Below are 57,671 nucleotides of genomic sequence, written 5' to 3'. Positions count from 1 at the left end.
TGTTGAGATTTATAAAGCGACCGATTCTCATCATTTAGCAGATGGTTACTTACTAACAGGTTATATTTATTACTATCAGAAAGATGATGAAAATGCTAAAAAGTTTCTAGGTTTTGCCAAAGAAAAAGGAGCTAAATTAGACCCAAAGCTAGAATTGCAATTTTTTGGAGATTCCAAAGAGTTAGAAAAAGAAAAGGATTTTGTTCTTGAAACCAAGGCAGATTACTTACGCTATGAAAATGATTTTATTAGTGGAGTGGTTTATTTAATGGAAACTCCTCCTAACGAAAATAAAGAGCAACGAAAAGCACTTGAGAAATTCTTGATTGAATGGGTTATTGGCAGTCCTACTGTATCCGTAGAAATTTCTGAAGCCATCTCTCCTTACATTAAGGAAGCACCAGAATACTTGATTATCTTTTTAGGTGGTGCTTCGGTTTACCAAATTAAAACAAGAGATTTAGACGACAAATACAAAAGCTATATAGCAGGTACAGAATTGGTCATTGCTTTTTACGAGAAGAATAAGAAAATTTTAGGCAAGAATAGGGCAATTGAAAAATTAATCAAATTACAACAAAAAGACAAACTTGCTGACTTCATCAAAGAAAAAAGCCCACAGTAATTTATTTATCAAGCAATTAGTAAGTAGAACTATTTAATACCGTTCTACTTACTAATTACCTATTGATGGTTTGCAATCCATTGAAGGATTATTAACCTACCTCTTGCCCACAAAATAAAATTTGATGCTCCCAATTTACAACCTTCAGCTCTGCATCAAAAATGAATTTTTCCTGTTCTGCATGTCTTCCATCCGTGCTTTCTCTAGACAACGCTAGTACAAACCCTTCCTTCTCCTTTCTCCAAATCAAGCGTTCATTGCGTAGAGTATCCTCCTGAATAGCAGGCGCATTCATTACAAAATCTAACAACCAAGTACAATTCAAACTTCCTGTACTATCCAAAGAGGTTTTTGAAATATTTTGCTCAGGAAAGTCAGCTTGAAAGATTTCTTTTTCAACCTCAACCAAGGTGCCATTAGAAGACAACTGCCCCAAATACTGGAACTTATATTCTGTCAATTTTTTGCCAACTAAGTCACTAACACTAGCTGGTGTAACAGGCGTTTGCACTTCCTTCCATTCCAAAAAAATGGACTCTTGAGGCAACTCAGCAGCAAAATCTATAATTTTTAAGTTATGATGTTTTTGTAGGGCGTCAAATAAATCTAATTTCCCTGTGCACCATACCTTTTGTTCTGCTAATCGTTGTGAGGATAATAGTAATTCCGTCATTGGTAGAAATTGAGTGTAAAATAATAGTACTTCGTGACTTTTTTGTCAAAAACTTAAAAGGCACCTTTGCATCAGCCTGATTATTAATTATTTAACAAACCAAACAATAAAAAAACATACTCTATTGATAATCAACTGCAAGGCACTCATGCGATACCACTCAGCAGCAATGCAGCTAACTAAAAGCGCAGCGCTCACGAAGTACCACGTAGTAGCAGCGAACCGAGCTGTGCGAGCTCACGACCGTAGGGAGTAACAAAGCTAAACCAATATGATTTTTCCACGAAGTAATGAAATAAAGAATAATACGTTTTGTAAGTTACAAAAAACAAAAAGATAAATCAAGTATTTTTTAAATTAAGACTTTTCTTTAATCTACTGCTTCTTCAATAAGCACACTATATTGTAAATACTTCATTTCTAATATTTCAATCCATTTCATAACAGTTTTTCTATCCTACTCTCCTATCAACAAATTACAGCCTCTCAAATCACTGGCATCAAAACGCCCCAACACACGAAAGGTTCCATCCTCATAACACCTTCCTAAATCATCAGTCGCAATAAAACTACAACTGTCAATATTTGCCAAATCTATTATATTGATTCCCCCTGTTTTTTGGGTTGAAAGAATATGAAAAGGATCTGTAGTTTCTCGAATCAAAACCCGCATGGTTGGACTTGGTTGAAATATCCCCCCTCCTTTTGAATAGGCTTGTGATAACAACTCTGTCATACCATACTCCGAATGAATGGCATCTAACTCAAAAGCTCTTTTTAGAACCTCATGAATCGTATCTTTTGTCATTTCAGCTCGTTTCCCTTTCATACCCCCTGTCTCCATAACAACAACGTTTTTTAGAGCTTGAGGATAATCCTTCGCTAAATCCAATAAGGCATAAGTCACTCCTAATAATAGGACACGTTGTTTTTTTATTTGGCAAGCACCCAACACCTCCATCAATTCATCCGTATTATATAGAAAGAAACCACTAGAAGGATGTTGAGAACGTTGAATAAATTGTTCTGCCATAAAAACCAGTGAAGAACCTTGCCGTTCTAAATACGAAGGCAATAAAGCTAAAACGACATAATCCTCTAATGCTCCATAAACTTGCTCAAAGGCTTTGAAAGCACATTGATTGTACCAATCCAAAGAGCGAACATAATGCTTGGAAGGATTCTGCAAAGTTGTTCCACTACTTGTAAATGTAGCTTCAGGTAGCCATTCTTTTGTTTTAATCGTATGATATTTAAAAAACTGAATAGGAAGGAATGGAATTTGCTGCATTTTTGTAACTGCTTCGACCGAAAGCCCTAGCAAATTTATGAATTCTTGGTAAAGTGGATTATTTTGGACTTGATAACGAAAAACGGTCAATGCAGTGGACTCAAAAGTAGCATCTGTTACGTTATCTATATGTAATTTTAAAGTATTATAAACTGTATCCATTATTTTTTTTAATTCTATCAACCCTCATCAAACAAAAATTATACTGTTCTAGTTTTATTTTAAGAACTGCATATTGATGAGACGAGAGCTTAATACTAAAAGTATGCGTCTAAAAATAACATCTTTTCTGTTCCTTGTAACTATTCTTTACTTTTTTTCTTGTGGCGAAAAACCATCGAATACACCTTTTGTTGAATTTGTTAGTGTTTCTAAAAACTATATGGTTCAAGGAGGCGTTGATTCATTGTATTTGAAATTTAAGTTTACAGATGGTGATGGAAATATTGGAAGCGATACCAGTGACAATATCTTTGTTTCTGATTCAAGAACAGGTGCCGTTATTGCTTCTTATAAATTGCCTAACTATACAGGTAACAATACGAATAATACGAGCCGAACAGGAGAAATTACACTTATTATCTATTCTCAATGTTGTATTTATGACAATGGAACGTCTTGTCAACCTAGCACAGCAGAACCAACTAAAAACATGCGTTACGAAGTGCAAGTAGTTGACCAAACAGGCAATTATAGCAATATTATGCAAACCGATGAAATTGTTCTAGAGTGCAATTAGAAATAGTTGGATTCAAATCAGTTCTTAAGAAAAGAAAAATTAATTCATATGAAGAAAATAATTGGAATCAGCCTATTAATTTTTAGTTGTTATTGCTGGATGTCCTGCGACAAGCCCCCCATCTATAATGATACCCCAAGTATTAGCTGGGCATCTTTTTCTGTCGATACCGTCCAACAATTGACAGGAACCGTTGTCTTTAAATTTGATTTTACCGACGGAGATGGAGATTTGGGACAAGATGGAGACACTGCCAATCATATTATTATTGTAGATACCCGTCGAACACCTAATGATACTTCATTTTACAAAATTCCAACCATCGAACAACAAGGCATAGTTAGTGGCATATCTGGACAACTAGAGGTTACTGTATCTCAAATTTGTGGCATCGATCAAAATAACCCGTTGATTCTCTGTCAACCGCAACCCAATTATTACGATCCTATCGTATATAAGATTCGAATCAAAGATAATGCAGGGCGTTGGAGCAATGAAATCACGACAGATACACTCTATGTTAAGTGCTTTTAGACAACGTGCCTTTGCAAAATCAAAGGATTATGCAAAATATTTTAGATGATTTCAAAGAAGATTTGGGGCGAAAACAACGTACGTTTTATTGGGTTGTTTATACTATCCTAATTATTGGCGTTCTTGTTGGTGCTTCGTATTTACAATCAAGAGATATCCTTCAATCTACCCCTGCTTTGGAGACACCATCTGGACAATGCATTACTTGTTTCCTATTTATTGCAACCATTTATTGTTTTCGAGTTACAGTAAAAAGTAGTTGGTTTATTTCTATGATTATGGGAAGCCTACTTTTAGTTATTTGTTTTACTTTTGCGTTACAACTCGTTGTCTCTATTGTTGGGCGGACGTCTTCAATTGTTCTTACTTGGTTTTTTATTTCCGTTTGTTATACTTTTTTATCAACAATGACAATGAAAATAGTAGCTCAGAAGTGGAACCGATAAAAAGTAATGACCACGAAGTAGCAACATAGCTAACTTATTATTATACCAATACTCAAGTTTAAATTCATGGACTCTCTTTCTCAGGCGCTGCTAGGCGCCTCGACTTTTGCTGTTGTCAAAGACAAGTATATTGGAAAAAAATCTCTTGTTATAGGTGCTTTGGCAGGTACATTGCCTGATTTAGATGTTTTCTTAGCTCCTTTTTTTAATGAGGTTGCTTTTATCACCGTCCATAGGAGTATCTCTCACTCCTTAGGCTTTGCTATTTTAGCAAGTTTTGGGCTGGCCTTTTTGGCTCACAAATGGACCAAACAGCGCTATCGGTATAAAGATTGGGCATTAGCCTTTTTTCTAGCCATTTTTACCCACTCTTTATTAGATTGGTGTACCACCTATGGCACCAAAATTTTAGCTCCATTTAATGGGCATTTGTTTTCTCTTAACAACATTCACATCATTGAACCTATTTATACCTCTATTTTATTAATAGGCGTCCTCCTACTTTTGCTAAAAAAATCCATACCGCCCATCAGAAGAGAAAAAATTCTTCGGTTTACCCTTTCCTTGTCTACCTTTTATTTGTGTTGGACTTTTGTATCCAAAGGAATTGCTAATCAAAAGTTTTTGACTCAGCTAGAAAAGCAAAATATCCACTATGAAAAAATGATGATTAGCCCAACCCCTCTAAATTCTTTTTTGTGGAATGGTATTATAAAAACCAATAAAGGATATTATTTTGGTTCTTATTCTCTATTCGATTCTAGAGAAAACATCGAACTTCAATTTGTCGAAAGTCACAATGAGTTGTTGCCTCAAATTAAGCGCTTTAAAAAAGGGCGACAATATCTTGAATTCACACAAGACTTTCCTCTTATAACAATCGAAAATGAGGTTACTAAAATTTATGCCATCAAGTTTGGTCCTATTAATTATTTTGGAGCACCAGAATTTGTATATCCGCTGTCTCTTAACTTAGATGAAAACGATGATGCTAACTTTAAAATTGACCATTCGTCTAAACAAAGAGGTCCTATCAAAAATTACAAGAAACTCTTCAAAAGAATTAAAGGAATTTGAGTCTAACGGTTTCGTTACTGACAATAATGCACTTTAACATAAAATCGAGCATCTAAACCTCCTAAGGCGTGCGCCACCGTTGGCGTCAATACAATAATAGACTTTTGGGTAAAGGAATTTTCGGGTTTTGCAGCAACTACTTTTGCATACAATTCTCGGTTTGTCATAGGATTTTCTATTCGAACAATACCATTTTTGGGCACGTAAGAACACATCACGTATAATTTATTCTTGGCAGATAATTCCATTGCTTTATCCCAACAAGCCGTTCCTTGGAGCGTTTTTTCATTCTTGCCATTGAATACCGCTTCGTAACGGTATTTATTTTTTTGGCTCTCTTCGCCCAAAATGCCAGGTAATCCCGTAAAGTTTTTTAACGAATCTGGAATGCCGTTTTTATCAATCCAGCCAATGTGCAACACTTGATTACTGCTTATATTTTCAGAAAGCAACTGATTTCTAGACATTAAGATTTCGGTCGGCAATCGAAAATAGACTTTAGAAATGCGATACATGGTTTCTGACGGGCGCACCTTATAAAATATAGGAATATAAGCTGTAGCATCAAAGTTGGTTTCCTGAAAACGTTTGATGGCTTTGCTTAGAATAGGAATCCTTAATTTTTCACCTACTTTCAAATCATTGGTATTGCTTATATTAGGATTGCTATAATAAATATCTGACAAATCTACTCCATAAAACTTTTTGATAGAATAAAGCGTTTGCCCCGCACGAATGGTGTGTAACAAATATTTTTGTCCATTAGAAATTTCTACAAAAAGAGAATCTGTAGCCCCTATTGTCCAATTGGGTTGATATTTTTTAATCCCCAATTGATCCATTTCGAACTCTGCAAAACCATCGGTTTGTGCTTGCAGCAAAAATGAACAAAAAACAAAAAAGAAGACATTAAAGTAAAACTTAAACGGCATTGGTTGGTTGGTTTTTAGGAAAAAAAAGTTCGTTGGTTAATATACAATTTTGCAACATCAAAAATACGCTATTTTTAGGAAAAAAAAATCATTTATTTTCATTACCAATTATGGTTATTCTATTTTGATGCCAGACTATTGGTTTCTTCTAAAAATTTCAGTTTCTATTCGCTCTTTCTCTTTATCTACAACAATTCAGATTGTTTTCAAGGGCTTTTTTTGGGGTATAATTTTCCCCAACAATAAGTCATTAAGATTATTAATAAATTTCTATTCAAAATAAGAGCAATTGCACCTTAAGATAATTTAGAAACGTACAACTTCAAAGCATAAAAAGAAAAAACCGTTGACAAACATTCGTATAATTCACAAAAAATGACGAAATTTGCACCACTTTTATTCAATTGTAACAAAAACAATGAGTAGTAGGTTCACAGAAACAACCCCACTCTTTTGAGTTGATAAAAACCATTAAGTAGCGTTCTTTCTACACTTACTATTTACCATTAAAAGACAACTTTCAATAGTTTTAACCATGGACGTAAAAACGTTAGAAACACAGTTCGAATCTCACCTAAGTACTTGGCGTGAAGATGAAAAAGCAGCTTTAGAATTATTAAAAATCGTAGGAGATTTACGATTTGATCGCTCTATCGAAGTCATTCTTTTCCGTCGTGACATTTATGATTCTCGACCAACAGAGGTTATGAACGATCATCTTTTTGCAAAAAATTACTCTAAACAACCTATTACGGTTCAAATGAGTGTAAAAATTGCAAAAGCCATTGCAAAGCTTGACTTAGCTCCTTCTCGTATTGACTTGGGCAAGTTAGCAACTCAATGGCTAAGTTCAGAAGAAAGCTGGGACAACATTGATCATTTTGTAGCTGAAGAATTGTCAGACTTTATTGGCAAAGATGCTAAAGAAGCAAAAGTTATTACACCAAGAGATGTTGTGTTGTATGGTTTTGGTCGTATTGGTCGTTTGGCTGCTCGTTGTTTGATTGAAATGATGGGACGTGGCGAACAATTGCGCTTAAAAGCAATCGTTTTGCGTCAAAAAAACAAAAAAAATCCACACGAAGAGTTACTAAAACGTGCCTCTCTATTGCGTAAAGATTCTATTCATGGCAAATTCCGTGGAACCATCAGCGTAGATGAGGAAAATAATCAGTTGATTGTAAACAGTTGTCGTGTACAGATTATTTTTGCCAATAGTCCAGAAGATGTTGATTATACAGAGTACAGCATCAAAGACGCTATTTTGATTGATAATACAGGGGCTTGGAGAGACAAAGAAGGTCTAAGCCGTCACTTGCGTCCTGGTATCAAGCAAGTTTTGTTTACCGCTCCTGGCAAAGGTATTAAGAACATCGTTCACGGTATCAACCAAAAAGATCTTAACTTCCAAGAAGATACTGTTTTCTGTGCTGCTTCTTGTACCACCAATGCAATTGCGCCTGTATTAAAAGTATTACACGATAAATTAGGCATCAACAATGGTCACTTAGAAACCATACATGCCTATACCAATGCTCAAAACTTATTGGATAATTATAATTCAAAAGAAAGACGTGGTTCTGCGGCCGCTCTTAATATGGTAATTACGTCTACGGGTGCAGCAAGTGCTGTTAGTAAAGTAATTCCAGAACTAGAAGGCAAACTAACAGGTTCTGCTATCCGTGTTCCTACTCCAGATGGTTCTTTGGCTGTAATGACATTAAATGTTGAAAAAGAAACTACTGTTGAGGAAATCAACGAAATGATGCGCCAAGCCTCTCTACATGGCAACTTGGTAGAGCAAATCAAATATTCTATTTCTAAAGAATTTGTTTCTTCGGATGTTATCGGAGCACCTGCTGCTTCTGTTTTTGATGCTCCATCCACCAAAGTTGGCAATAATGGTAAAACAATTACTGTTTATGTTTGGTATGACAATGAATATGGTTATACTCGTCAAGTATTGCGTCTTGCCAAATATGCGGCACAAGTAAGACGTTACCGTTATTACTAGAAACTGCAACAATCGTTTTTGGCTCTGCCAACGATTGACAAAATAATGTTATAGGTTATTATCAATCTATAATGGTTGTGTTGTTAAAAGCTCTCTGATTTATTCAGAGGGCTTTTTTGTTCTTCGAAACCCAAACACACCCCAAACACCCAACAAAAGCAACAAAAAGCTACCTATTGCATATCCAATCACCTGTGACTTATGAGCGACACTAATCGGTTTGTAATCTCCTAATTGTACAAATGCCGCCCAAAAAGCAGGATGGCTTAATACGCCTGATGCATCGGCTAAGTAAACTTGTTTTGCTTTTTGCAAAGCCTCATCTTTGGGCAATCCTTTTTGAAGATTTTCATAAAACAACTTCGTAATAAAAATACTAGAATAATCGTTAATTTTCCAAAGTGTCATCACAACACTAGGTGCACCAGCATACATAAAGCTTCTGCCTAAACTAACAACTCCTTCCCCATGTTGGTACTTCCCAAAACCTGTTTCACAAGCAGAAAGCACCACTAGATTTGCTTGTAAATTTAATTGTTTAATTTCATTCGAGTGCAAAAAATTATCCTCCAAGCCACTTTCATCCTCTGTAAATGCCAAACTAGAAAACTCAGGATTTTGGTCATCTACAATACCATGCATTGCTAAATGCAAAATTCCATATTGAGACGCTTCTTGCTTAAATCGATGTTCATTAGCAGCATTACCAGTATAAAAAGCTCCTCCAAAATAGTCTTGTAGGACGTTCACCTCTTCTACTGTTCCAGGAATTGCTGCCAACCCCTTGCGCAATTGGTACATTCTATTGTTCTTGATAGAATCTACCAGTTTAACGTTTGTTTGATTATAAACGGCTGCCATTGCCAGTACATCATAATTGTTCGTACTAGAATGAGTGGTCAATTGGTGTCTCCACATCATCGCCGAATAATTGTAGGATACCGTATACTGATGTAACAAATAAGGCAGTTGATTAAATTGCATATTTTGCTTGTGATCAAAAGTAGACTGAGTAGTTAATAATGCCTCAAAAGCTATAAAATTAAGTGTTCCATCTGGCACAATAACCAAACGCTTCATTCCTTCAGGAATTAGAGTATCAACATACTTTTTGTAAAAAGGATAAGCATAGCCGATGTATTCAGAATACGCAGCTGTTGGGTTGTTAACAGCAATAGCAGCATTAGACATTGAAGCTCTAAAGTTCTCTAAATCTTTATTGTAATTTTTTTCTCTTGCCCAAGTACGATACTCAATATTGTCTTTGGTAATACTAAAACCAATAATATGATCATAGCCTTCAAAGTATTCCAAAATACACGTTTCTTGGGATAGCTTTTCTTGAATTTTTTCCAAAGAGATCGAAGTCTTAGAATACTTTAATTCATAATACTTAGGATATTCTTTTTCTAATTGATACTTCAAGGCATCTTGCTTTTGGCGCGACTCAAACAAGTGTTTTTTACTAAGCTGTATTTCTTCCTTATCTTTTGATTGTTCAGCCAAATACAACGCTTGTTGATGCATGGATATTTGTTGAGACAAGAATGCTTCTTGTTGAATCAATGTATCGGGAACGCCACCAAAAGATAGAGCATTTTCTTCCTTCAAAGCATCCTCCAACAAAACAGATTTACTTTGTTCGGCAAATTCAAAGGCTTTGATCAGATAGGCTTTGTCTTTATGTTTTTCATATAGTTTCAGATAAGTGGCAATAGCTTGTTCGTAGGTAAAATAAGCTGTTTCTAACAAAGACCGCTTAGAACTCTCTCGATCAAAGGAGTTGCGAACTTCTTCAAAACATTCGACGGTCAATTCTACTAATTCTTGTAAACTCTCTCCGTGCTCATCCCACAAATTATTTTTATGGACATACTGATAATAACTATATAATTTATCCGCTAAATTATCCACGATGCTATTTTTGTATGGAATATCTGCTAGACTAGGATGTTTTGTAAAATCTGCTGCTTCCCAATTCGGCAAATGCGCTACAATGGATTGATGAAAATAGTGGGTTGCCAATCGGTAATCTTCCATAGCTTTGGCGATTTTCCCCAAATTCCAATAAGCCGACCCCAAAGGAGCATTTTCCTTTCGATACGCAACAATGGATTTTTCATGCGCCTCAATGGATTTTTGATAAGCCTTGGTATGCTCGTATAAAAATCCCCAAGTCGCCCATGTCCAAGAACGTTTCAAATCAGATTCAGCAGGAAATTCAGCGATTTTGTGCAAGTATTGTTCTGCTTTTGCATATTGATTCAACTTAATATAAGACGTTGCCATAGAACGATAAATATCAACATACAACTCTTTTACATAATCGGTTTGAGGATTAATCTTATCAAGCTCTTGTATGCTTTGCGTATAATGATAAATAGCCTGTTCGTCTTTGGCTTGTGTAATATAAGCTCCTCCTATACTTTGTTTGCATTCCGCAATCGTCAAATGCATTCTTAGGGGAATATAAGTCAAAGCGTTCTCAAAGTATTCAATGGCTTTATCCTCTTCTTGTTTATAGGTATAAATTTCCCCAATTTTTGTCAACGTATTCGAATAATGCAAAGAGTCCATTTTCTTTTGACTTCTCAAATCTTCCAAGGCATGATTATAAGCCTCCAAACAAGCCGTTTCATTATCATTTTCATATAACTCTACAATCCCTATATTATCATAATTATAATACATATAATAAGGGTAGAGTCGATACAAATGCTTGTCTTTTTCTGGTTGGCGCATTGTATTTTTTTGTACTAAATCAATCGACTTTTGCGCCAATTCACCACATTTTTCAGCATCCCAAGTACAGTAAGCATAGGTGCTTGCCATATAACTTGCCGCTGCTGCCTCATAGTCCCAATTGGGATACTTTTTGAGGTGTATGTCCAACAACTTATAAATCTCTTCAGCACGTTCAAGATCATCGTCAATCCAAGTCTTTTGCAAAATCCCCAAATACAGAATCGCCTTCAATTCAGGGTATTGATCTAGGTGGTTGGTAATTTCTTTCTCAGCAATTTGATAACGTTTTAAGAAAGCTGCATCATCAAAATCAGTGTCTATGGCCATCCACAGGATTTTATCGTACAACCTTAAAGCCTCCAACACCATTCCTTTTTCTTTATACAATTTTTGCGCTTCTTGTAAACTCTCAATAGCACTTGCATATGCTGCTGTGCAGCGTTGATTTTCTGCTTTATTCAACAATACTTGAATATCATTAGGAATTGATTGCCCATCGGGCAAGGTATAAGATAGGCACATGAATAGACTGGCGATACTCAAACAGAGGCGCAGGGGTGCTTTTAGTCTGTGGTAATTCATTAGGGACGTTTTAAATTTACTAAACAAGCATTCAATAAACTAATAATGTGCCAATCTCCTTTGTTGTTACCCATCCGATACGACTTTATTCGTCGCTGCACAACTATTCTATCGTTCGTTTAAGTAATTGTCTAAAAGTTCTCGCACTAAAATTCTTATCGCAAGTTTTCTTTTGATTAGTGTATTAAGTTACTAAAATAATACCTGAATAAGTTCACTTTTTGAAATTTATATTGATTCGTTGGGTCAAGAATTTTATTTTTTTATTTAAAATACTCTATCCTAATATTTTTTTTGAGATGCCAATTTTTCAAAAAAAGAACTATAGGGAATTTGATAAAACTAAAAAAGGCAATCTTGTAAGATTGCCTAGATTAAACGTTATCCTAAAAGTGCTCTGTTATGCACCGAATTTTTCATGTTCCCCAATTTCTGGACGCTCATCCAACAAATTGGCTTTAACCAACTCAAATAGTTGAACTACTTTACTTTCATCTGCATTCCAATGTTCTCCTTTGTAAATTTTTACGACCAACATGGCAACTTCTCCATCTTGCCTTCCATTCGGAAACCAAGCCGAAACACCTTTGTTCCAATATTGATTGATTAAATCTTTATCTTGGGTTACCTCCGCTTTACCTGACAAAGAGACATAGACTTGATTCTTCGGATCTGAAAAAGTAATACAGACCTCTTTTTTTTCTTCTTTCACTTCATATACCTTTGCCGCTGATTTGGCAGTAAAAAAGTATAAGGTGCCATCATAAGCATCTTGAACCAACGACATAGGTCTTGCACGCAAAGAATCTTTTGTATCATTCTCTTGTGTGGTTAACATACCAATTTTAATATCTTTAATAAGATTCCATATAAGGGCTTTATGCTCTGGACTAGACATATTATTTTGTATTTTTTTGATTAGATAATTGATTTGAAAGAGACTCGCTCGTGTGGTGGTAGTTAAGAAGTAAAAATAAGGAATTAGATACCTTATACTTTTTATATATCTTACATCAAAGGAGATACAAAGCAGTAGATTATAAGTGATATTGCATCACAATGCTTTTAAGTACACCTTCAAAATCTGCATGACAAAACAGTTATGTTCTCATATGATTTCATCTATCTACACACACATAATGTGCTATAAGATCATGCACTTTTTAGTCTCTTGAGTCAACGTTTTAATATTATTTTGACTACACTAATAAAACAACTTCTGGGGCTTATTGTTCATTCAAATTAGACAAATTCTTATGTTTATTTTGAAAAATTTAATTCTTAGGCAAGAAAAAACATTCTTATTCAAATGCTAATTTAACGTAACAATAGTTTACTGAAACCACGAAGTAGCACCGCAGGTAACTAAAAGCAAAGCACTCACGCAGCTAAACTTATACAAATGCTCTTTTTTGTCTTTTTGGTAACTAAGCTTGCCGAGTAGGCTTGTGCTAATAGCACAAAAGCCCAAGGTCATGAGCGTAGCGAACTACCACGAAGTAGCACCGCAGGTAACTAAGCGAAGCGATCTCATAAAATAATCAACGAACGACTAACGCAATATATCCTCCAATAAAAGTCCATGATTGAATCCCATAAGAATCCCCAAAAAATAAAAGAGGCATTATTTCAAACTAATGATTAGAAGCTTCCCTCTTCCGAAAATTCTCTATAGCAACCTCAAACGCTTGTACATAATCCGTTGGGTCAGGTCGATACCCCATTGGTTCTGTCAATAATTCTCCTTCCCAAGTCATTAAAGCCATATAAGGCTGACTCATTACTCCAAACATTGTTTCTTGCAAATAAGCATTGTAATTTCCTACTGTACGTAGTTCTTTAACTCCTGTTGCTGTTTCTACTTCTTCCTTAGGAATCCGTTGTCGATCATCAACATATAAAATAATTGGAACAAAATCATTGGTCAAATAATTAACAATAGCACGTTGCTGAATTACAACATCAGGAAAATATCGCATTCGGCTGCCAAAACCTGTAAAAGCCAAAAATACAGGCTTATTTTGTCGTTGCGCGCAAGCAATACCTGCATCATAATCAACAAAAGCGCTTAAACTTGACAAAAATGATAGCTTATTGTCTGAAGTAGTGTATTCATAATGAGTAGCTTCACTAAACTCACACACTGGAATTCGATTTTTTGAGGTGCAAGCTTGCAAAGCTACTACCAAAATACTGCTTAAAAAGATGCTCAAAGAATGGATATACATAAGAGATTGGAAGAGGTTAACGTTTGATATAAAACGACAATTTTTAAGTCATAAAAACAAGGAGTTTAGACACAGTTTATAATAAAAATAAAAAACTCCCTACTTTTGAAGAAATTTTATTCGTTTCCTTAAACTTTACTTCGCGGGAACCACGAAGTAGTAGTGAACAGAGCTAAATCGTATCCGTTCACTTTATGAGCGCTGCTCAATTGATTATCAACGGAACACACCATTACTATTTAAAAAACTGATAATCAAAACTATGCAAAGATACTTTTTAAATTTTTTGTAAAGTACTACTTAAATATACCTTAACAAAACACAATACAACAATGCACAAAATACGAATCATATCTTTATCTATTATTTGCTCTATTGCATTTATTCCTTCTTCTAAAGCTCAGCTAAATTTATACTCAGGTCAAAATGCGCTCCGCAGCAATACCACTGGTGTTCATAATACTGCTACTGGAAATGATTGCTTGCGCAACAACTCTTCTGGCAGCTACAACACAGCCTACGGCATGGGAACAATGTATAGCAATCGAGAAGGGAAAAGCAATACCTCTATTGGTTATCAATCGCTATATAGAAATACTTCTGGTACAGAAAATGTTGCTGTAGGCGCCAATGCACTCAACAGCAACAGCACTGGAAATTACAACACAAGCCTAGGTACCTTTTCTTTGGGCTTTAATAGAAATGGGATGAACAATACCGCAGCAGGCTATCATGCACTCATGAGCAATACATCTGCTTCAGCCAACACGGCCTTTGGAGCTTATGCCCTACAAAGCAATACTACTGGAGAAAACAATGTAGCTTTGGGGTATTACTCCTTGTATAATAACAGTCTAGGTAGCAGTAATGTAGCTTTAGGTACCAATACATTGGGTAATAACACTTCTGGGAATGAAAATGTAGCGAGTGGTCACCACTCTATGATGAGAAATACGACAGGAAGTTACAATATAGCAATGGGAAGCAATTCTTTACACAACAACCTAAATGGTACTAAAAATATTGCCATAGGCTATTCTAGCATGTATAAAAATGTCTCTGGGCTAAACAATACTGCTATTGGGGCTACAAGCATGGAAAATAACTCTTCGGGTGACCACAATACAGCACTTGGGTTCCAAAGTATGAAAGACAATAAAACGGGCAACGAAAATGTTGCTATAGGATATGATGCCTTACTTAGAAATACTGCTGGCAATAAAAATACAGCAGTAGGATACAATGCTTATGGACGTGGTTTTGCTTATGGAAATTCGACAGCTATTGGTGCCAATGCACATGTTTCAGCAAGCAATCAAATGCGTTTTGGAGATGAAAAAGTCACAAGCATTGGTGGGCAAGTTTCTTGGTCCAAATTATCAGACAAACGTTTTAAGACCAATGTTCAAGCCAATGTTCCTGGTTTAGATTTTATCAACTTGTTAGAACCCGTTACATATTATGTAGATGCACAAAAATTGCGTGACTACCAAGGCGTGGAAGAATGCGCCCCTTCTGACAATAACTGGATCCTCGAAACAGGTTTCTTAGCACAAGACGTAGAACAAGCTGCTCTGTCTTTGAATTTTGAATTTAGTGGTGTTGACAAGCCAGAGTCCAACGAAGATTACTATGGATTGCGATATGCAGATTTTACCGTACCTTTGGTTAAAGCAGTTCAAGAATTATCACAAGAAAACAAAGCTCTGAAAGCTAAAATTCAACTACTGGAACAAGATCATAAACGTCTGGCTACCCTAGAACAAGAGATCGAAGAGATAAAAACATTATTAAATACCAATGCGCAAATAGACTAAGTTATGACGACAAAAGAAATTCATCAAGGTGTTGGATTATTAATTAGCAATTCAAATCAGACAAAATTTTTTGTACAGATAAAAGATGACCAATATCCTCATGAAGCTTGGCGTGGCGCTTGTGCCTTTTGGGGGGGAGCCATCGAACCTGAAGACAAAGAAGAATTAATCGCTGTGGAACGAGAGCTAGAAGAAGAAATTCCAGAAGCGGCTGTCTTATTAAAAAAAGTACCCAAACAAAAAATAAAACGTTATTGGATTGATAACAAAACCGTTGTACAGGCTTTTTGGCTAACAGTATTTGAAGCTGTTGTTTCGGATGCTCAGTTGCAACAAATTTCCCAAACAGAGGTCTTAGAAGGTCGAGGTTTGTTAATTTCTAAAGAAGATTTATTACAAAGAAAATGGATTTGGGGCATGGATTTTATCCTCAAAGAATATTTAGAACACAAAGAGAATGTTTAATTTTGTAGGCAGACACATACTAAAATTGGTCTGATTTTAGTTTTATACAAAGAAGTTTGTGTCTATCAAGTAGACTTTTCACGAAGTAAAGTTTGAAAAAATCTAAATATTAAAGTATGCTCTTAGCCTGATTACCTTTAAAACAAAATCCGTATTACTATTTGTCTTAGTAGTTCGTTGTTTTTTTTACTTTTTCACCAAAAAGATAAAAAAGCACATTCATATTAGTTTGATAATCAAAATTTTACCACAGAATGCGTTAGAATTATAATTCATTAATTATCAAACTAATAAAGTTTACTTCGTGAGCGCTGCGCTTTTAGTTAGCTTCGCTGCTACTGCGTGGTTTCAACGACCACGTAGTAGCAGCGCAGCTAACTATTGTTGTCTAGAATCAAAATTCAATCAATTTATTAAGCTCCTTCACTCATTGGTTTAAATTTAATTTTTATGAAAAAATATTTGTTATTGCTGTTTAGTGTCGCCTGCTGTTGTTCAACTTATGCAGCAGATGTAGATACAACATTTATTGTGGAAGCTGAAGCTGCTATGAGTAGCTTAATGGAGGATATCTTGACCAACAAAGACCTAAAAGTACGTCAAGAAGCATCCGAAGAGCTCGAAGCGTTATTAGAAAAAACCTTAACGCAAAGTGGTTCTTTTGAGCATGATTTTTCGGAGCTAAAAGGCATCTCGCTTGTTCAACCTGAAGATAAAACAGTACGAATATTTACTTGGCAATTATACATCGACAAAGATCACTATCAGTATCGTGGTTTTATACAAACCAAAGAAGGTAAAGTCTATCGCTTACAAGACAAATCCGACGATATGCGTACCGTAGAATTTAGTATTCACAAGCCAGAAAATTGGTATGGTGCCTTGTATTATAATATAAAAGCATTCAAATCGGAAGGACAGACAATGTATTTATTGTTTGGATATGATGCGTTTGATTTTTACAATCGAAGAAAATTATTGGATGTACTCTATTTTGATAACTCAGGTAGACCTCGTTTTGGAAAAACAGTCTTAGAAATGAAAGACGGTTCTGGTAGAATGCGAAAAGTAAAGCGTTTTGTTATGGAGTATTCGGCTAGTGTTAATGTTAGTCTCAACTATTCTGAAGAGCAGGACATGATTATTTACGATCACCTCATCTATGGTTCTCCTATCAAAAGTGCAGGTCCTTCTAATGTTCCAGACGGCAGCTATTCTGGGATGAAATTGAGCAAAGATGGTACTTGGAAATATGTTGACAAGGTACACAAAGACGATCCTGCCAATATTTTGGTAGACGCAACAAGTTATGAGCGTATTATTCAAAATGAGAAAGAAAAACCTAAACGAAGAAAAAAAGATTTATTTGGTCGAAGTAAATAAATCTTCTTTCCAAGATAGCTCTTTCGAGTAGTTCGTTTTTTAAACAAAAATAGGATTAATCTATACGTGGATTAATCTTATTTTTTTGCTATTTTAGCAGCCATTTTAGTAACATCTATCTTTAATCTATGTACACACTGTGGTTGATGCCTGACAAAGCTGCTTATCAAAAATTAAGCAAACTAATTGTAGATTTAAGTACAACACACGACACACCGACCTTTGAACCTCACGTGACCCTGCTAAGTGGTATCACTGACGAAATTTCTATTGCCATCCAAAAGACAGAAGAACTTGCCAATAGTCTCATTCCTGTTTCTGCCACCTTAACCCGCATTGAATTTTTGGAAGTTTACTATCGGTGTTTGTTTTTTTGCACCAATGACAGTGAAGATTTGATGGAAGCTAGAACTTTGGCAGAAGAAATTTTTGAACACACTCAAATTACCCCCTTTATTCCACATGTAAGTTTTCTTTATGGTTCTTTGCCTATTTTTCAAAAAGAAGCCATTATTGGTGCATTGGGCGATAGTTTTTTTATGGATTTTAGAATGCCAAAACTCCGCTTGGTCAAAACACAACGAACACCAGAGCATTGGGAATTGATGGCAGAGTTCGAGTTGTAGCCTTCCCTGTAACACTGTTCTATTCTAACTTACTTCTCTAACTAAGTTACATAGCATATACCAATACGCGTTCCGTCATATCTATAGGTTTTCCATCCTTGTAATGGATTCTACGAGTCCAGTTTCCTATCTCATCAAAAGTATATGTATACGATGTCAATGGCTCTTTTTCTGTAGGCGCTTGATGCGTGATGACATTCCCCTTTTCGTCGTATTGAGTATAAGAGGTAAATACAAAATCATCTAAATGATTAACAATAGTATGTTCCTTCTGAAAACCATGGGCATCGTACTGATAAAGATCTGTTTGGTGTTTTTGATGCTTTTGATTGTACGTATATTGCTCTATTAGTTGCCCTTCCTTGTTGTAAACAAATTCATACTTTGAAGTAGTGTAAGCATTTGTTGGGGCATGAACATCCGTTTGCAGCAATTGTCCTTTCGTTCCATAAGTATGGATATAACGAACCAATAAGCTATTATCAGCAGTATAGATAGATTCAGCAGCTATTTCTCCCAAACTGTTGTAAGTATACGTTAGTTGTTCGATGCGGTAATCTCTAGCATCATACATATTTCTGCGTTGAAGTTGATTTTGTTTTTTGTACTTGTATTGATAATAAAAAAGAATCTTATTTCCTGCATCATAGCACTTCTTTTCTGTAATAAAACCTTTTTTATTAAACTGAATGTCCCAGTTCTCCAACGGATCCAACATCAAATGCCTTTTCTTGAGCGTCTGCTCTCTCTTACTTACCTCATACACTCTTTGAGAAATAGCTTGCACCGCTCCAATTAATTGCATCTTATCAATATCGGTGGTTGGCGAAGGCCATTCGGGAGCTTTCTCCCAAGCACAAACTATCCAACAAATTGATATCCACAACAATCGTTTCATTTTCCTATTCCAATATTTCCCAAGTATGATCCGCCAAAAGGCTTACCGTTGCCAAAAAACTATTAAATGGACACCCTCTAGGTCCCCATTCTTGTGGACCAACCACTGACAATACAGCAGTTTCATCCACCCGTTGGTACAAGTGATATGTTTTCCCAATCAAAGGCTTAAATCCCATTTCTGCTCCGTAAATAATTTCCGAAATCTCAACTCGTTTTTTAATTTTTTGAGCTTGCTCAGCCAACAGCTCCATTTGTTTGCGAATCTGTTCCAATTGAATGTCCGTTTGCTTGTGCATTGCTTTAACCGCCAAGCCTTTTGTTTTGCCTTGGTCAATTGGTTTTATGACAGCTCCTCCTACCGTATGCGCATAAGGCAAATTGTGTGGATTTTCTGTTATTTTATCTTTATCTATGGGATTAATAAAAGTTTCTTTCCCTTTTTCTGATTTATTTTTATCCTCTTCCATGCTTCTTATATTCATCATTTCTTGATTGACAATAGTTGTATTTTTAATAATACATTCAACTCAAGAATATGTTCACAATTGTCCTTACATAATAGTTAGCTTAGTTACTCCTTGCAGTCATCAACCAACAAGCTGGGCTCGCTGCTACTACTTATAATAATGGGCTTATTAACGATACAAAAGTACAAATTTTATTGTATTGATAAACGAATCACAAAACGGAATTCTAAAAATCACATTATAATCAAATTGAATACTAGTTCGCTAATTAGCCTTGTTCAAAAGTTATGATAAACATTAGCTTCTATTTATGATTTAACTCCTTTCTTTTTGTATTTTCATTTTAATTATACCTTCATTCTAAATTCTCTTACTTTTTAAAGATTATTCTTGCGATCGTCTCCAAATACGCTATAAATGTAAGTTATAAAGGGATCAATCTTGCATCCTTGTTTGAAAATACATATATTGGGAAACAATCAACTATCAAAATCCTTAATTTTGTTAAAAATTCCAATAAATGATTATTCATAAAAACCTTCGTCCTAGCTTAAACTTATTGTTTGCAGCTTGCCTAATTTTTGCTTGTTATAGTTGTGGTTCTGATAGCACTACAAACAATGATAAAGACAAAGATGCGACTACTACTAGAACTCCTGAAGACTTTACCGTTCGAATCCTTTTAAGAGGTAATGTTGATGGTCTCAATGTGCTATTAACCCAAACAGCATCTGCAACAGAAGTCTTGACTCCTAATGTACACTGTGGTCTCTTAGACATGGACCCCAAAACGTTTGAATACAAACCTTATTTAGCCAAAGCACAACCCGAAATCAAAGAATTGGATGGCGGTCGTATGGCTATCAGTTATGAAATTAGGGAAGAAGCTGTTTGGGATGATGGCTCTCCTATCACTGGAGAAGATTATGCTTTTACGATCAAAGCTATCAAAAATCCAAAAACCAACGCTGCTCCTACACGTACTTTTGTAGAGTTTATCGAAGCAGTAGAAGTTGATCCAAACAATCTTAAAAAATTTACAATCATTTGTAACAAAGTTTATTTATTAGCCAAAGCATCAACAGGTACTGCTCCTATTTTACCTGCCTATTATTACGATGCTCAAGGCTTGATGTCTGATTTTACAATTGCAGAATTAAACGATCCTGCTAATTTAGACCGTTTAAATAAAGATCCTAGAATTGTTGACTTCGCTAAGGATTTTAATGAAAACTATAATCACGATCCTGAAAAAATTATAGGTGCTGGTGCTTACAAGGTAACTGATATTGTCAATAATCAACACATCAAATTAGTTCGCAAAAAAGACTGGTGGGGCGATAAAGTAAACGACGATTTTATTGCTGCCTACCCTAATAAATTGCACTTCAAAATTATTGAAGACGACAATAATGCCTTGTTATCTTTAAAAGAGCAAGAGTTGGATGTAATGACCTACATTCCTGCTGATAAATTTTTAGAATTAAAGAAAAATGACCGTGCTAAAAAACACTTTAACTTCTATACACCTGATGCATTTGGTTACCGATACATTGGTATGAATATGACCAAACCAAAGTTGAGTGACGTTCGTGTCCGCAAAGCTTTGGCACACTTGGTCGACAAAGAGCATTTGGTAGAACAAGTTTCTAGTGGCTTAGCAACATCTGTTAATGGTCCTGTTAGTCATTTAAAGAAAAGTTACAATAAAAATATCCCTACCATAGCATTTGATATCGAAAAAGCAAAGGCATTGTTGGACGAAGCAGGATGGAAAGATACCGATGGTGATAACATTCGCGACAAAGTTGTTGAAGGGCAAAAATTAAGCTTGTCTCTAAAATTCTTATATCCACAAGGAAAACAATTGTACAAAGATATTGGACAGGTATTCAAAGATGAAGCCGCTCGTGCTGGCGTTGAAATTGTGATGATTTCTAGCGAAGGTTCTGTAATGATTGAAGATTTAAAAAAGCGTGAATTTGATTTAACTTGCTTGGGTTGGAGTCAATCTCCTCTGCCTGATGACTTCAAGCAAATTTGGCACACCGCTTCTAATACGTACGAAGGTAGTAACCTAGTAGGATTTGGGAATGAGGAAAGTGATCAATTAATTGAAGAAATTAGAATTACAATGGACGAAGAAAAACGTAATAAAATGTACCTTCGTTTTCAAGAAATTATTGCTGATCAACAGCCTTATATCTTCTTGTTCTCTTCCAAGTCTTGTATGGCCATTAGCAAGCGTTTCAAAAATGCAGAAGCCGTATCTTTACGTCCTGGCTATTTTGCTCGTTACTTTCAATTAGCAGAAGAGTCCTAATATAATTAGGCTAATACAATTTTCAAACGAAGTAATAACAATTAGCCAATATAATCTATAAGTAAAAAAGAATTGAGCACGAGATGCTCAATTCTTTTTTTATTTCTATAATCTATTATTGTTGGGTTACACCTTAACATGCATCAGCGCTTCAATCTCCTCTACCTCAATAGGAATATCCGCCATTAAGTTCAACGCTTTTCCATTTGTAACGACCAAATCGTCTTCTATTCGAATGCCTATATTTTCTTCAGGTATATAGATCCCTGGTTCACAAGTAAAGACCATTCCTGGTTCAAAATCAACATAACGATGACACAAATCATGCACATCTAGCCCTAAATGATGCGAAGTTCCATGCATAAAATATTTTTTGTACAATGGACGGTTAGGATCTTGTTGGCGAACAGCATCCTTATTCAACAAACCTAAACCAATCAATTCGCTTTCCATTATTTTACCAACTTCTTTGTGATAATCTGTCAAATTATTACCTACCACCAACAAAGCTTCTGCTTCCTTCTTAACCTTTAGAACCGCATTGTAAACTGCTTTTTGACGTGCTGTAAATTGTCCATTTACAGGAATAGTCCGTGTCATATCTGCTGCATAATTTGCATACTCTGCACCAAAATCCATCAATAACAAATCACCATCCTTCAAGGCTTCGTTATTGGCAATATAATGCAAAACGCAAGCATTTTTCCCTCCTGCTATAATTGGGGTGTAAGCATGCCCTGAGGAACCATGACGAGTAAATTCATAAATGACATTTGCTTCTACTTCATACTCCATCATACCTGGTCGAGTAGTCGCCAATACACGACGAAAAGCGCTGTTCGTAATGTCGCAAGCCTTTTGTATCAAATCAACTTCGTAAGTAGACTTGACCATTCTCAATGTTTTCAAAATAGGCTGTGCACGCTCAAAGTTATGCCCTACGTATTCCTGTTGTAGTTCTAATGCATGGCGCACATCTCGTGACGGATAATCCATTACGGCACGATCATTTTCATTTGTATTAACATAAATATTATCTGCCAATAGAATTAATTCATTTAACAAAGGCTGCATTTCATCCAACCAATAGATAGTCTCTATTCCCGAAGTTTGGGCAGCATCTTTTTTAGTATACTTATACCCTTCCCAAACCGCAATATGTTCGTTCGTTTGTTTCGTAAAAACAAGTTCTTTAAACTTATTTCCTCTAGGACAATCAGGGTACAAAACCAAAATTACTTCTTCTTGATCCAACCCTGTCAGATAAAATAAATCTGAACTTTGACGATACGGGAAATGAGCATCTCCATTTCTAAACATCCTATCGTTAGAATGAATAATAGCAATTGAGTTGGGTTTCATCTGAGCCGCAAAACGTGCTCTATTTTCTTTAAACAAATTGGGATTAATCTTATTGTACTTCATTTTTAATGTGTTGTTTTTAATGACAATAGTTAGCTACTGTGTGGTCGTTGAAATTACTTTTTATGTTGTTTTTCGTAACGCTCAAACTCTCGTTCCAATATTTGATCCAGTTGTTGCGCACTAATTCTCTTAAATAGAATATTTTTATTTTCATCTAACAAGTAAATAAAGGGATTAGAACGCAAATCGTAATATTTCTTAACCCAAGCCAAAGGATAAGGCTCATCAGACAAGTTAATCCAGTTCATTTTTTGTTTCTCTACTTTGGTTCGACACAACTCCACATTCTTCCAAGATTTACTACACACTCCCAAGATTTCAAATCCCCTATCTTTATATTTTTCATAAATAGGCACTAATTTTTCACTCATCTTAGCACAATTCCCACAAGTTGGATCCCAAAAATAAACAGCAACAAAAGGCTTCTTGATGCTATACAAGCTAACATAGCTGCTATCATTAATATTTTTCAAACGAACCTCTGGCGCACTACGACCGCAACGCAATGGAGCCATTTTAGCCGCATCTGTACAAATGCCTTCTAGTTGGGTAGAATCCAACCAGTAAGCCATTCCCGTACAATAATATTTTTGCGCAATAGCTACATAAACCCCATCCATACAAATCACTTCTTGTTTGGCATACTTGTTCAGCAAATAAACGGCTACAAACTGAAAGACTTCTTTATTTTTGGCAGCCAAAGCTTGATCAATAATATACTCACATGCTTTGCTAACGGAATCAACATGCTGCATGGTCATTTTTTCTATATACGTCTCTATTTTTTCTTTTAGAATAGGCGTTCGAATCAGACGCTCATCCGCCCAGTCGTAATTATCCCAAAAATGCGCTTTGTAGTAGCGAAATATATCGACTTGTTCGACTAATTCTTTTGGAATTTCTGGCTGGCGGCTTCCTGTAATTAATTTGGGCGATAGTAACTTAGGATACTTTTTGAGTAAATTATCTTGGTAAGCAGTTACTTCTCCATCCAAGTTTTGAATTTTTTTATTAATTGCTGCTATTTGGTCTTTGTCTTTTTTCTGTTTTGCAGCAGATAACTCTGCTTCCAATTGCTCTGATCGAGTGCGCATTGCCATTAAAAAAGCCTTGTATTCCTCAAAAACAGCATTATCTGGAGAGTTCTTAATTTTTAGATGCTTCGTTAGATCTCGTGCAGGGTTATCAATGATTTTTGTTTTAATCTTAAAGTCTTTCTGTTCTTCATCGTTAGAAAGAATAAATTGAAAGAATTGGTTTTTGGGTTTGATCAAAACAGAATACAAACCGCCTAATAGTGCTTCTTCTCCCTCAAACACAAAATCCCCATCTTTATTTCTTTCATTTACTTGTTGCGCAATATAGGTTGTTCGTCCAATTTGGTATCCCAAGATACAAGTGTCATTTTTATACCCATCAATCGTAACAGTAATTTTGTGCTGTCCTGTGCTTGTTCCTAAGAACCAAAAGTAATGCACAAAGCTCAACAAAAGTATTCTTCTCATCATGTTTTTATAAGTATATAAGTAATCGTTCATAAAAATTTATAGGCAAAATAGAATTGTTTGTACACACAAACATTCGCTTGCCAAGATTATTTATACGAGACCAACTAAAAAAGCCTAATATAATGCCAAAAAATAAGCTTTCTAAATATCCTACAATTAATAACGCTTCTATAACGATATGCTTGCTAATTAAGCATAAAAAATAATACTAATTTGATTTAGATCTAACAGTAATTCTGTATTTTGGGGTTAAGGTAGGTATTTATCATTATATAATATCAGCCACCATTCCTCAAATTTTTTCGGTAATCCTCAATTGATAAAACACAGCTGAACGAAAAGGTACTTGTCCTCTACCTTTCTACCCTAAATTATATTACAATAAAGATTGGTACTATTACAATGCACAAAATTATCAGTACACTAATTCTAATACTTGGATGCTCTATTTTTATGTGGGGGCATGGCGATTTGGAAAAAAGAATCATTGCCAAAACAAAAGCTATTGCTCAAACACCTAACAATGCTACCTTGTATCTAGAAAGAGGTTTTCTCTATTATCAACACGAAGAATGGGACAACGCCCTAGCAGATTACTTACAAGCTAAAGCACTAGGTTTTCAAGAAAAAATACTGCACTATAGAATGGCAGAAACATATCTTGAACTCTATTTATTTAAGAGTGGTTTGATTTGCACTCAACAATACCTAACCCAAGATTCTGTCGATGTCAAGATTCACAAGCTGCGAGGAGAGCTCTTTCAAAAATCTAGAGCCTACGACAAGGCCATTACTTCCTTTGAATATGTTATTAAACATTCCATTGATTTAACACCAGAAAATTATGTAACTTTAGCAGAAGTGTACCTTGCCAAGGGACCTGCCTATCGAGAAGCTGTTTTAGAAGTTATTGAGCGAGGTTTGAATCAATTGGGCAAACATGTTTATGTCTTGCAAGAGCAAAAATTAAATTATTTAAAGAAGTTTAAATTGGTAAAAAAGGCCATTGAGCAATACGATGTCATTATTCATCAAAATAATCGGAAAGAAGGTTGGTACTATAGAAAAGCAAATTACCTCTACCAACAAAAGAAGTGCAAACCCGCCAAAACCTATGCAGAGAAAGCTAAACAAGCATTTGAATCTCTAAAACCCCACCAACAAAAAACCAAAGCTATGATCCAACTCTTAGCTGACATTCATACATTATTACAAAAATTAGAAAACCAATGAAAATCAACCTTATACAATTGACTAGACTCCTCTTCTTTTCTGCTTTCCCCCTTTTTCTTTTTGGACAAGACACGCTCATTCAAGCAGGAGCTGAGTGGAAATATTATGACGCAGGAAATGCGCCAGCTGGAAATTGGACAAGCATTAATTACAACGACTCCAGTTGGGCAAGTGGATTTGCTCAATTAGGTTATGGCGATGGCGATGAAACAACGGTTACCGATGATGATGCACGGACAACCTATTTTAGAAAATCTTTTGTCATCAACAACCCAAGCCAATACCAATCTATGCTGTTAAAACTCATTCGAGATGATGGAGCGGTTGTCTATATCAATGGCACAGAGATTTGGCGAGACAACATGTCTTCAGGAAGTGTTTCTTATTCTACTTTTGCCAACACCACTGTCAATGGTTCAGATGAAGATACTTGGGTGAATCGACAAATTATCAATAGCCTTGTTCTAGGTACGAATACCGTAGCCGTTGAAATTCACCAACGTTCTTTTTTTAGCTCTGATATTAGTTTTGATTTTCAGTTTTTGGCCGATACTATCAAGCAAGATTCTATTATTAGAGGACCGTACTTACAGAACGGAACAAGCAATAGTATGGTTGTTCGTTGGAGAACCGCAGATTTATCCGAATCTATTTTAAAATATAGTACCGATATTAACAACCTATCCAATACCGTTCGGGATAGTGTAAAAAAATACAATCACGAAGTCCTTATAACGGGTTTACAACCTGCCACGCGCTATTATTATGAAGTATACAACGAAGCAGATACCCTTTCCTTTGCTGATAGTAGCCAATATTTTCAAACCAATCCTATTCCTGGGCAAGCGGTTCCTACTACTATCTGGGCACTAGGCGATTGTGGTACAGCCAACAACAACCAAAGAGCTGTTCGAGATGCTTACTATAATTATATTGGCAACAATCATACAGATGTTCTCTTATTTTTGGGAGACAATGCCTATCAAGATGGTACCGACAGTGAATATCAATACGCTATTTTTGAGAATATGTATGAGGCTATGCTTAGTAAAACTGTTGCTTGGTCAACTATTGGCAATCACGATGCGCACTCTGCTAGCCCTTCCAACCAATCAGGACCTTATTTTGATATTTTTAGCTTTCCAAAACAAGGAGAAGCAGGGGGAGTTCCTTCTGGTACAGAAGCATACTATTCCTTTGATTATGGCAATATTCATTTCATCGTACTCAATTCAGAAAGCTTAACAGGATTGGGTACAGGTGGCAGTATGTATAGTTGGTGTCAAAATGATATCCAAAACACCAATGCGGATTGGATTATTGGTATATGGCACCATCCACCTTACACCAAAGGCTCTCACAATTCAGATTTTGAGCCACAGCTCTTTCAAATGAGAAATAATTTCTTGCCCATGCTAGAAGCCAATGGAGTCGACTTAGTTCTTTGTGGACATAGTCATTCTTACGAGCGTTCTTACTTTTTGAATGGTCATACAGGATTGGCATTTAGCTTTGATGCCGCTCAACATGTTGTAGGTCCCAACGGTGGTGGTGATGGTAGAATTGGTGGCGATGGAGCTTATCAAAAGGAAACAGTAGGCCCTAATGCAGGCAAAGGAGCTGTCTATATCACTGCTGGCTCTTCAGGAAAAACATCGGGAGGACCATTGGATCATCCTGCTATGTTTAGTTCTCTTAATCAATTGGGGTCTTGCGTTGTGGAAGTCAACAACAATCAACTGGACATGAAATTTGTACGGGAAAATGGTCAAATTGATGATTACTTTACGATTATCAAAAACATGCCAATTACCTCCAACAAGGCTATCGAAAAAGACAACCGTCCTACACTAGAAGTACACCCCAATCCAAGTACCGATATCATCCATATTTCTACACAAGCAAAGCTAAAATTTGTTCAAGTGTTTGACAATAAAGGAACTGAAATCAAATTTATCAATGGACATCCTAAGACCATTGATATTAAAGATTTGTCTAATGGTTTGTACATCGTAGCAGGCACAACCGCTGATGGTCAACACTTGTTTCAAAAATTAGTTGTCGGAGAGTAAATTTGTTGAAACCAAACAGTGGTATAAAAAAGCCGCACAAAATGGAATCATTTGTGCGGCTTCTTGCTTTTAAAAGTTATCTTATATTTATCCTCTTTTTTTCATTTCCTCAACTAACTTATGTGTCAATTCTTCTGTAATATAATCTAAGCTGTCATGCATATAAGTTTGAGCATGCAATAATTGATTCATTTTTCTGCGATTTTCTAATAGAATATCATCCTTAGATGTTAATAAATCTTCCCCTTTAAGGTGATCATCTAACATATTTTCAATATCAATCATTTCTAAATTAGCCTCTGTGACATTTTCAATAGCAGAAAGCATTGTTGCGACTTTGTCTTTTGCATCTTCAACTTCGTTGAGAATTATTGAGCTTCTCGTTATAAATGTCTTTTTGTCTATATCTCCATTAGCTAACAATTCAGCCACATTATACATTACTCTGCCACAATCATCTCTAACCCCTTCTATTCTTACTTTATATTTTATTAATTTATTTTCTACTTTTTCTAGTCTTACTCTAGCTTTTTCGGCATATTTTTGAGAATTTGGATCCTTTGCTAATCGATTGATATGCACTTCTAGTCTACGAATACTGGAGTCCATAGTATAATATAAACCAGTGTAACTATCAGAGTTAAATTGATTATAAATGCTATGTCCTATATAATGAATAACGTTATCTGCTTTTTTCTTAAATGCAGCATATTTTTTCTCTAAGTATTTCATCATTTCAGCCCCTATTAATTCCGCGATTAACTCCTTCGCCTTTTTCTTTATTGCCTCTTTAATATCTTCTGTTACTTCTGCCAAAACTAAAATATTGACTGAAAATTCTGCACCTGCCACCATTCCTGCTGCAACTTTGAAAGTTTTTTTAGAAAAATCAACTCCATCAATCTTTTCTGAACTTTCACTTCCATACTCTCCTCCAAAAGAAATTAAGGCTCCTGCCTCTAAAGTAGCATTTAGATTCGCTTTAGCAAGCAAGCGATTATTAGGGTTCACTTTTTTATTATAAACCCCATTAAGTTCAATTCCTACTTCACCAGAAACACCAACACCTGCAAACAACTTCCCTTTAGCATCCGCAGCAACAAAAGTAGTAGCACTTAATCCTACACTGGCATCCAAGCGAGCCTCAGCTTTAGCATAAGCCTTAAATTGTGTATAAAAAGACGCTGAATAAGTAGTTTTTCCTATACTGATTGGTTTACTCTTCAATGTGGCTTCTACCGCAGCTTCTGCTGTTGCTGATAAAGAGACACTATTTAGTTTTAGCTCTGCTTTTACATTCAATGCTATGCTAGCCCCTAGACTCAATTTAGCATACTTGCCATCTAGTGCCATTGAAACACCTGCTTTTAACTTAGCCTCCCCAACTACTCCTTTGTTCCAAGAGACTTGAAATTCAGCGGAAGCGGCTAAAGCGGCTTCTGCTTCAATTGTGAGATTGCCAACATCTTTTTTAGACTTAATATCTTCCAAAGCAGCAAATCCCTTCTTATACAAAGGGTCATCTTGCAAAGCTAAATAATCAGCAAAAGCTTGAACTTGATGCCTTTGCAGTTTTATTAGTGCCGTATCGTGTGTTGACTTTAATTCTGCTAATTTTTCAAAGGAGCCAATTTTTTCAATTTTTTCATATTTTCCATCAGGGAATTTATAAAATCCCAACCCCATTTCAAAGAGTTCCTTTGTTACTACATTTCCATGACGTTTTAATCTTTTTTTACTTTTATAAGCTTTAATTACAGCATCTAGCTGTTCTACATGTATATCAGACATAATTAATAAATTAGAAAGTTAAAAAATAATAGGTAAAGTTTTGGTCCTAGGACTCAAGCATTGTTTGTAATTGATTGCATTTTTGAGTTAATTTTTTAGCATTTACAAACTTGCAGAACTTCTGTAATTTGTCTAATATTTCTTTAGCTTCTTTCTTTAATTTCACGGCATTAGGAGATGTTTCATTATCGATTTCTATATAATCTAAAACGATTTTTACGACTTTTTTGACCTCTTCACCTATGTTTTGATCTACTTTAATTATTTTTTTTAATTCACTAAGAGTTGTTTCACAACTTTGATTAAACTTAGCAAGTTTCTCTTGTGCTGTTGCATCTAGCTTACCAAAATTCTTTCTCCAAACAACAATTTCTTTATACAATAATTTAGCAACATCAACATCATGCTCAGATTTTTGAACCTCCTTAAATTCAGTCAATAACTCTTTATAATCTTCTGCTAATTCTTTGGCACTTACTTTATCCTCTATTTCCTCTACTGGCTCTATATTTTCAGAAGTATCTTTTACTGGACTACTTCCTTTGTCCTCTTCTGCCTCTAGCATTTTTCCATTAACAACAGCTACTGCCTTCATTCCTGAAAAATACTCTTTCATATCTTTCAGTATCTTAGGCCATTTTGATTCAGGTATCTTACATTTATCATGGGGTTCAAAATAAAGCACTTCTTTTTCTACATACACCTCTCCCATTGCAGCCTTTTTAGGATCTTGTAACTTTTCATCCATAAAAGAATTCTTGCTCTTCTTCATTTCATTTTGAACAAAATGCTTTTCTAATTTTAAACTATTCCCTAACGATAGAAAATCACCTATGGCTTTTCCATTATTTTCAAAGTAGCCACCTAAGTAATAAAACGGAGTCCGCTCACCTTCTTTAGATTGTACCTTCTTAATTTTTCCTCGTGTTAAAGCTTTATTCGCTTTAATATCAATATCCTTGACTTTTTTATTGGTCCTATCGAGCTGATCGATTTTCACCTTGCATGGAAACATAATAAAATATGGTTTTGGTTTGCCCCTAATTTTAGAGACAGGGGATTAAACAATAATATAAATATAGTTATATACTCTTTTGAGGTTTAACTAAAAAATTAAATATAAAAATTAGACCAGCAAAGTAGTTTTATTTTTCAACAAAAACAACGTTTTTTTTAATCTTCCCCTATAATTATCCGTTCTATAATAATGACTCTAACCAAGTGCTTATTACTCGATACAAAGCCACTTTAAAAGCCCCTAGAACAACTACGTTCTTTCATTCAGCATCTTCATTGCCTTTTATTAGGAATAAAACAAAAGGACATTTTTATCATAAATAAGTATTCATATCTATAAAAATAGCCACACAAAATCTAGTTCTGTGTGGCTTCCATTTGTTATTTAAAAAAAAGCTATTACTCTTTTTGATCAAGCTCTGTCTTTTCTTGTTCAAATGCTCGTTTTAAAATAGCATCAATTTGTTGCGGATCAACCCGTTTGTACATTATTTTTTTATCTTCATCCAACAATAAGATATACGGATTAGCCTTTAGGTCGTAATATTTTTTGGCAACAGCCAAAGGATAAGCTTTTTCAGAAGTATTGATAAATACCATTCCTTTTTCAGCTACCTTTTTTTTGCATTTATCCAAATTTTTCCAACTATCGCTACAAATTCCAAAGATTTCAAACCCTTTGTCTTTGTATTTGTGATAAACAGGTACCAATCGATCGCTCGTCTTGCTACAGTTTCCACAACTTGGATCCCAAAAATAGATTGCAGTGTATTTTGCTTTTACATCATACAAGCTAATCGGGGTTCCATCTAATTTTTTTAGGCGAATATTGGGAGCATACAACCCACATTGCAACGGCTTTATGGAAGCCACATTAGCACAAATTTTCTCAAGTTGTGCCGAGTCTACCCAATCTGCACCTCCAGAGCAGTAATATTTTTCGCCTAAAAATACATACACAGCATCCATACAAATAATCTTGCTTTTTGCATATTTATTGAACAATTCTGATGCTGCATATTGAAACATGATCTTATTTTTCCCTTCTTTGGTTCGCCGCAAGATAGCATCTACCGCAACAATAATAGAATCTGGATTTGCAGGCGTCAATTGTTCTGTAAAAACTTCCATTTTGTGTTTGAACAAAGGAGTTCGGATCAACCGTTCGTCTGAAAAATCAAAATTATCCCAAAAATGTGCTCGTGTCCAGTAAAACCATGCTAACTTATCTGATTGAACAGATTCAGGTACTTCTTGAACCATCCAATCGGCAATAATTTTTGAACTCAAAAAATCAGGATTTTTTTCAATTGCTTTGAGCTGGTAAGCTTTTAATTTTTTATCCAACAACTTTAAGCTTTTTTCTAATTTTTCTTTCTTCTTCTTCTGAGTTTGAGCTACAATTTTTTCCTGCAATACAGCTTTTTTTTGTTGAATTTTAGCATTAAACCTCATGTAGTTTAAATAAGCGTCATTATCCTTCGAGCCTTTAATTTTTAAATGTTTGCTCAAGTCCTTGCTTTTGTCCAATTTAGTACTTAGTACCATGTCTTTTTGATCTTCTTCATTGGACACTAAAAACTCAAAGTAGTTATTATTATCTTTAATCAATACTAAATAGACTCCTCCCTTGAGCGGTTCTGCGCCTTCAAAGATAAATTCATTGTCTTCATTTCTGGAGGTGACCGTGGCACTGATGTACTTTTTGTCACCATAATGATGTGCTAAAATACAAGTATCGTTTTCGTACCCATCGATACGAACTCGGATATTGTACCCTTCTTTGTCAAGCCCAACAACAAGTGTGGACATAAATAATAGGATTCCTAGCAGAACCCAACGATTCAATAATTGTTTCATCGCATTTTGTTTATATGTGAATTAATTAATTACATTATAAACCTTTGCATAAATACAGCATAGCAATTCCTGTTTTGTTTGATTTACAAAACATAAAATAGCGTTGTTATACTTATTTTTTGAGCAAAGCATTTGTTAGAGAAAACTACTTTTCTCCCCTTTAAATGTGCGGATGAAGAAGGTTAAAATAAGTAATCGTTCAGAAAAACCATATAAAAAACAAGCCTATTTTTTAGCTATATTTTTTTCTGCCCACTTACCTACTTTGATTTAAACATAGTATTTTAAAATAGTAGTTCGTTGATTTTTTACTTTTTTACCAAAAAGATAAAAAAGCACATTTATATTGGTTTGATAATCAACATTTTAACGCAAAATATAGTAGATCTACAACTTATTGATTATCAAACTAATAAAGTTTTTCAACGAACTATTGTTAAAACTAAAAATATAGTTAAACAAATGTTATCATTTTATTTTTAACAAAATATGCCTTGACCATCTAGGACCGCCAAGGCATATTCAAACAAGAGCTTTCCGAAATGATAACCTTGCATTAGCGTATTCATTTCATGAACTTCGTTAATCCAATAAAACTATTCAGGCTTTTGTTCTTTCTCTTTTTCTTTTAGGCTTGGATTCTTAGTCGTATCATCCTCTAGCCCAAATTCGCGTTTCAAAATATCTTCCAATTGCTTAGGATCAATGCGTTTCCACATAATCTTCTTATTTTCATCTAACAAGACCAAATAAGGATTCACTTTGATGTCATATATTTTTTTAGCAACAGCCAATGGGTAAGCCTCATCAGAAGTATTGATAAAATCCATCCCCTTATCTTTTACCTTGGCATTACACTTATCAATTTCCTTCCAGCTTTTGCTACAAACTCCAAAAATTTCAAACCCTTTGTCCTTATATTTATTATAAACGGGTACTAACTTATCGGTTGTTTTGCTACAATTTCCACAATCTGGATCCCAAAAATAAAGTGCTGTAAACTTTGCTTTTACCTCGTGTAGATTAATGGGTGTGCCATCCAACTTTTTCAAACGAATGTTTGGAGCATACAATCCACATTGTAGTGGCTTTAGTGTAGCAACGTTTTCACAAATTTTAACCAATTGAGAGGAATCAACCCAATCGGCATGACCTGCGCAGTAGTATTTTTCACCCAAAAATACATACACAGCATCCATGCAAATAACTTTTGTTTGAGCATATTTATTCAAATACTCCGCAGCAGCATATTGAAACATCTCTTTGTTTTTGCCTTTTAGTAAATTCTCTAGGACATAATCTACAGCAAGAATAACTGAATCTGGAACTTGCACGGCTAGTTTTTCTGTCCAAAACTCCAATTTGTCTTTAAAAATAGGTGTGCGAATCAAGCGAGGATCTGTCCAATCAAAATTATCCCAATAATGTGCCCGATAGTAGTAAAAACCTTGTGCACGATCGTATTCTTTTGGCACCTCTGGTTGCATAGATGCAGCAATCAATTTAGAGGATAAATAGTCTGGATGTTCTTTGATTAAGTTTAACTGATAATCTTTTACTGAACCTCCTATTGCTACTCGTTCTTCTTGCAATTTCTTTTTCTTATCAGGATTGGTTTCCGCCTCAATACTCTTTCCTAATTTTGTATCTTTTTCTCTTGTTTTTGCCAAAAACTTCAAGTAATCTAAAAAAGCTTTATTATCAGCCGAACCTTGAATTTTGAGGTGCTTACTCAAATCTTTATTTTCGTCCATCTTTGTATAAAGAGACATCTTTTTTTGGTCCTCGTCATTGGGCACCAAAAATTCAAAATACAAGTTCTCAGGTTTTGTCAAAATCAAATAAATTCCACCTTTTAGCGGCTCATCTCCTTTAAAAACCCATTCATCTCCCCCATTTCTAGTTGTTAGAGTATCTTTTACATACGTTTTCTTTCCTAAACGGTATCCCAAAATACAAGTATCATTCTCGTATCCGTCAATTTTTACACGAATATTATACCCCTCTTGTGCGGTGGCAAAATTAACTGCCATTACAGTTAATATCAACAACAACGATCGTCTAAGTAATTGATTCATTCTATCTCTTTTTGTCAAAAAAAATTGGTTTTTATTAAAAAATGCTTGCTACCAAACTTAGTTAGTCCAACAACAAATGGTTTTATAATCCATTCGTGATAAGTCTTTTTACACCTTATTAGAAACACTTTTATATTATTGCACTAAAAGTACAGTTTTAAAACTAAAAAACTAGTTAAAAAAATGTTATCAATCAAAATCCTAAACAAGGAACTACTTATCTCGCTTTTTGCGAGCTTCAATTGCTTTCATTTTGCGTATTTCTAAATGATTAAATCGAGCTACAAAGTAAATTTTTCCTGTTTTGGCATTGGTCAAAAAACGCCTTAGAGCACGAACTTCTCGATTGAGATCAATCTCTTGTGTCGCATCGTCCAGATTAAACGACTCTAAAATAAAGCTTGCCGTTCCCTTTCCTATTGTCATATAACTATAAGGAATAAAAGAAGTCGTATCTGCTCCCCAATCGTCTGTTTCTAAATAATCCTTGATTTCACCATTTTCTGTCGTTGCCATTTCATTGAATACCTCAAACGGGTAAAAGAACTCCGAATTGGTAAACAGTTTATAGCCTTCCTTTGGATTTAATTGGCGAATTAAATCAACCAAATCCCTAGAAAAATAACGTTCTTGTGACATAAACCAATATTCTGGATAAAAAGCTTCTGTCTTAAAAGCTAAGTATTGATCCAAGAACAAACGATGATCATAATATAAAGCACCTCGCATTCTAAGACGATTTTCGTAATTTTTTAAAGAAGCTAAAGTAGCATCTCTAGATACGATTGCTTGCTTATCAAAGTCGGTATAATTTCCAACATACCACAATTCAAAAGCACGGCTTTGGCTACTTGGGGAAAAGCCTTTCAAACTAGACCTCATTTTTCGAATAGCCGCATACACCTTACTGTACTCCTCTCGATCGATTGCCTTTTTTATTTCCAAATAATCCTCAAAAGCTACTTTATTGATGGTAAAGTAACATACTTCACTATAAGTAGATGGAATATCTGTCTTATTTTGCGCCCAGAGAGTTGAGCCAACGAACCAAACTAAACCAATTAAAATGTAATGTAATGCTTTCAACTTATACCTTATTTATTTCATGCAACAGTCTAGCAACTACCTTTATTAAACAAACGATCAATAAAATATAATTGCTACCCACGAAAGTGTTTGATTGAATCTACTGCCTCAAAATGATTGCATCATACGCTCTAAGTCATCCGTCATTTCAAGTAAACTAGCATATCTATGGTCTATTTTTTCTTTTATTTGTTCTAATTTAACCACATCTATATCTACTTTAGTTTCTAACAAAACTGTTTTCATATTCATAGCCTTACCAAATTCAATATCTGTGATCGAATCTCCGACCATTACGGCACGGTTAAAATCTATGCTAGGAAAATCAGATAGAGCCTGTTGCGCCATTCCCGTGTTGGGTTTTCGGCAAAATGGGTTTTCACGCTCATGTTTTGGACAAAAATAGATGTTATCAATCCTGCCTCCTTTTTCCTCTATTCTTGCTTGCATTTGAATATGAACTTGATTTAATGCTTCCTCTGTCATAATACCTTTTGCAATACCTTGCTGATTGGTTACAACAACAATGCAGTCAAATTTTCGTGCCAAAATAGGCATTGCTTCCAAAACACCTTCCAAAAACTTGAACTCGGACCAACAGCGAACATAACTTCCTACAATTCTATCATTAATCACTCCATCTCGATCCAAAAACAATGTCCAGTTTTTCATTATATAAAATTATTTTAATATTACTTCTATTACTCATGCAATTTGGCATTACTATTGCCGCAATCAAAGCTCCTAAAAAAAGGCAAAACCAAGCCCCCCCTTTTTAGGTAAGTTCCTAGCTCTTAGGAAATAGGAAACCAAAGCTTTGGAAATATAAAAATAGTTTTTACCTTTGCATTCGCAAAATTAAATTGCTATTAATTAAAATAGACACAATAATAGCGGTTTAATCATTAGTAACTAAAATTTCAGTAATGAAATATACCCAAAAATCTGTAGCAACAATTGTTAGCACTTACTTTTTTTTCTTGATAGGTACCAACGTTACTTTGCATGCTACATTGATCCCCACAACTCCCGTTTCAGAATCTATAAGTCTATCCGATTCTGATGTAAATTTACTAGCAACACGATCTGCTGTTGTTTCCTTGGAAGATGAAGATGTCATTTCTGAAGATGAAATGGCAGAAGAAGAAATTGTAGAAGAAGTCGCCCCCATCCTTATCGATCACAGCGACATTACAGGGCTGAAGCGTATTGTTATCAACAAACGCAAACGCAACCAACGAAAAGCTAATGCGCTCAACAACCGTCTAGACTTTGCTGGACCTGCTAATGTTCCAAGTGTTCCCGTTGCTTATAATGCCATTTTTGATAGTTTAACCACTTCTGGAGTTCGTGGCAATATTATAGAAGAAGCTAAGAAATATTTAGGTCTAAAATATATTTGGGGTGGAACGACTCCCAAAGGCTTTGACTGTTCTGGTTTTACATCATATGTCATGGCTCAAAAAGGAGTTGGTATTGCTCGTAGCTCTCGCTATCAAGCTCGCCAAGGTCAAAATGTAGACATATCTAAAGCAAAAACGGGCGATTTAGTGTTTTTTAGCAAATATGGCAAAGGAGGTCGTGTTACTCATGTTGCTATGGTTGTTGACAACAAAAAAGATGGTGTTTATATTATTCACTCTACACGTCGTGGTATTGTTGTAGACAATTTGTCAGAATCTTCCTATTGGAAACCAAAGGTACTGTATGCTAAAGATGTAATTAGCAAAGAAAAAAAGACGCAAGAAAAAGTAGTAGAAGAAAAAGTAATTGCCCCTACTACCAAAACAACAGCTAAAGGATAACCAATAGAGTCTACCAAAAACATTAGCTGGTTAATATCAATAGTTCGTTGAAAAACTTTATTAGTTTGATAATCAGCAAGTTGCACCTTGTTGCATTTTATGTTAAAATTTTGATTATCAAACTAATATAAATGTGCTTTTTTATCTTTTTGGTAAAAAAGTAAAAAATCAACGAACTACTATAATATAGAAAATTAGAAAAAACACAAAGGAAAAATTCTTTGTGTTTTTTTCTGTTATCTATCTATGCCTAGACACCAAAAATAACTTTAGAAGCATCTCTAATAAAGCATGACTTCCTTAAAACTTTACCCTTAAATAAATGCCAACTTATGGAAATTTCTATCCCTACTCCCTGTGCCGAAGACTGGAACAAAATGACACCTTCTGAGAAGGGGCGATTCTGTACCAATTGCCAGAAACAAGTCATCAATTTTAAAGGAATGGCACCTGAAACAATCAAGCACTTTTTAGAGGCTCAAACAGGTTCTGTTTGTGGTCGTTTTTCAACACATCAATTAGAAACCTTTAATGCTGCTTACCAAGAATTGCCAACTCCTTCTAATATTAAACAGTGGACAATGGCAACCATTCTAGCAGGTATGACAACCTTAACTACTATTGCTCAAGATGTCTCTTCTGTTTTCCCCACCTCTTCTCCTATAATTTCCCAGACTGCAATAATGTCTGTATCAAACAGTCAAGTAACTCAAACAATAACTACTAGTGATACTTCGGTTGTTCTTAAAGGACAAATTATTGATGCTGAAAATGATGAGGGAATTCCTTTTGCCTCAATTGTTGTTTTAGGTACTAAAATTGGAACATCGAGTGACTTTGATGGGCATTTTATCCTCCGTATTCCCAAATCTTCAGAAGCCATTACTCTACAAACTCAATTTATAGGTTATGAAACTAGCACACATACTATTGTTCCAGACTCCAACCATGCTCATCTGACCATAAAGTTAGAACAAGACCTTGCTATTCTCGGTATAGTGGGAGGACTTGTTGTTGATAAGAAACAGCTAAAAGCTAATAAACGTGCTCACCGAAAAGCCGCTCGATTAGAACGAAAAAGAAAAAAAGCATTGTCCAAAAAACAGCCGTAAAATTTGTCTATCTCAGGCTTAATTTTTTTATATAAAACGAAAAGTAGTGCTACTTCATCAATTTATTTACTTGTTCGATTAACCACTCCTTTGACAATGGGTTCTGAGCGATTTCCTGTTTTAATTTTTTCAATGCTTGTTTATCATAAGGGTTGACAACAACTAATCGACGTACTAGCCGAATAAATATTCTGTACATTTCATAGACCTTAATCATCTTTGCATTTCGCTGCAAATAAGCATCACAGGTATTCAAGAATGAAAGTAATATATCCAGTAACCCCATCTCATAGTATATCTTGATTTGGATATTTTTAATGGCTATATTTAAGAATAAATCGTCAAATTCTGTTTGACTCAGCAATTGAAGTGCCTTTTCGTTTTCTCCTTTTTCATAGGCTAAAAGTAATTGCACAAAACGATGATAATTTGATCGGTGCTCCTCTTCTACCAAGTAGGTATACTCTTTTATAAATTGCTCGACCCAATCAATCTCTCTCAACAACAACCCTAAAGAGACGATATTTTTATACGAAAAACGATCTAACACGCCATACTCTAGCAACCAGTCATTTTGTATACCTAACTGGTACAAAGCAAACAACTTGTTTCTAAATAGGACATCCGATGTTGTATTAACTTTTCGGATACAATAATTAATTGCAATATGGTAGATATTTAAAATATACTCTCGTTGTACTTTGCCTTGTGCTTTTAATAACAAGTCGCTAAGTGTATAGAAATAACTATTATCTTCTGTAAAAGTAGCACATCGGTAAGCATTATAATAAAGTTGTACTGCAAAAATATCTTTATACGTTCCTTCTTCTATAACTTTCAAAACCTCTTCCAAAAACAGTACTTTATAGTTGTTTCGACGATCAATATGATGTGTATTAGCTGCAACACAAGCATTCTCTAAAACCTCTAGAACCATTAGTATCGAGTGGGTTTCTAACAATGCAGGAATATTATGCGCTCCAATTCTGTCTTTACGAGTAAAAAAATAAAATTTCTTTAGTTCTAAATCATGGTAATGATAGTAATAACGTTGGTCTCGAAGAGTCTGTTTTTCTTGCAGCGTTTCCATTTTTTTCAGCTCTCGCACTAGCAATTTATTCAAATTTCGTTCTTCGTAAAAGTCTATTAGGTGTTTTTTTTGTAAAATCTTATTTTTTCTTTGCATTAAAAACCCGACAAAATCTTCTAGCAGTCCTACCCCTAAAGACATCAGATGACGCAAACGTAAATCATCGTATTCTTTTGTTGGGTAAATAGCTTTAAAAACCTTTTCTTTAGCTAAAACTCGAGTTGTTATTTTCTTCTTACTAAATAGAAAATCAAATAGTTGGACAACTTCTGAATGTTGATTGTGCACAGGCGAGCAAACCCATTTTTTCAACAAGGTCTTTTCCTCTTTATTTAAGGCACTATATAATTGTATTAATTTGCTATTAATCATTTTAATGTGACAAAATAATCGGACAAATTATTTTTTTTGTAGTATTTTTTATTTTTCTCATCATTTATATTTGCTGCATGTCAAGTACTAATAGGTGTTGTTCGGTTACTTACTACGCTACATGAGCCAGCAAGTTGGTTTTGTTACTCACTTTGGCTTTTGTGTTATTAGCAAAAGCAAAAAAACTCATAGAAGCCTAATTATCAATAACCAGACTATTAAAACTAGCCGTCAATAATTAAATAATATTTCATGCTACAAAATAAAAAAATAGAAAATGATCACTTAATGAGTTTGATAAACTCTGGATGTATTTTAAATATTGAACTTGCTTTGCAACTAGCCAAAAGTCAAAATATTACTATTAACTTAACTAAATATACTAAACTTTATCGTTGGTTAAGCTACTTGGTAGAAGAACAATTTATAGATACACCTTTATTAATGTTTCAGGAAATTTTAAGTTTGGAAGTGTTAGATTATAATTTGTCTCAATTAAAAAAAATCCCTACTTCTATTGAGTTCCTTTCTAACCTTAAAATTCTCATTTTATCACTCAACCAATTGCGCACCTTGCCTCGAACAATTGGAAACTTATCTAGGTTGGAATCATTGTATCTCAATTTTAATCAATTAAAAAAAATTCCCACAGAACTTAAAAAATTACAACAACTAAAAAAGTTGCGACTCAACAATAATTACATTCAAAAATTCCCCAAACCCATTCTTTCTCTAGTCAACCTAGAGCACTTGGATCTGAGTTGTAATCAAATCAAAGAACTGCCTTTAAATATTCATCAACTTTACAAGTTAAAACAATTCAATTTAAGTGGTAATCCAATTTCAACACTTCCCCAACAAATTGGATCACTAACTGAATTGAAACAATTAACGTTGCCATCTCATTTAAAAAATAATAAGGCAACCTTCGATATTATCAAACAACTAACGCATACCCAAATTATATTTTCCGATTCTGTAGAATATCCTCTATCTCTAAAAAACAGCGATTACTAGTTTACATTCTTTTATTCCCAACTATTCTAATCCTACAATCACCATTCTTCTCCAAGCTATATAATTTATTCTTGCGAATACAAATTAAGTTCAAAACGTCCTACAACTCCTAAGTTTTTTGTATTATTGGTTATTCATTTATCCACTTTCAAGAAAAGTTTTAATGACAAAAAATAAAAAACGCAGAAGGCCTATCAATGTCTTAATGATTGATGATGATGAAGGGCTTTCTGCTTCGATTAAGAACCGAGCTCGACGTCATAACGTTATTATTACCAATGCAACCAACTTTAAAGATGGTTTTAGAGAATTGGAAAACAATACAAAGTATCAAGCTGTTATTTTAGATGGTAAAGCTCCAATGTCGCCCGAACAACCAAAAGGTACAGAAGCTGAGAACTTTGTCCACGAAGCGATCTTAAAATTAAGGGAGTTGGAATTATTACACGAACGCACCTTGCCTTTTTGTGTGCATACGGCTTGGTATGTGCAACTAGAACCGAGCTTAAGAAATCGAGCTAAAATTTTTGATAAGAAAAAAACTGCTGTTGATGATAATATGATGGAGGCGATGTTTGAGCATCTTCACCAAGCAATTGGCAAATTGGAAGAAACAAAAATCAAACAACAGCATCCAGAAGTTTTTGAATTTGCAGAACAATATCTAGATGATGAAGATAACGCTTTTTTAATTAGTTTGTTATCTCCTAAATTATCATCTAAAAGAGAAGATTTAATGAATCGATTGGGCTTCATTCGACGACTGGAAGAATCTATTTTAAATGTCTACTGTAAAGAATGTTTAAAAATGGACCCAATGCTTTTTGGACAAGGTAAAGATACTCCTGGTCGGGGCAAAGATTTAATTGACCATATCAAGGTCAAAAAGTTGGCTCCATTGCATATTTCTTTTATGACCTATGTTATTTATAGTACTCAAAGTATTGCCATTAATCACAAAGCTCCAGAATCTAGTGAGTATTATAACTATCCTATTACCATCTACACTGTACAAACATTTATCAATGCCTTATTAGATATTATTCTTTGGGTACGTACTAGTATTGATGAGGCTGTATCTTAAACAATGGAATCTATCTAAACGCAACTGGAATTTAGATAGATTCCTACAATGATAAAGCAGTATAAAATGGCAGTTCTTTGTCTTTGAAATATATTTTTCGATTTTTTATAAAAGAGGTGCTAACTTTCGTAGATAATTTTACGATTGCTTCTACTGGTTGGGTTCTACTAATGACCTCATATTGTCCATCTGTAATTTCTACACTAGGGTAAGCTACTTTGTAATAATCAATATATATTTCTGACGCTGTTTCTTTTTTGATATATGGTAATATTTCATTGGTACCTGCCAATAGGAAATAATAATCTATACAGCTAAAGCCTTCTTTTTCGTAAAAATTTAAGTGTCCATTTTTATAATCAAAAGAAATTGGACTTTTCCCCTTCTTCGCTCTCTCTTCATTTAGGTTCATTCCCAAATTTTTCAACTTAAAGTTTATTCGTGAATCTTGTTTTAAAGTACGATATGTAGGCGAATTATATTGTATTCGTTTTGAAGTATTTAAAGTTTCTAATAAAGAATCTACAATCATTTTAGAAATTGAAGTATCCTCTCCTTTTTTATTAAGGTATGCTTCAGATATATCAGCAAGTTGGTTGTTCTTTTCCTTTACACCTCCATTTCTGGAGGAACAACTCATGCAATAAACTACCAATAACAATGCAAGAATATAAGATATTTTTAATACATTCATTTTAGGTTAGTTTTTTGAAGACTATTTAAAATTTTCTATAAAACTACTACTAAGCCAATTCTTCGGATATAATTTCTATTTTCTTCCCATCTTTATTAATTCCCCAAATCTGTATACAGTCGTAGGCATTTCTCTTCAACATTTCGAGGCTAATTTTTTGACCATTAATTAACTCAACATCACCATTAACATCTATCTCTTCGCTAAATTCTTCTTCAAAATTAATTTGATAATATACAGAGATAATTATTTCAAAACTATCGTTTCCCCATTGATCTTGATACAATTGATCCGTCATTCTAGCTGCCAATTGTTCTTGAGTATATTTATCACAAAGCAAGGCATTATAACCATGTTTACAGGCATCAAATAGCAATATTTCTTCTTGATTATTTATATCTACCAATACTATTTTTTGAGGTGCAAACTCAGTTCCCACAATCAAAGTATTCCATTCTGAATGTAATGCTCCATAATATTGTATTTTAAATTTTGCATTACCTAACGTTGATACAATCCTTCTTCTCCATTCAAAACTATCTAGTTTATTAGGGTTCAAAATCGGTTCTGTATACATTTCCAAATGTGATGGTCCCGATATTCCATTGTCTGAATTATTCAATCTATTTCTTTTCAATAAGATTCATTAGAATGGATACCCAACAGCAAAGATAAGGTTCGAACGCCCTGGCAAGACAAAAGGATCAAAGTTCCAATACTGCACAGTTCCGTCTTCTTTTAGGCGGTATCCTTGTGGATCTCTCAATTGTATCCCAAAGTCTACCCGAAAGACAAAGAAACTCAAATCAAACCTTAGTCCTAGTCCTGCTCCAATGGCCAACTGCTCATAAAAACGCTCTGTAAAAACCCCTGTTTTGGGGTTCTGCTGTGGAATATTTGTTGCGGTTGCTCTGGAATTCAACAACCAAATATTTCCAACATCTACAAAAAAGGCACCACCTATCCAAGAGGTAAACATAAAACGGTATTCGCTATTAAATTCCATCCTCAAATCTCCCAGTTGAAATTCAGCACCATTAACAGAAGTTTGCTCACCAGGACCAATATAACGCAATAGCCAAGCCCTCATACTACTAGGTCCCCCCAATGCAAAACGCTTAACGAAGGGCACATCCGTACCTTCTGAATTCCCATAAGGAATAATAATACCAAACATAAATCGAGAAGCAATCGAATGGTATTTTCCTAATTTATAAGAGTAACGAAGATCAAAATCTGTTTTAAAATACTGTGAATAATCTATTCCAAAAAACTTCAACTGCTTATTTGGCTCCACTGCCTGATCTAATAAGTAGATAAGATTTCCTGCTAATTCAAAAGAAGATTTAAAATACCAACTACCTCCTTTTGTTGAGGCTGTAGGAGAACTAAATGTATAACTAAAATCCATACTAGGAATCAAATAGCTGGCAGACAAAGACTCGTATAATGCCCTATTGTTTTGTCGTAGTAGGGCTTCAAAACTAGGCTCCAACACAGGCTGCAAAGTGATATTAACCACAGCAGGATTCCAACTAAATGTATGATAGGGACCTCGCCTCCAATCGTATCCTATTTTGGTATAAAAAGAGCTAATTTGAAAATCCGTTGATTGTTGTAGATATCGGTATCCCAATGAAACTTTTGTAGTAGGGCTTTCCATTTTGAACATTTTCTTAAGGAAAGGAAAACCTAAAAACCTAGGAAAAAATAAGCTTGTCTCTGCCGAAACATCAAACAAATTTACTGCTTGTTTCCAGAAATTATTATCAAAAGAATCTCGTCCTGTTAATTTAAAATCAAGACCTCCTGATAAAGAAATTTCGAAGGTCTCTGCTCCTTTAAAAATATTTTTATTTTGGTAAGATCCAAAAGCTGCGACTCCCAAACTCGAAACATTCGTATTGTTATTATTAATTTCAAAATCTCCTCCAACACCCTGTTTCTCTCCACGTTGCATTTTGACCAAACAATCTAAACAATTAGGTTCTCCGTTGGACGAAATGACATACTCTACCCTTGGGGCTCGAAATACATCCAACACATTAATATTGCGCCTAGTTTCTTGCTCCAATCGGTAACTATACAACTGCCCAATCTCAACAGGCACCGCATCCGAAATTACTTTATCTCGAATAAAATAAGTTTGTCTTCGTTGGCGCTCTGTTGTTGGGCTTCCATCTTTGTTTCTAACAATTTTACGCAATAAAATATGTACTAGCTTATCGTTATCTTGCATCTCTGAACGAGCGTTCAAAGTTACTTTCTTGAATCTTGGCAAGCTACGCAACACAATCCGACGTTGTTTCCCTCCAACTGTTTTTACCGTTGTAACCAAACTATCTTTTGGCAACATAATCTCTCCTTCTTTTAGAACAATCCGCTTCACTCTATCTTTAAGTGTCCGCTCAACAATAAAAAAAGAATCTTTTTTGATCTTACGTACTTTAGACGCCTTTACTATATACTCATTAGGAGTAATCAAAACATTACAAATCTTATATTTAGGGTGGATAATCGAGGTATCTGAATAAGGCAATACCTCAACATAAATATTTGCTCTTGGTTCTCCTTGTTCGGGATTGCTATTAAAAAGCCCCCCCTCTTTTGGAGCTACTTCTTTTGCATTGACCGTATCAATTCGAAAGACGACATAATTCTTTGTAAATTCAAAATACCCCCGATTTTTAATCGCCAATTCAAGCCTTCCTCTTTCTTTATTCATGTTATCAACCGATGCTCGTATTCCTTGCTTTAACACAGTAAGACTTTTTATTTCCTCCATTATATCCTGAATAGCAGTATCTTTAGAAATAAGTAATACCGTGTCAATTAATATTGGCATTCCTGTTTTTATATTATAAGATACAATTGCAGTATGTCTTTTATAGGTAATCTCTGAACTAACTTCTGCATTGTAATAACCTTTTTGATTTAGAAAAGCACGCATATTCCTAACTGTAAGATTAGTTTTTGCTGTGTCTAAAATAACAGGTCCATACCCTACCTTTCGATGCAACCAACGCTGTAGTCCTGTTGATTTTCGACGAATAGTATCGGGAAGTATTTGCATACTATCTCGATTAAATTTGTACGGAATAGACAATGTATCGTTGAGGTGATAAACCATTTGGCGAAAGCCTCGTATTATAGAGCGATCTGGAACTTGCTGAATAATGGAAGACATTTCGTAGTACAAATTCTCTGAGTCTTCTTGGATTTTGTACTTTTGCTTCAGAAAATTAATTTGGTTTTTTTTCACCATATATTCATCAAAAACTCTAACTCGAGGTTTTTCCATCGACTTTGAGTGACTCTTTAAGAATTTTCGATTGCCACAACTGCTCATTAGTAGACACAAAAGCAAGAAAATACAAGAAAAGTGCTCAAATTTATATTTCATAGAATTAAATAGAATTAACGCTAAGATGTTATCCAAAGCAAAGATTAAATATTTACAATCCCTTCAACAAAAGAAACACAGACAAAGAGAGAAAGTTTTTTTAGTAGAAGGAGAAAAAATTATTGATGAAGTATTACGTCAGCATATATTCAAGATACATTCCATCTATGCAACAGAAGACTGGATTAACAAAAATAAAACTATCCTAGCATCTTATCAAAACCATTTAACACCTACACCTCTTAATGGACTCAAAAAAATATCTTCTTTAAAAACTCCTAATTCGGTTGTTGCTGTTGTAGAAACACCTCATTATACATCTTTCGCTGATAAAATACAAACATCACTTAATCTAGTTCTTGAAAACATTCAAGACCCTGGAAATATGGGAACCATTATTCGTATTGCCGATTGGTTTGGAATTCCTCATATTTTTTGCTCCAAAGGCTGCGTAGACATCTACAACTCCAAAGTAATTCAAGCAAGTATGGGTGGTTTTCTTCGTGTTCAAGTGCATTATATAGACTTGGAAGCATTATTCTCTCAATACCCATCCTTACCTGTTTATGGAGCTGTATTAGGTGGTGACAATGTTTTTAAACAGTCCCTAAAAACACCTTCCTTTCTTTTGATTGGTAATGAGGGCAAAGGTTTAAGTGATCCTATTCAAAAAGAAATTACGCATAAAATCACCATTCCTAAAATGGGTGGTGCAGAATCGTTAAACGCAGGTGTAGCAACAGGGATTTTATGCGCTTTGTTTGCTTCTCAACTTTAGTGCCTTATTAAATTAGACTATTTTATTCAAAGGATTTTTTCGAACTAAATTGGAAAAACCAAACTTCCGTAAAAATTCTGCTCTAGTTCCTTTTAGATGATTGATGTTGTCTACCGTATCTATTAATGCATCTGAGAAATTAGTTCTAGAATAGGTTGTGTTTAGTTTAACCAGCTCTCTTTTAGGTATACAGCGATGACTAAAGCCAGAAACGTCTAGAAAGGCTCCACGACTCAAAACAACAGCCTCAGGTGTTTGGTTGTTAGAAACGAGTGGGTTCAAATGAATCGAAATTGCATTGTAAATTTGTTGAGCTCTTTGTTCTTCTACACCAATTTGACTAGCAAAGTCATAGGCTAACTCTGCGCCAACAACAGCAAAACAACAAGAACAAGCCTTTTGTTTGTGTGTCTCACTAATCCCCAAATCATGCAGAATAGCACTAATGTATAACAATTCTTCATCAATCTTATATCCCTCATATTGAGCCAACATACTGGCAAAAAAGTACGTTCGGACACAATGTTTATACAAGGGCACATCATACGTTTCTTTGGCTAATTCATTCGATAAATCTGCAAATTTGGAATCGGGTATTCGAATTGAATCCAAGTTAACTTGTGCAAGTCGATTCTTATTGAACCCTGTTTTAGTTTGAAGTAATAATATAAATTCTCTGAACTGTACACGAATCAACTGTTGCAAAATCTGTCGCTTTTCTGATTTACTGAGCTTGCTGTCTGTCGTTTTTGCCCAACGATAACTTCCTATTTCCATTTGTCATCCTTTTAAGTTATAAATTAAGATGCAAATATATTTACCTCTAACCAGTTCCTCAATAGGCAATATTGACAATTAAAAGGGAAATATTGCCATTAAAATAGTTTATTTTTGAACCACTAATGGCTAGCTACGCTGCTACTTTGTGATCGGTCAAGAACTTTATCATTGTTCTGCTTTAAAAATCGTATTAGTTTAATTATCAGCAATTAAAAGCAACGAATTATTATTATACAAGACAAACCATCTATGATTATCATATCCCTCGTTATATATGAAGATAGTTTTGGCTCGGCTATTTTCCCAACTATTGATCTAATCAATAGCGTCAATGAATACATGCAAAAGATTACAGGCAAGTCTTTTTTCCACTTAAAACTAGTCGGTTATGAGCAATCTGAAATTACAATTAATACATATACTAGTATAAAAACGTGTGAGACTATTCCCAATACTTCTCCTAATCATGTCATTTTACTTCCTTCTTTAAAAGAATCTTTTTTGGATACGATGGATTTAGCTCATTATAATAAGCTCAGTCTTTGGTTAAAAGAAGAATATCAAAAAGGCACCAAACTATGTAGTATGTGTCTTGGTTCTATCCTCTTAGCCAATACGGGGCTACTTGATCAATTGCCCTGCTCTACCCATTGGATGGGAGATAAAATGATGCGCCTTCGTTTTCTGAACGTTATTATGAAAACAAATCAAACGGTTACCAAAGAAAAAAACATCTACACCAGTGGAGGTGCATTCTCATCCCTTCAACTAATTTTCTTGTTACTCGAGGAATACTGTTCTAGAGAACTTGCCCTTCATTTTTCAAAAGTATTGGGTATAGAATATCCTATTGAATCTCAAAATCGTTTTTATATTTTTTATCCACAAAAAGACCATCAAGATACTCCTATAATAGCCGTACAATCTTTTATGGAAAAGAATTATGCACAAAAAATAAACATTCACCAACTAGCAGCTATAGCTATGATGAGCCCTCGAAACTTTATTAGGAGATTCAAAAAAGCCACAGGAGACACTCCCATTACTTATTTACAAAAAATTAGGATAGAGGTAGCCAAAAAAGCATTTGAAACTGGTCATTTAGATGTTTCAGCAGTTATGTACTCAATAGGCTATCAAGATCCTAAATCTTTCCGAGTATTGTTCAAAAAATTAACCGGTAGGACTCCTATAGCCTATGCCCCAAAATATGCGCTCTCGAAATGATAAATAAAGGCTTCCCAAAACTGTTTGAGCATATCTATCAACTGCTTTTGTGCTTTGTAAAGCCCCAAGCGATTAAACAGGTGACTGTCTTTACAAAGCACAAAGCCCACTTATTATTAGTAGCCGTTATTTATCGTTTAAAGTTCATTACTGCTGCATAAGCCTGCTCAAAATCTTGCACTTCTTTCTGCTTTCGCTCCTCTGACCAATTCAACATGCTTGCCATTTGGTTGGCAATATAATGATAGGTATGTTCTAATGTAGGGCGTTCAAAATAAAGGCGACCAGTTCTTCGTATTAAAAAATCACATAAATTATTTGTCATTTCATAATGAATAGAATACCAAATTTCAGCACTCAACAAACGCTCTTCTACGTCTTTAATCGAGTTGTACAATTCATAAGCTTTGTTAATGATAATATCTGTATTCGTACCATAACGATAGACCAACGCATGAATATGCTCTATCCTTAAACCAATTTGCTTAGCCTCTCCTGTCACTTTATACACGTAGGCTTGAATGGCTTCTGTAGAGTCAAAATCCCCTCCAGACAATCTTAATTTTTGAGTTTTGGAACTACTCTTGGTACGCATTGTTTTAGCAACAAAATTCAAAACGCGCTCTGCCATCTTGCGATAGCCTGTCAGCTTTCCTCCAGCAATAGAAATCAAGCCTGTTTCAGAATAAAAAATTTCATCCTTCCTTGACAACTCAGAGGGAGACTTACCGTCTTGGTGAATTAAGGGTCTTAAACCAGCCCAAGAAGACTCTACATCACTAATATTTAGTTTTGCAGTAGGAAACATATAATTGGTGGCTTCTAAAATATACAGTACATCTTCTCTTGTTGCATTCGGTTGGTCAATACTTTTATCATAAAAAGTATCTGTTGTTCCAATGTACGTAATATTTCCCCTTGGGATAGCAAAGCACATTCTATTGTCTTTTTTTACATCAAAATAGACCGATTGCTGCAACGGCAACTTTTCATAAGGAACGACAATATGCACTCCTTTTGTAAGATGTAAACGTTTACCAACTACGCCTTCTTTGTCATATGTTCGAATGGTATCCACCCATGGACCTCCCGCATTTACAACTCTTCTAGCATTTACTTTTATTGTTTGATTCCCTATATGATCTTTTACTACTGCTCCTCCTACATAACCATTTTCTTTGTAGACAAAATCTGTTAGCTCAGCATAATTGACACAGATGGCTCCATTATCCACCGCTGTTTTTATATTTTCAATGGTCAAACGAGCATCATCTGTTCTATATTCGTAATACAAACCACCTCCCAATAAGATATCTGGGCGTACCAATGGTTCTAAACCTACAACGACATCTTTCTCTAACATTTTTCTACGCTCTTCTTTTTCCACACTTGCCAAACGATCATAAACCCAAAGTCCGATAGAACTTAGTCTTTTGCCCAATGATCCATCTTCAACAATTGGTAACAACATTTTTTCGGGAATGACAACATGAGGAGCATTAGCATGTACAATTGCCCGCTCAATACCTACTTCATGAACCAGACCAAACTCTAATTGTTTTAAGTAACGTAAGCCTCCATGAATGAGTTTTGTAGAACGGCTACTTGTCCCCCATGCAAAATCTTTCTTTTCAATTAAAGCTACCTTAAGACCTCTTGTCGCAGCATCTAAAGCAATTCCTGCTCCTGTAATTCCGCCTCCAATAACCAATAAGTCAAATAGCTCTGACTCTAATTTTGACAACCAAGTGGTGCGCTCAGCTGCCGAAAAAGTACCTGTATTCATTAATTTAATTTATGATTGATGATGATTGATTGTCGTTAGTTAATTCGTTAGATGCTCAAAATGCAACTAATTAACTTCAATAGTTTGTTACAAAACCACATTAAATAGATAGCCGATTCACTTGCATTTAAGATGCTAAATATCCAAAGCATTATCGTTCTTGATTTAAGAATTACTGCTTCTGCTAAATTCCCTAAATATTCGATGGATAATCTACCAATTCTTGTTGTAACAAATGCTCTATGTTATAAAACAAATATAAGGCAATTTGTTTATTCTAAGCTTTATTATAAGATGATTTTATCTTATATCCTAATGTCGTTTTGAAAAAGGCAAAAAGGTCTATAATATACTACATACTCCGTTGAAAATTCAACAGAGTATGTACAATAAAAAAGCCCTACAATTCCTTGTAGAGCTATCTTATATATTTTTATAAAATTAATATTTTATTCCACACAAATCGGTTCTACTTCTACACGACGATTAGGCGAACCCCCATTTTTATATTTAGACAAAGGCTGCGTTCCTCCAAAAAAGTAAACAGATATCTTATTAGGGTTAATTCCCATATTGACCAATTCACGCTTTACAGCCAAGGCTCTTTCTCTTGAAAGGTCTAAATTTTTTCGTGGATTTCCATGTATATCAGTATGACCATACAAATTAATTCGAGCATTTGTATAGGTATTAACGTATTCTACAATTACTCGAATGTTCTGAATAGCCTTTACACGACCTGAAAATTTAGTTTCATCTTCTTTAAAAACCACATCTGGCAAATAAACTCGTGTGTCGCATTTTAAATCTACCATTGAGGTTAATGCCCCAGGCATGTAATCAATAGGTTCAGGAGTTTGATTAATATTGACCACTTCTCTTTCTTCTGATGTACTAGAAGGGCGAGTCGTTGAACTTGAGCTTGGACGAGTCGTAGTTGGTCGAGTTGTCGTCGGTCGAGTTGTAGAAGGTCTTGTACTTGACCCTGTTGTTGAATAACTACGAGGTTGACTAGACGTGCTAGCAACAGAAGGGCTACCTTCCTGAACTTTTGGCTTGATATAGCTAAAAGACTGCTCAAACCTATTGACAACAGCAACCATGTTTTCTGATTTGCCTAACAAAGGGTTGTCCTTAGTTTTTATCATAATATCAAAACAATTTAACTTGTCTTGGTCTAAGTGTCCATCCTTGCCATCAATCATATCCAGCATTCGAATATAACGAGGAATTCTAACAAAGTGAACTTCGCAAGTAACCACATCACCCCTATTTAAGTCGTAACTAATTTCGGGAACATTGGTTAGAGATGTTCGTTTAACTTCGTTATTAATAGCAATATTGGCAACTTCTAGTTGTTTGAATTGTATTTCTAATCCTCTCATTCTAGGAGGCGTTCTCAAATACCAAGAGTTGGGATGGTTGCCATTATAAAAAGTCGTTGTACCTGATTCTTGAACTACATATCGAAAATGGATGATCGTCCTTTTTTCTTGATATTCAATTTTGTCAATTTGGTAGTGAGACTTAAACTTTCTGTACTTTGGGAGATAATCAAAAAAACTATTGTTAGCACTAACTGTCTGTATTCCACTCAATAAGAATAAAAGCAGAAATACTGTAATTTTGGGGAGATGATTTGTAGAAAACAAAATTCTCATCGTTAGTAAAAGTTTATGTTCTAGTATAAATTGTATTACTATAGTGTTATACACTATATTTTATATGTTATTTCTTACAGTTTTGTTACAAAATACGGGGGAAAAATAGCTTACCCCTTAAAGATAACAAAAAAAATTATATATTCAATATAAATTCTTATTTAATTCTTACTTTTATTTTGTAGGACAAAACTTGTTTAATAACATTTTATTACCACTCAGAGACAAAAAAACAGCTTCAGGAAAAACGCTTTTAAATTTGCGTTCGAAGAAAAGTTCTGTTTTTGACAAAAGAGTGTCGTTATAAGTCAATTGATTATACATAAGCAAAGCATTGGGTGATAATACTCTTTTGACATTTTCTAAAAATTGAACAGACTCAAAAGCAGAGGGAATTTGGTCATCAATAAAAATGTCAATTGCCACTAAGTCAAATTGTTGGGAACAGGTTTTAACGTACTCTAAAGCATCAATACAAATCACTGAATATGAGGATTGAAGCTCATCTAATGTATACTTATTAGCTAAATTTACAATTTTTTGATCAATTTCTACTAATGTGTAATTATATTTTTTTTTAAATTTTTTTTCTAATAATAACGGTATAGATCCCAAGCCAAGCCCCAGAACTAAAACATTTTCTATCGAATATTTGTCCAAATTTATTTGTTGGAAACTATCTCTGAAGTTAACATACAAATCATCATAAGAATACACTGCATTTTGGGTACAAAGTGCATAACGCCCATTTCTACAAATAACCTCTAGTTTTCCGCTATAATCACTCCAAGCTTCTTCCAACTGCACATCTACAAAATAGCTACTCAACTTGGTCCAAAATGTTAGCTTCATACAAACTTAGTATTTTCGGTTCACATTTGTTTCTTCAAACACATGCTTTAAAATAGCCAGCTCTATCTCATCTAATTCCTTGTTTCTGCGTTGCATCACACGCTCTGCCGTCTCCATAGCTTTCTTAAACTGATAAATTTCAAAGCCCTTACTACTCCCCCAAGAAAAAGAAGGGACAAATTTTCTAGGGAAATCGCCTCCAAAAAGGTTGCTAGATACCCCTATCACGGTTCCTGTATTAAACATTGTGTTAATACCTGACTTGGAATGGTCGCCCATAATTAATCCACAAAATTGAAGACCTGTCCGAGAAAAAGATTGGCGTTCATAGTTCCAAACACGTACTTCTCCGTAATTATTTTTAAGATTAGAATTATTCGTATCTGCTCCTAAATTACACCATTCCCCCAATACGGAATTTCCCAAAAATCCATCGTGCCCTTTATTAGAATAACCAAGTATCACCGAATTATTGACTTCACCACCTACTTTTGAATGAGGCCCAATAGTTGTTGGACCGTATATTTTGGCTGCCATTTTAGTAGTGGCAGATTCGCACAATGCAAAACTACCTCTAATAATAGAGCCCTCCATTACTGTAGCATTTTTCCCAATATAAATAGAACCGCCTTCCGTATTCAAAATAGCACATTCTACCCAAGCACCTTCCTCCAAAAAGATTCGATTAGTATCGCCAATAACTCGATTGCTTGCACTCAATGGTTGCGAAGTTCTGCCCTTGGTCAGCAAATCAAAATCAGCTTCTATAGCCGCACCATTTTTCCCAAACAAATCCCAAGGATATTCAATTTCTATAAATTCCAAATCGCTCTCTAATACAGTAGGCACTTTTTTCTCTCCTGCCAAAAATGCTTTTGCAGTAGCTTGAGTTGTTTTTAACACAATCGGTGTATCTCCTTTTACTAACAACGTATTGGATGGTAGAGTTTGCAAAATGTAATCACAAAGCTCTTGAGTAGGCAAGATAGAACCATTTACCAGAATGTTCAAACTCTCAAAATTAGCTGGATATTTTGTAGAGAGATAAGGTGCCGTATGATGAGAAGCTGGCATATTTAGCATTCGCTCCCACTTCTCTCGGATCGTCAAAATTCCAACACGTAATTCTGCTACTGGACGTGTAAAAGTGAGTGGTTTAAGTGTTTCTCGATTGTCATCAAACAAAATAAGCCCCATTCTTGCCATAATCTTAGTTGTTCTTTTATTTTTTGTTGTAATACTTAGCTGCACTGCGTGAGTTCACTACATTTGATAAATTATGAATCTCCGCAAATGAACTACGCTTTTGCCTCTAAGTAATTCGGTTATCACACAAAACTTTTTACCATTTTTTAACGTCACAAAGTTTAAAATTAGTAAAACTTAATGGTGACAGAGAGTTATGCGCAAAGCATAATTTTTATTGCTCATTGAGTGGTTCCAAGATACAAAATTAATCGAGTGTTTTACCTCCATCATCTCCTAATTTTTTGTTATATCTTTGTTCTATCAATAAGATCGTACATTCCAATATTTAGACAGGATTAAAACACATAACTAACCATCAAAATATAGTGAATTAAGCAACCTCCCATAACAAACAAATGCCAAATTAAATGTGCATAGGGAATACGTGCTTCTGATTTGTAAAAGATGATTCCAATCATATAAACAATACCTCCCAAAATCAAAAGGTTAAATCCAGTAGCAGGCAATGTTTGATACAAATAATCTCCCTGAATAACACCGATCCAAGCCATTGTCACAAAAAGCAAGATAAAAAACCAATCGTATCGACCAGTAAATTTAATTTTCAGCACTACTCCTATCACCGCTACAGTCCATTGTAACAACAATAGAGAAAACCCTACATCTCCCCCCACTGTAAGCAATAACAAAGGGGTGTAATTACCTGCGATGAATATAAAAATGGCACAATGGTCCATTATTCTCAAACGTTTTTTGACCAAAGGTGCAGATGCTCCGTGATAAAACGCAGACGCAGCAAACAACATGACTAAACTACTCCCATAAACTAACGCAGACTCCAAAGCATAAGCTTGATTATTTGCCAAAGCACAAAAAACAACATAAGCAAAACCAAAAACAGCTAAAATGGCAAAAAAACCATGTGACCAAGTATTTAACCATTCTTCTCTTTGTGTTCGAATAGGTAATTGCGAAAAAAACTGACTCAATTCATCTTCTGCTACTATATCAGAAGTATTTTCGTCCCACTCTCTAAGTTCTCCTATTTTGTTCATATTGTCTGGTTTTAATAATAACACATGCAGTTTGCTAAGTTAACTCGCTTTAGAATGTTAACTCATAGACTTTGTACCACACTTGTTGATGATTGAATACTTGGATGATTTGTTCTTCTGCTTATATACAATACAAATACTACACCTATTGTTTGCTTGTTGCATTAAAAGCTTTATTTTTTGGCAAAAAAAAAGTCTTTCTGAATATTCAGAAAGACTTTAGAGCGAAAAACGAGATTCGAACTCGCGACCCCAACCTTGGCAAGGTTGTGCTCTACCAGCTGAGCTATTTTCGCTTGTTTTTTTATTATTGTTGGGATGTTTCCCGTTTGTGATTACAAAGATAGAACATGTCTTTAGAAATGCAAAAAAATAATCGCTTTTTTTTCTTGTTTTTTTAACAAAAAAACAACCTAAAATTATAATTAAATCAAAATCAAACTTTTAAAGCTCAAAAAAAAATCGAAAAAATTTAAGTTTTTTTTAGCCACAAAATATATCTTGACTAAATAGCGTATTATAGGAAAGTACACCTTTAAATTTAATCCACCAATAACATTTCTATACTCAAAACATAAACGCCCAGACAATACAGTTCCGAGGCAACCATATTGCCTAGACGCAGACCTAATTGTTGCAAATATTATTGGGTTGGCATAACGCCTTACTTTTTAACTACCTCTAGCACTTCTCCACAGTTATCACATTTATGCAAGGCTTCATTATTGTTAAATTTAGCAAATGCCTCTGGCAACTGCTTTTCAATATTTGTCAATTTAAAATAATCTTCGTGCAATTGCGCATTACAATTTTCACAATACCATTGAAATCCATCGGTATGCTTTTCTATATCTCGCACATGTTCGATAACCAAACCGATCGTTCCTTCTGGACGTTGAGGAGAGTGCGGCACTTTGGCTGGCAATACAAAAATTTCACCTTCCTTGATAGGAATATCTTTAGGCTCTCCTTCATCAATTATTTTTAACACCATATCCCCTTTGAGTTGCATAAAGAACTCTGGTGTTTCATTATAATGATAATCCTTTCTCAAGTTAGGTCCTCCAATAACCATAACAATATATTCTGACCCTGGAAAAACTTCTTTGTTACAAACAGGTGGTTTTAGATCATCTTTATTCTCTTCCACCCACTTCATCAAATTAACAACATTAAACGTTTTCATTTTAATTTAGAATTTACAAGATTTACACAGTGATTTTTAATCCCCCAAGTAAGATCGTAAGTGTTTAGCACAAAATAGAATTCGCACATTACATCAAACAACCTATCAACACTTCCTACGCACTTTTCTTTTACAAATAGCAATTACGGTTCGATAGTAGCAATTACCTTAAGCTCTATAGCTATCGGGGTTGGCAAGCAATTGATTTCACAAGTAGTTCTACATGGTTGATTATCTTTAAAATACTCCGCATACAATTTGTTGTACGTCTTAAAATCATCCTTCATATTCGTCAAAAAGACAGTTACATCTACAATGTTTTCCCAGCTAGAACCACAATCTTCTACAATATAACGAATATTATCAAATACTGCTCGACATTGAGTTTCAATATCATAAGAAACAATATTACCCTCATCATCCAGCTCTACACCTGGAATTGCTGTAGAACCCAGTTTTCGAGGACCTACGCCTGATAAAAATAAAAGGTTGCCTACTTTACGGGCATGAGGATAAGCGCCCACTGCTTTGGGTGCTCTATCTGAGTATAACAATTCTTCTTTTGGAATCATATTTTTTTTATTTTGATTGTTTTAATTTTTCGTTTCCCAACAAAGACCTTG

The 57,671-nt window shown here is 34.8% G+C and carries 47 protein-coding genes and 1 tRNA gene (1 of these 48 cut by a window edge); 19 read left to right on the top strand and 29 right to left on the bottom strand.

Annotation, left to right across the window (positions count from 1 at the left end; translation table 11 throughout):
* Nucleotides 1–625 carry the 3' portion of a tetratricopeptide repeat protein gene (locus QP953_RS12660; RefSeq protein WP_309555331.1) on the top strand. Its footprint begins 545 nt before the window's first position, so only the last 625 of its 1,170 coding nucleotides appear in the window; its start codon lies off the left edge, out of view; it ends in the stop codon at nucleotides 623–625.
* 91 nt (nucleotides 626–716) lie between these two features.
* Here the strand turns inward: QP953_RS12660 and QP953_RS12655 are convergent, their stop codons facing one another.
* Nucleotides 717–1,298, bottom strand: a complete 582-nt coding sequence (locus tag QP953_RS12655; RefSeq protein ID WP_052595414.1) for a hypothetical protein — start codon at nucleotides 1,296–1,298, stop codon at nucleotides 717–719.
* Nucleotides 1,299–1,755: 457 nt separating this feature from the next.
* Complete coding sequence (locus QP953_RS12650; protein WP_309555330.1) at nucleotides 1,756–2,751, bottom strand: acyl transferase; 996 nt, start codon at nucleotides 2,749–2,751, stop codon at nucleotides 1,756–1,758.
* 76 nt (nucleotides 2,752–2,827) lie between these two features.
* Here QP953_RS12650 and QP953_RS12645 point away from each other — a divergent pair, with 76 nt between their 5' ends.
* The 4 genes from QP953_RS12645 (at nucleotide 2,828) to QP953_RS12630 (ending at nucleotide 5,385) form a co-directional block, all read left to right on the top strand.
* The gene (locus tag QP953_RS12645; RefSeq protein ID WP_156039714.1) at nucleotides 2,828–3,328 is read left to right on the top strand and encodes a hypothetical protein; all 501 of its coding nucleotides are present in this window, start codon (nucleotides 2,828–2,830) and stop codon (nucleotides 3,326–3,328) included.
* Between the two features lie 48 nt (nucleotides 3,329–3,376).
* Nucleotides 3,377–3,862: a hypothetical protein gene (locus QP953_RS12640; RefSeq protein ID WP_052595418.1), complete on the top strand. Its 486-nt coding sequence runs from the start codon at nucleotides 3,377–3,379 to the stop codon at nucleotides 3,860–3,862.
* A gap of 29 nt (nucleotides 3,863–3,891) precedes the next feature.
* Nucleotides 3,892–4,308: a hypothetical protein gene (locus QP953_RS12635; RefSeq protein WP_052595420.1), complete on the top strand. Its 417-nt coding sequence runs from the start codon at nucleotides 3,892–3,894 to the stop codon at nucleotides 4,306–4,308.
* Between the two features lie 66 nt (nucleotides 4,309–4,374).
* Nucleotides 4,375–5,385 (top strand): metal-dependent hydrolase, encoded by a 1,011-nt coding sequence (locus tag QP953_RS12630; RefSeq protein WP_052595422.1) that lies wholly within the window; start codon nucleotides 4,375–4,377, stop codon nucleotides 5,383–5,385.
* Nucleotides 5,386–5,399: 14 nt separating this feature from the next.
* Here QP953_RS12630 and QP953_RS12625 read toward each other — a convergent pair whose 3' ends face one another.
* On the bottom strand, nucleotides 5,400–6,317 hold the full coding sequence (locus QP953_RS12625) for a LysM peptidoglycan-binding domain-containing protein (RefSeq protein ID WP_309555329.1): 918 nt from the start codon (nucleotides 6,315–6,317) through the stop codon (nucleotides 5,400–5,402).
* Between the two features lie 535 nt (nucleotides 6,318–6,852).
* On the opposite strand from QP953_RS12625, the gene QP953_RS12620 reads away from it, so the two are divergent.
* On the top strand, nucleotides 6,853–8,331 hold the full coding sequence (locus tag QP953_RS12620) for a glyceraldehyde-3-phosphate dehydrogenase (protein WP_052595426.1): 1,479 nt from the start codon (nucleotides 6,853–6,855) through the stop codon (nucleotides 8,329–8,331).
* A 99-nt stretch (nucleotides 8,332–8,430) separates the two neighbouring features.
* Here the strand turns inward: QP953_RS12620 and QP953_RS12615 are convergent, their stop codons facing one another.
* The 3 genes from QP953_RS12615 to QP953_RS12605 form a co-directional block, all read right to left on the bottom strand.
* Nucleotides 8,431–11,658, bottom strand: a complete 3,228-nt coding sequence (locus tag QP953_RS12615) for a CHAT domain-containing protein (protein WP_309555328.1) — start codon at nucleotides 11,656–11,658, stop codon at nucleotides 8,431–8,433.
* A gap of 400 nt (nucleotides 11,659–12,058) precedes the next feature.
* Entirely contained in the window at nucleotides 12,059–12,556 is a 498-nt protein-coding gene (locus QP953_RS12610; protein WP_052595430.1) for a pyridoxamine 5'-phosphate oxidase family protein, read from the bottom strand.
* Between the two features lie 736 nt (nucleotides 12,557–13,292).
* Entirely contained in the window at nucleotides 13,293–13,886 is a 594-nt protein-coding gene (locus QP953_RS12605) for a hypothetical protein (RefSeq protein ID WP_309555326.1), read from the bottom strand.
* 332 nt (nucleotides 13,887–14,218) lie between these two features.
* Between QP953_RS12605 and QP953_RS12600 the strand changes: the two genes are divergently transcribed.
* The 4 genes from QP953_RS12600 (at nucleotide 14,219) to QP953_RS12585 (ending at nucleotide 18,177) form a co-directional block, all read left to right on the top strand.
* The gene (locus QP953_RS12600) at nucleotides 14,219–15,703 is read left to right on the top strand and encodes a tail fiber domain-containing protein (protein ID WP_052595433.1); all 1,485 of its coding nucleotides are present in this window, start codon (nucleotides 14,219–14,221) and stop codon (nucleotides 15,701–15,703) included.
* Between the two features lie 3 nt (nucleotides 15,704–15,706).
* On the top strand, nucleotides 15,707–16,168 hold the full coding sequence (locus QP953_RS12595; RefSeq protein ID WP_052595435.1) for an NUDIX domain-containing protein: 462 nt from the start codon (nucleotides 15,707–15,709) through the stop codon (nucleotides 16,166–16,168).
* 450 nt (nucleotides 16,169–16,618) lie between these two features.
* Nucleotides 16,619–17,551, top strand: a complete 933-nt coding sequence (locus QP953_RS12590; RefSeq protein WP_052595437.1) for a hypothetical protein — start codon at nucleotides 16,619–16,621, stop codon at nucleotides 17,549–17,551.
* A gap of 128 nt (nucleotides 17,552–17,679) precedes the next feature.
* Entirely contained in the window at nucleotides 17,680–18,177 is a 498-nt protein-coding gene (locus tag QP953_RS12585) for a hypothetical protein (RefSeq protein ID WP_063833065.1), read from the top strand.
* A 46-nt stretch (nucleotides 18,178–18,223) separates the two neighbouring features.
* Here the strand turns inward: QP953_RS12585 and QP953_RS12580 are convergent, their stop codons facing one another.
* Both QP953_RS12580 and QP953_RS12575 read right to left on the bottom strand, forming a co-directional pair.
* Complete coding sequence (locus QP953_RS12580; RefSeq protein WP_052595441.1) at nucleotides 18,224–19,075, bottom strand: hypothetical protein; 852 nt, start codon at nucleotides 19,073–19,075, stop codon at nucleotides 18,224–18,226.
* A gap of 4 nt (nucleotides 19,076–19,079) precedes the next feature.
* On the bottom strand, nucleotides 19,080–19,562 hold the full coding sequence (locus QP953_RS12575) for a DUF2452 domain-containing protein (protein WP_156039715.1): 483 nt from the start codon (nucleotides 19,560–19,562) through the stop codon (nucleotides 19,080–19,082).
* 502 nt (nucleotides 19,563–20,064) lie between these two features.
* On the opposite strand from QP953_RS12575, the gene QP953_RS12570 reads away from it, so the two are divergent.
* Nucleotides 20,065–21,867, top strand: coding sequence for an ABC transporter substrate-binding protein (locus QP953_RS12570; RefSeq protein WP_309555325.1), 1,803 nt, complete (start codon nucleotides 20,065–20,067; stop codon nucleotides 21,865–21,867).
* 126 nt (nucleotides 21,868–21,993) lie between these two features.
* On the opposite strand, the gene QP953_RS12565 is transcribed toward QP953_RS12570, so the two are convergent.
* A complete protein-coding gene (locus QP953_RS12565) occupies nucleotides 21,994–23,292 on the bottom strand; it encodes an aminopeptidase P N-terminal domain-containing protein (protein ID WP_052595447.1) in 1,299 nt (432 codons plus the stop codon).
* A gap of 53 nt (nucleotides 23,293–23,345) precedes the next feature.
* Nucleotides 23,346–24,800 carry a DUF5106 domain-containing protein gene (locus QP953_RS12560; protein ID WP_309555324.1) on the bottom strand — a complete coding sequence of 485 codons (1,455 nt, stop codon included), beginning with the start codon at nucleotides 24,798–24,800 and terminating at the stop codon, nucleotides 23,346–23,348.
* 402 nt (nucleotides 24,801–25,202) lie between these two features.
* On the opposite strand from QP953_RS12560, the gene QP953_RS12555 reads away from it, so the two are divergent.
* Nucleotides 25,203–26,033 carry a hypothetical protein gene (locus tag QP953_RS12555; RefSeq protein WP_309555323.1) on the top strand — a complete coding sequence of 277 codons (831 nt, stop codon included), beginning with the start codon at nucleotides 25,203–25,205 and terminating at the stop codon, nucleotides 26,031–26,033.
* The gene (locus QP953_RS12550; RefSeq protein ID WP_052595453.1) at nucleotides 26,030–28,105 is read left to right on the top strand and encodes a metallophosphoesterase; all 2,076 of its coding nucleotides are present in this window, start codon (nucleotides 26,030–26,032) and stop codon (nucleotides 28,103–28,105) included. The genes QP953_RS12555 and QP953_RS12550 overlap by 4 nt, the downstream gene beginning before the upstream one ends.
* A gap of 87 nt (nucleotides 28,106–28,192) precedes the next feature.
* Here QP953_RS12550 and QP953_RS12545 read toward each other — a convergent pair whose 3' ends face one another.
* The 6 genes from QP953_RS12545 to QP953_RS12520 all read right to left on the bottom strand — a co-directional run bounded on the left by QP953_RS12545 (nucleotide 28,193) and on the right by QP953_RS12520 (nucleotide 36,609).
* Nucleotides 28,193–29,896, bottom strand: coding sequence for a hypothetical protein (locus QP953_RS12545; protein WP_309555321.1), 1,704 nt, complete (start codon nucleotides 29,894–29,896; stop codon nucleotides 28,193–28,195).
* A 46-nt stretch (nucleotides 29,897–29,942) separates the two neighbouring features.
* The gene (locus tag QP953_RS12540; protein WP_309555319.1) at nucleotides 29,943–30,911 is read right to left on the bottom strand and encodes a hypothetical protein; all 969 of its coding nucleotides are present in this window, start codon (nucleotides 30,909–30,911) and stop codon (nucleotides 29,943–29,945) included.
* A 401-nt stretch (nucleotides 30,912–31,312) separates the two neighbouring features.
* A complete protein-coding gene (locus QP953_RS12535; protein WP_309555317.1) occupies nucleotides 31,313–32,773 on the bottom strand; it encodes a DUF5106 domain-containing protein in 1,461 nt (486 codons plus the stop codon).
* A gap of 596 nt (nucleotides 32,774–33,369) precedes the next feature.
* A complete protein-coding gene (locus QP953_RS12530) occupies nucleotides 33,370–34,851 on the bottom strand; it encodes a TlpA family protein disulfide reductase (RefSeq protein WP_081909514.1) in 1,482 nt (493 codons plus the stop codon).
* A gap of 213 nt (nucleotides 34,852–35,064) precedes the next feature.
* Complete coding sequence (locus QP953_RS12525) at nucleotides 35,065–35,937, bottom strand: hypothetical protein (RefSeq protein ID WP_309555315.1); 873 nt, start codon at nucleotides 35,935–35,937, stop codon at nucleotides 35,065–35,067.
* A 108-nt stretch (nucleotides 35,938–36,045) separates the two neighbouring features.
* Nucleotides 36,046–36,609, bottom strand: coding sequence for an HAD-IIIA family hydrolase (locus QP953_RS12520; protein WP_063833067.1), 564 nt, complete (start codon nucleotides 36,607–36,609; stop codon nucleotides 36,046–36,048).
* A gap of 254 nt (nucleotides 36,610–36,863) precedes the next feature.
* On the opposite strand from QP953_RS12520, the gene QP953_RS12515 reads away from it, so the two are divergent.
* Together QP953_RS12515 and QP953_RS12510 are read left to right on the top strand one after the other, a co-directional pair.
* Nucleotides 36,864–37,742 (top strand): C40 family peptidase, encoded by an 879-nt coding sequence (locus QP953_RS12515; RefSeq protein WP_309555314.1) that lies wholly within the window; start codon nucleotides 36,864–36,866, stop codon nucleotides 37,740–37,742.
* Nucleotides 37,743–38,074: 332 nt separating this feature from the next.
* Nucleotides 38,075–38,854 carry a carboxypeptidase-like regulatory domain-containing protein gene (locus QP953_RS12510; protein ID WP_309555313.1) on the top strand — a complete coding sequence of 260 codons (780 nt, stop codon included), beginning with the start codon at nucleotides 38,075–38,077 and terminating at the stop codon, nucleotides 38,852–38,854.
* A gap of 49 nt (nucleotides 38,855–38,903) precedes the next feature.
* Here the strand turns inward: QP953_RS12510 and QP953_RS12505 are convergent, their stop codons facing one another.
* Complete coding sequence (locus QP953_RS12505; RefSeq protein WP_052595468.1) at nucleotides 38,904–40,316, bottom strand: hypothetical protein; 1,413 nt, start codon at nucleotides 40,314–40,316, stop codon at nucleotides 38,904–38,906.
* 252 nt (nucleotides 40,317–40,568) lie between these two features.
* On the opposite strand from QP953_RS12505, the gene QP953_RS12500 reads away from it, so the two are divergent.
* Both QP953_RS12500 and QP953_RS12495 read left to right on the top strand, forming a co-directional pair.
* Complete coding sequence (locus QP953_RS12500) at nucleotides 40,569–41,333, top strand: leucine-rich repeat domain-containing protein (protein WP_309555312.1); 765 nt, start codon at nucleotides 40,569–40,571, stop codon at nucleotides 41,331–41,333.
* A gap of 163 nt (nucleotides 41,334–41,496) precedes the next feature.
* Nucleotides 41,497–42,417: a response regulator receiver protein gene (locus QP953_RS12495; protein WP_309555311.1), complete on the top strand. Its 921-nt coding sequence runs from the start codon at nucleotides 41,497–41,499 to the stop codon at nucleotides 42,415–42,417.
* A 43-nt stretch (nucleotides 42,418–42,460) separates the two neighbouring features.
* Here QP953_RS12495 and QP953_RS12490 read toward each other — a convergent pair whose 3' ends face one another.
* The 3 genes from QP953_RS12490 to QP953_RS12480 are packed head-to-tail and all read right to left on the bottom strand — an operon-like array spanning nucleotide 42,461 to nucleotide 46,514.
* Entirely contained in the window at nucleotides 42,461–43,111 is a 651-nt protein-coding gene (locus QP953_RS12490) for a hypothetical protein (protein WP_309555310.1), read from the bottom strand.
* A gap of 49 nt (nucleotides 43,112–43,160) precedes the next feature.
* Nucleotides 43,161–43,733, bottom strand: coding sequence for a hypothetical protein (locus QP953_RS12485; RefSeq protein ID WP_309555308.1), 573 nt, complete (start codon nucleotides 43,731–43,733; stop codon nucleotides 43,161–43,163).
* A 24-nt stretch (nucleotides 43,734–43,757) separates the two neighbouring features.
* Nucleotides 43,758–46,514, bottom strand: a complete 2,757-nt coding sequence (locus QP953_RS12480) for a BamA/TamA family outer membrane protein (RefSeq protein WP_309555307.1) — start codon at nucleotides 46,512–46,514, stop codon at nucleotides 43,758–43,760.
* A gap of 25 nt (nucleotides 46,515–46,539) precedes the next feature.
* Here QP953_RS12480 and QP953_RS12475 point away from each other — a divergent pair, with 25 nt between their 5' ends.
* Nucleotides 46,540–47,292, top strand: a complete 753-nt coding sequence (locus tag QP953_RS12475) for an RNA methyltransferase (RefSeq protein ID WP_309555306.1) — start codon at nucleotides 46,540–46,542, stop codon at nucleotides 47,290–47,292.
* A gap of 12 nt (nucleotides 47,293–47,304) precedes the next feature.
* Here the strand turns inward: QP953_RS12475 and QP953_RS12470 are convergent, their stop codons facing one another.
* Nucleotides 47,305–48,069 (bottom strand): HD domain-containing protein, encoded by a 765-nt coding sequence (locus tag QP953_RS12470; RefSeq protein ID WP_309555305.1) that lies wholly within the window; start codon nucleotides 48,067–48,069, stop codon nucleotides 47,305–47,307.
* Nucleotides 48,070–48,321: 252 nt separating this feature from the next.
* On the opposite strand from QP953_RS12470, the gene QP953_RS12465 reads away from it, so the two are divergent.
* Nucleotides 48,322–49,299, top strand: coding sequence for a helix-turn-helix domain-containing protein (locus tag QP953_RS12465; RefSeq protein WP_309555304.1), 978 nt, complete (start codon nucleotides 48,322–48,324; stop codon nucleotides 49,297–49,299).
* Between the two features lie 130 nt (nucleotides 49,300–49,429).
* On the opposite strand, the gene QP953_RS12460 is transcribed toward QP953_RS12465, so the two are convergent.
* From QP953_RS12460 to QP953_RS12425, 8 genes are all read right to left on the bottom strand, one after another.
* On the bottom strand, nucleotides 49,430–51,085 hold the full coding sequence (locus QP953_RS12460) for a glycerol-3-phosphate dehydrogenase/oxidase (protein WP_309555303.1): 1,656 nt from the start codon (nucleotides 51,083–51,085) through the stop codon (nucleotides 49,430–49,432).
* A gap of 449 nt (nucleotides 51,086–51,534) precedes the next feature.
* Nucleotides 51,535–52,746, bottom strand: coding sequence for an OmpA family protein (locus tag QP953_RS12455; RefSeq protein WP_052599728.1), 1,212 nt, complete (start codon nucleotides 52,744–52,746; stop codon nucleotides 51,535–51,537).
* A 174-nt stretch (nucleotides 52,747–52,920) separates the two neighbouring features.
* Complete coding sequence (locus QP953_RS12450; RefSeq protein WP_197043936.1) at nucleotides 52,921–53,574, bottom strand: spermidine synthase; 654 nt, start codon at nucleotides 53,572–53,574, stop codon at nucleotides 52,921–52,923.
* Nucleotides 53,575–53,604: 30 nt separating this feature from the next.
* Nucleotides 53,605–54,795 carry a GlmU family protein gene (locus QP953_RS12445; RefSeq protein ID WP_408913533.1) on the bottom strand — a complete coding sequence of 397 codons (1,191 nt, stop codon included), beginning with the start codon at nucleotides 54,793–54,795 and terminating at the stop codon, nucleotides 53,605–53,607.
* A 347-nt stretch (nucleotides 54,796–55,142) separates the two neighbouring features.
* A complete protein-coding gene (locus QP953_RS12440; protein ID WP_052599731.1) occupies nucleotides 55,143–55,862 on the bottom strand; it encodes a PAQR family membrane homeostasis protein TrhA in 720 nt (239 codons plus the stop codon).
* A gap of 223 nt (nucleotides 55,863–56,085) precedes the next feature.
* Nucleotides 56,086–56,158, bottom strand: a tRNA-Gly gene (locus QP953_RS12435).
* Between the two features lie 368 nt (nucleotides 56,159–56,526).
* On the bottom strand, nucleotides 56,527–57,048 hold the full coding sequence (locus tag QP953_RS12430; protein ID WP_052599732.1) for a 3-hydroxyanthranilate 3,4-dioxygenase: 522 nt from the start codon (nucleotides 57,046–57,048) through the stop codon (nucleotides 56,527–56,529).
* Between the two features lie 143 nt (nucleotides 57,049–57,191).
* Nucleotides 57,192–57,620, bottom strand: a complete 429-nt coding sequence (locus QP953_RS12425) for a RidA family protein (protein WP_052599733.1) — start codon at nucleotides 57,618–57,620, stop codon at nucleotides 57,192–57,194.
* Nucleotides 57,621–57,671 lie beyond the last annotated feature (51 nt).

The organism is Aureispira sp. CCB-E, from assembly GCF_031326345.1.
Lineage (GTDB): Bacteria > Bacteroidota > Bacteroidia > Chitinophagales > Saprospiraceae > Aureispira.
Note: the sequence above shows the minus strand (reverse complement) of the source record. Positions and strands in the feature narration are given on the sequence as shown.

Excerpts from the sequence above, each read along its gene's own strand:
- QP953_RS12595 (WP_052595435.1), top strand. The coding sequence starts at position 15,707 with ATGACGACAAAAGAAATTCATCAAGGTGTTGGATTATTAATTAGCAAT.
- QP953_RS12425 (WP_052599733.1), bottom strand. The coding sequence starts at position 57,620 with ATGATTCCAAAAGAAGAATTGTTATACTCAGATAGAGCACCCAAAGCA.
- QP953_RS12500 (WP_309555312.1), top strand. The coding sequence starts at position 40,569 with ATGCTACAAAATAAAAAAATAGAAAATGATCACTTAATGAGTTTGATA.
- QP953_RS12610 (WP_052595430.1), bottom strand. The coding sequence starts at position 12,556 with ATGTCTAGTCCAGAGCATAAAGCCCTTATATGGAATCTTATTAAAGAT.
- QP953_RS12575 (WP_156039715.1), bottom strand. The coding sequence starts at position 19,562 with ATGATGAATATAAGAAGCATGGAAGAGGATAAAAATAAATCAGAAAAA.
- QP953_RS12640 (WP_052595418.1), top strand. The coding sequence starts at position 3,377 with ATGAAGAAAATAATTGGAATCAGCCTATTAATTTTTAGTTGTTATTGC.
- QP953_RS12590 (WP_052595437.1), top strand. The coding sequence starts at position 16,619 with ATGAAAAAATATTTGTTATTGCTGTTTAGTGTCGCCTGCTGTTGTTCA.
- QP953_RS12565 (WP_052595447.1), bottom strand. The coding sequence starts at position 23,292 with ATGAAGTACAATAAGATTAATCCCAATTTGTTTAAAGAAAATAGAGCA.
- QP953_RS12580 (WP_052595441.1), bottom strand. The coding sequence starts at position 19,075 with ATGAAACGATTGTTGTGGATATCAATTTGTTGGATAGTTTGTGCTTGG.
- QP953_RS12475 (WP_309555306.1), top strand. The coding sequence starts at position 46,540 with ATGTTATCCAAAGCAAAGATTAAATATTTACAATCCCTTCAACAAAAG.
- QP953_RS12480 (WP_309555307.1), bottom strand. The coding sequence starts at position 46,514 with ATGAAATATAAATTTGAGCACTTTTCTTGTATTTTCTTGCTTTTGTGT.
- QP953_RS12535 (WP_309555317.1), bottom strand. The coding sequence starts at position 32,773 with ATGAAACAATTATTGAATCGTTGGGTTCTGCTAGGAATCCTATTATTT.
- QP953_RS12625 (WP_309555329.1), bottom strand. The coding sequence starts at position 6,317 with ATGCCGTTTAAGTTTTACTTTAATGTCTTCTTTTTTGTTTTTTGTTCA.
- QP953_RS12510 (WP_309555313.1), top strand. The coding sequence starts at position 38,075 with ATGGAAATTTCTATCCCTACTCCCTGTGCCGAAGACTGGAACAAAATG.
- QP953_RS12465 (WP_309555304.1), top strand. The coding sequence starts at position 48,322 with ATGATTATCATATCCCTCGTTATATATGAAGATAGTTTTGGCTCGGCT.
- QP953_RS12545 (WP_309555321.1), bottom strand. The coding sequence starts at position 29,896 with ATGTCTGATATACATGTAGAACAGCTAGATGCTGTAATTAAAGCTTAT.
- QP953_RS12615 (WP_309555328.1), bottom strand. The coding sequence starts at position 11,658 with ATGAATTACCACAGACTAAAAGCACCCCTGCGCCTCTGTTTGAGTATC.
- QP953_RS12490 (WP_309555310.1), bottom strand. The coding sequence starts at position 43,111 with ATGAATGTATTAAAAATATCTTATATTCTTGCATTGTTATTGGTAGTT.
- QP953_RS12455 (WP_052599728.1), bottom strand. The coding sequence starts at position 52,746 with ATGAGAATTTTGTTTTCTACAAATCATCTCCCCAAAATTACAGTATTT.
- QP953_RS12630 (WP_052595422.1), top strand. The coding sequence starts at position 4,375 with ATGGACTCTCTTTCTCAGGCGCTGCTAGGCGCCTCGACTTTTGCTGTT.
- QP953_RS12470 (WP_309555305.1), bottom strand. The coding sequence starts at position 48,069 with ATGGAAATAGGAAGTTATCGTTGGGCAAAAACGACAGACAGCAAGCTC.
- QP953_RS12495 (WP_309555311.1), top strand. The coding sequence starts at position 41,497 with ATGACAAAAAATAAAAAACGCAGAAGGCCTATCAATGTCTTAATGATT.
- QP953_RS12620 (WP_052595426.1), top strand. The coding sequence starts at position 6,853 with ATGGACGTAAAAACGTTAGAAACACAGTTCGAATCTCACCTAAGTACT.
- QP953_RS12570 (WP_309555325.1), top strand. The coding sequence starts at position 20,065 with ATGATTATTCATAAAAACCTTCGTCCTAGCTTAAACTTATTGTTTGCA.
- QP953_RS12635 (WP_052595420.1), top strand. The coding sequence starts at position 3,892 with ATGCAAAATATTTTAGATGATTTCAAAGAAGATTTGGGGCGAAAACAA.
- QP953_RS12600 (WP_052595433.1), top strand. The coding sequence starts at position 14,219 with ATGCACAAAATACGAATCATATCTTTATCTATTATTTGCTCTATTGCA.
- QP953_RS12550 (WP_052595453.1), top strand. The coding sequence starts at position 26,030 with ATGAAAATCAACCTTATACAATTGACTAGACTCCTCTTCTTTTCTGCT.
- QP953_RS12530 (WP_081909514.1), bottom strand. The coding sequence starts at position 34,851 with ATGAATCAATTACTTAGACGATCGTTGTTGTTGATATTAACTGTAATG.
- QP953_RS12655 (WP_052595414.1), bottom strand. The coding sequence starts at position 1,298 with ATGACGGAATTACTATTATCCTCACAACGATTAGCAGAACAAAAGGTA.
- QP953_RS12430 (WP_052599732.1), bottom strand. The coding sequence starts at position 57,048 with ATGAAAACGTTTAATGTTGTTAATTTGATGAAGTGGGTGGAAGAGAAT.
- QP953_RS12540 (WP_309555319.1), bottom strand. The coding sequence starts at position 30,911 with ATGTTTCCATGCAAGGTGAAAATCGATCAGCTCGATAGGACCAATAAA.
- QP953_RS12555 (WP_309555323.1), top strand. The coding sequence starts at position 25,203 with ATGCACAAAATTATCAGTACACTAATTCTAATACTTGGATGCTCTATT.
- QP953_RS12460 (WP_309555303.1), bottom strand. The coding sequence starts at position 51,085 with ATGAATACAGGTACTTTTTCGGCAGCTGAGCGCACCACTTGGTTGTCA.
- QP953_RS12520 (WP_063833067.1), bottom strand. The coding sequence starts at position 36,609 with ATGAAAAACTGGACATTGTTTTTGGATCGAGATGGAGTGATTAATGAT.
- QP953_RS12585 (WP_063833065.1), top strand. The coding sequence starts at position 17,680 with ATGTACACACTGTGGTTGATGCCTGACAAAGCTGCTTATCAAAAATTA.
- QP953_RS12505 (WP_052595468.1), bottom strand. The coding sequence starts at position 40,316 with ATGATTAATAGCAAATTAATACAATTATATAGTGCCTTAAATAAAGAG.
- QP953_RS12605 (WP_309555326.1), bottom strand. The coding sequence starts at position 13,886 with ATGTATATCCATTCTTTGAGCATCTTTTTAAGCAGTATTTTGGTAGTA.
- QP953_RS12445 (WP_408913533.1), bottom strand. The coding sequence starts at position 54,795 with ATGGGGCTTATTTTGTTTGATGACAATCGAGAAACACTTAAACCACTC.
- QP953_RS12515 (WP_309555314.1), top strand. The coding sequence starts at position 36,864 with ATGAAATATACCCAAAAATCTGTAGCAACAATTGTTAGCACTTACTTT.
- QP953_RS12440 (WP_052599731.1), bottom strand. The coding sequence starts at position 55,862 with ATGAACAAAATAGGAGAACTTAGAGAGTGGGACGAAAATACTTCTGAT.
- QP953_RS12560 (WP_309555324.1), bottom strand. The coding sequence starts at position 24,800 with ATGATGAGAAGAATACTTTTGTTGAGCTTTGTGCATTACTTTTGGTTC.
- QP953_RS12645 (WP_156039714.1), top strand. The coding sequence starts at position 2,828 with ATGAGACGAGAGCTTAATACTAAAAGTATGCGTCTAAAAATAACATCT.
- QP953_RS12650 (WP_309555330.1), bottom strand. The coding sequence starts at position 2,751 with ATGGATACAGTTTATAATACTTTAAAATTACATATAGATAACGTAACA.